The sequence below is a fragment of the Streptomyces sp. NPDC012794 genome (assembly GCF_042901085.1).
Taxonomy (GTDB): domain Bacteria; phylum Actinomycetota; class Actinomycetes; order Streptomycetales; family Streptomycetaceae; genus Streptomyces.
In genome coordinates, this window is the sequence record NZ_JBIBCI010000007.1 from 1 (window position 1) to 57,171 (window position 57,171).

A 57,171-nucleotide genomic window follows, 5' to 3' on the forward strand; every position below is an offset into this window, starting at 1 on the left:
CAGATGTGGAAGCCCGGTAACGGGTGGAGCTGACTGGTACTAATAGGCCGAGGGCTTGTCCTCAGTTGCTCGCGTCCACTGTGTTAGTTCTGAAGTAACGAACTCGCCTTGCCGGCTTGAGTTCCAACTTCATAGTGTTTCGGTGGTCATAGCGTTAGGGAAACGCCCGGTTACATTCCGAACCCGGAAGCTAAGCCTTTCAGCGCCGATGGTACTGCAGGGGGGACCCTGTGGGAGAGTAGGACGCCGCCGAACAACCCGCCCTTTTAGCTCAGTCGGTAGAGCGTCTCCATGGTAAGGAGAAGGTCAACGGTTCGATTCCGTTAAAGGGCTCTGACTTGACAAAAAGGCCCCCGCCTCATGGCGGGGGCCTTTTTTGCGTTCTAGTCTCGCCTGCGGCGCGACAGCCCATGAGCAGGGAGAGCGGTAATGCTGGACAACAAGGCGGCCCAGGCCGAATTCGAGCGCGCGTGGAACGACGCCCGGTACAGCCGGGCCGTGCTGCCGCCGGTCGACGTCAACGGCGTCCTGGCGCGGTGGTACGAGACGGACGGCGAGCCGCTCGTCTTCACGGCGGACATGCTCTGGGACATGGAGGTACGGAAGGCTGGCGATCCGGCCGCCTTCATCCCGTACGTCGTGCAGGAGGGCACGGCCACTGCCTGGGTGCCCGGGCGGGAGGACGGAGCCGTCGGGCTCGGCGACGCATTCGTACGGCGCTCGGCCCAGCGGCTGTGGCTGAGGCCCGACGAGTACGGGCTGGTGCTGGAGGAGGTGTACCTCGACCACGAGGAGAAGGTCGTGACCTTCCTCGGCAGGGCCGAGTTCCCCGAGGCGCCGGAAGGCCGGCTGTCCGCCGGGACGGGGCAGCCGCTCTTCCACGTTCAGCACGGAGTCGCCGGTACCGCGGCGCGGCCCACCAACACCTGGCGGATCGTCGTGCTCACGGACGAGCCGGACGAGCGCGTGGTGAAGGTCTTCGAGGAGATGGCGGCCGAGGTGTGGCTGCCGGGCTTCGTGGAGAACTACGCGCGTGACGTCCTCGGCGTCCCGCTCACCCGGAAGGGGTAGGGCTCAGGAACCCTCGCGCTGCTCGGGGACCCGGAAGGCCAGGATCGCCATGTCGTCCGAGGCCGGTTCGGCGGCGAAGCGCTCGACCGCGCGCAGGACCCGGGAGGCGACGGCGCCCGCCGTGAGGCCGGTGCAGGTGGTGAGGACCTCGGCGAGGCCGTCGTCACCGAGCATCCGGGTGCCCTCACGGCGTTCGGTGACGCCGTCCGTGACGCAGAGCAGGACGTCACCCGGTTCCAGGGTCAGGGTCTGCTCGTAGAGATCGAGGTCGTCGATCACGCCGAGCAGCGGCTGCGGTTCCGCCGCCGCGGTGACCTCGCCGTCCGGGCGCAGGCGCAGCGGCAGGGGGTGGCCCGCGCAGACGACCTTCATCAGGGCGCCGCCGTCGGGCTGGGGGTGGAGTTCCCCGTAGAGGAGGGTGAGGAAGCGGCTGCGGACGCCCTCGTCGAGAATGGCCGCGTTGAGCCGCTCCAGCACCGCGGGCCCGCCGAGGCCTTCGCGGGCCAGGAGGCGCAGGGCGTGGCGGGCGAGGCCGGTCACCGCCGCCGCCTCGGGACCCGTACCGCAGACGTCTCCGATGGCGAAGCCGTACGCGCCGTCGCGGATCGGGAAGACGTCGTAGAAGTCGCCGCCCACCTCGTTGCCCTCGCCGGCGGCACGGTAGATGACCTCGACCTCCATGCCGGGGATGGCGGGGGAGCCGGGCGGCAGCAGGCTGCGCTGGAGGGAACGGCTGATGGCGGTGCGCTCGGAGTAGAGGCGGGCGTTGTCGAGGGCGAGGGCGGCCCTGCGGGAGAGGTCGTCGGCGAGTTCGAGGATCTCCTGGCGGAAGTGCTCCCCGGTGGGCTTGCCGAGGGTCAGCATGCCGATCACCCGGTTGCGGGCGAGGAGCGGCAGGACGACGGTCTCCCCGCCGACGGCGGCGGTCGCCGCGGGCCAGGGGCGGGCACCGGCCTCACGGACCGGCTCGGGCGGGCTGACGCGGGAGAGCAGCGCCTTCAGGCCGTCGATGCGCTCCTCGTCCTCGTGCAGGACGTAGGCGAGGTACGGGTCCGAGGCCGGATCGGCGATGGTGTAGACGGCGCACCAGGTGGCGAGCGTCGGGACGGTCATCTGGGCCATGAGGGCCAGGGTCTGGTCCCGGTCGAGGGTGCCGGCGAGCAGGTCGGAGGCCTCGACGAGGAAGGAGAGCGAGCCGCGGCGCAGCCGTTCCAGCTCGCCGAGGCGGGCGGACTCGACGGCGAGGGCGATGCGGTCGGCGGCGAACTGGAGGCGCAGGGCCTCTTCGTTGGTGTACCGGCCGGGGCCCTCCGCCGCGACGCCGAGGGAGCCGGTGAGGCGGCCCTCGACCTTGAGGGGGACGGTGACGACGGAGCGCATGCCGGTGGACTCCAGCAGCGGTACGGCTCCGGGCACGACGGCGAGGTCGTCGTGGACGGCGGGCAGGCGGGCCGAGCCGTAGCGGCTGGTGCCGGCCTCGACGGGTACGCGGGCGAAGCGCTGGCGGGTGGAGGGCAGGCCGGTGGTGGCGCGCACCTCGAGCTCGGTCTCGTCGTCCGTGGCCAGCAGCAGGAAGGCGGCGTCGGCGTCGAGCATGTCACGGGCCCGCTCGACGGTGCGCTGGAGCAGCCCGTCGAGGTCGTCGGGGGCCGGGGAGCCGATGAAGACCTCGAAGGGGTCGGCGGGGCGGGGGTCGCCGTGCTGGCCGTCGGAGGAGGGGACGCGTACGGGGGTCTGGAGCAGGGCGCGCTCGTCGTCGTGCACGAGGAGGCAGACGATGGAGGGCTCGCCGTGGGCGTCGCGGACCCGCAGGTGGGAGGCGTAGACGGGGATGACGCGGCCGTCGGCGCCGCGGATGCCGTAGCTGCCCTCCCAGCGGGACAGGCGCAGGGCCTCGGCGACGCCGGTGGCGGTGCCGGGGGTCTGGGGCCAGGCGGCGATCTCGGCGAGGGGACGGCCGACGGCCTTCTCGGCGGGGTAGCCGAAGATGTGCTCGGCGTCCTCGTTCCAGGCGGAGATGGCGTCGGTGGCGTCGATCTGGAGCACGGCCACGCGGACCCGGCTGTCGGTCAGGGGCAGGAACTGGTCCGGTACGACGGGGCCCGCGGAGCGGGTACCGACCGGCCGGTCCGGGAGGTCGAGGCGGAACCACACGTGTTTGTGGGTGGCGGTGTACTCGACGCCCCAGCGGGTGGCCAGGGCGGCGCACAGCATCAGCCCGCGGCCGCTCTCGCGGTCGGGATCGGCGTACGGGCGCTCGCCGGGGTGCCGCAGCGGCAGCTCGCGCTCGGGGTAGCGGTCGCCGACCTCGACGCGTACGCCGCCCTCGGCACGCAGGCACAGGACCTCGGCCCTGGTTCCGGCGTGGACCACGGCGTTGGTGACGAGCTCGCTGGTCAGTACGACCGCGTCGTCGACGATGTCCGCGAAGCCCCAGCCCTGCAGGGTGTCGCGCACGAACGCGCGGGCGGCGGCGACCGACCGCCCTTGAGGGTCGAAACTGGCAGCCGCCCGTGCCGTGATCACAAGTCTCCTTCGACGCGGTGGGACATCGGATGCCAGGTTACTTACCTTCGCGGGCGCCAGGAGCCGTCGTACGGGATTCCACCCGGAGAGTGCGGAGGGTGTGCGATGGTGCCGAAGTGTTATCGCCGGGTTCGGCCAGGGTGAAACACTGGGCAGGCTTGGAGAGCCGGCTCTTGGACGGTCGGCGTCCGGTGGAACAGCGGTCGACCCTTTCGGGAGGGACACGGTGGAGTCTGGCGCAGCGGTGCGGCGTACGGGAACGCGCCCCAAGGGGGGACGGGCCCGGCGGAACGGGACGACGGAAGTCGATACCGCCGCTCTGAACCGCCTGCTCACGGCCCTGGTGTCGATGCGGGACGGGAATTTCCGCAAGCGGCTGACGGTGTCCGGCGAGGGCGTGATGGCGGAGATCGCCGCCGTCTACAACGAGGTCGCCGACCGCAATCTGCACTTGACCGGGGAGCTGTCCCGGGTCCGGCGGACGGTGGGCCGCGAGGGCAAGCTGAGCGAGCGGCTGGAGACGGGGGCCTGCGAGGGCTCCTGGGCGGCCGCGATCGACGCGGCGAACCAGCTGGTGGACGATCTGGCCCGGCCGGTGTCCGAAGTGGGCCGGGTGCTGTCGGCGGTGGCCGAGGGCGACCTGGACCAGCGGATGGACCTGCGGACGCAGACGTCGGACGGGGTGGGGCATCCGCTGCGCGGAGAGTTCCTGAAGGTCGGGCGTACGGTCAACAACCTGGTCGACCAGCTGTCGGCGTTCACCGACGAGGTGACTCGGGTGGCGCTGGAGGTCGGTACGGAGGGCAAGCTGGGCGGTCAGGCCCAGGTGCGGGGGATGTCCGGTTCGTGGAAGGACCTGACCGACTCCGTCAACACGATGGCGTACCGGCTCACCGCGCAGGTGCGTGACATCGCCCTCGTGACGACGGCGGTCGCCAAGGGTGATTTGTCGCGCAAGGTCACGGTGCACGTGGCCGGCGAGATGCTCCAGCTGAAGAACACCGTGAACACCATGGTGGACCAGCTGTCCTCGTTCTCCTCCGAGGTGACGCGGGTCGCCCGGGAGGTGGGTACGGAGGGCGAGCTGGGCGGCCAGGCGAAGGTGCCCGGGGTCGCGGGCGTGTGGAAGGACCTGACGGACTCCGTCAACACGATGGCGGGGAACCTGACCGCGCAGGTGCGGGGGATCGCGCAGGTGACGACCGCCGTCGCGAACGGCGACCTGTCGCAGAAGGTGCGGGTCAGCGCGCGCGGGGAGGTCGCGCAGCTGGCCGAAACGATCAATCAGATGACGGAGACCCTGCGGACCTTCGCGGACGAGGTCACGCGCGTGGCCAGTGAGGTCGGCGCGAAGGGCCTCCTCGGCGGGCAGGCGCAGGTGCCGGGGGCGGCCGGCACGTGGAAGGACCTCACCGACTCGGTGAACACGGTCTTCCGCAACCTCACCACGCAGGTGCGGGACATCGCCCAGGTGACGACCGCCGTGGCCAACGGCGACCTGTCGCAGAAGGTCACGGTCAACGTGGCCGGGGAGATGCTGGAGTTGAAGAACACCGTCAACACGATGGTGGACCAGCTCCAGTCGTTCGGTGCCGAAGTGACGCGTGTGGCCCGTGAGGTCGGCGTCGAGGGTGAGCTGGGCGGGCAGGCGCAGGTGCCGGGGGCGGCCGGGACCTGGAAGGACCTCACCGACTCGGTGAACACCGCCTTCCGGAATCTCACCGGGCAGGTGCGCAACATCGCCCAGGTGACCACGGCGGTCGCCAACGGCGACCTGTCCCAGAAGGTCACGGTGGACGTCTCGGGCGAGATGCTCCAGCTGAAGAACACCGTGAACACGATGGTGGACCAGCTGTCCTCCTTCGCCGACCAGGTCACGCGGATGGCGCGGGACGTGGGCACGGAGGGCAGGCTCGGCGGCCAGGCCCGGGTCGAGGGGGTCTCCGGCACCTGGAAGGAGCTGACCGACTCGGTCAACTTCATGGCCGGGAACCTGACCTCGCAGGTGCGTCAGATCGCCCAGGTGACGACGGCGGTGGCGCGCGGCGACCTGTCGCAGAAGATCGACGTGGACGCCCGGGGCGAGATCCTGGAGCTGAAGAACACCATCAACACGATGGTCGACCAGCTCTCCGCCTTCGCGGAGCAGGTGACCCGGGTGGCCCGGGACGTGGGTACGGAGGGGCGCCTGGGCGGCCAGGCGCAGGTGCCCGGTGTGGCCGGGGTGTGGCGTGACCTGACGGACTCCGTCAACGGCATGGCCGGGAACCTGACCTCGCAGGTCCGCAACATCGCGCAGGTCGCGACGGCGGTGGCGCGCGGCGACCTGTCGCAGAAGATCGACGTGGACGCCCGGGGCGAGATCCTGGAGCTGAAGAACACCCTGAACACGATGGTCGACCAGCTGTCGAACTTCGCCGAGCAGGTGACGCGGGTGGCCCGCGAGGTGGGCACCGAGGGCATCCTGGGCGGTCAGGCCGAGGTCAAGGGCGTCTCGGGCACCTGGAAGGACCTCACCCAGTCCGTCAACTTCATGGCGAACAACCTGACCTCGCAGGTGCGCAACATCGCCGAGGTGACCACCGCCGTCGCCATGGGCGACCTGTCCAAGAAGATCACGGTCGACGCCAAGGGCGAGATCCTGGAACTGGTCACCACGGTCAACACGATGGTGGACCAGCTGTCGTCGTTCGCGGAGCAGGTGACGCGGGTGGCGCGCGAGGTGGGCACCGAGGGCATCCTCGGCGGCCAGGCGCGGGTGCGCGGGGTCACCGGCATCTGGAAGGACCTCAGCGACAACGTCAACACCATGGCCGGGAACCTGACGGCGCAGGTGCGCGGGATCGCGCAGGTGTCGGCGGCCGTCGCCAACGGCGATCTGACGAAGAAGGTCACCGTCGAGGCGCGCGGCGAGGTCGCGCAGCTCGCGGACACCGTCAACACGATGGTGAAGACCCTGTCCTCCTTCGCGGACGAGGTCACGCGGGTGGCGCGCGAGGTGGGTACGGAGGGGCGCCTGGGCGGCCAGGCGCACGTCCCCGGGGTCTCCGGGACGTGGAAGGACCTCACCGACTCGGTGAACTTCATGGCGTCCAACCTCACCGGGCAGGTGCGGCAGATCGCCATGGTCACGACCGCCATCGCCAAGGGCGACATGACCAAGAAGATCGACATCGACGCCCGGGGGGAGATCCTGGAGCTGAAGACGACCATCAACACGATGGTCGACCAGCTGTCCTCCTTCGCCGACCAGGTGACGCGGGTGGCGCGCGAGGTGGGTACCGAGGGCATCCTCGGCGGCCAGGCGCGGGTGCGGGACGTGGACGGCACCTGGCGGGACCTCACCGAGTCCGTGAACGAGATGGCCGGCAACCTCACCCGGCAGGTGCGCGCGATCGCGGCCGTGGCCACCGCGGTCACCCGGGGCGACCTGAGCCTGAAGGTCGACGTGGACGCGGCGGGCGAGATCCAGGTGCTCCAGGACAACATCAACACGATGATCGTGAACCTTCGCGACACCACCCTGGCCAACAAGGAGCAGGACTGGCTCAAGGGCAACCTCGCCCGCATCTCGGCCCTGATGCAGGGCCGCCGGGACCTGGACGACGTGGCCTCGCTGATCATGAGCGAGCTGACCCCGGTGGTCTCCGCGCAGCACGGGGCGTTCTTCCTCGCCGTACCGGCGGGCGGGACGAGCGAGATCGGGACGGACGGCACCGCGGAGGGCTCGTACGAGCTGCGGATGCGCGGGAGTTACGCGTACGCGGGCGCCCAGATGCCCATCTCCTTCCGGCCGGGCGAGGGACTGATCGGCACGGTCGCCGAGGAGAAGCGGACGATCCTCGTCGAGAACACCCCGCCCGGCTACCTGAAGATCTCCTCGGGGCTGGGCGAGGCGCCGCCGGCGCACGTGATCGTGCTGCCGGTGCTGTTCGAGGGGAAGGTGCTCGGCGTCATCGAGCTGGCGTCGTTCACGGGGTTCACGCAGATTCAGAAGGACTTCCTGAGCCAGATCGCCGAGATGATCGGTACGAGCGTCAACACCATCTCCGTGAACTCCAAGACGGAGATGCTGCTCAAGCAGTCGCAGGAGATGACCGAGCAGCTGCGCGAGCGCTCCGACGAACTGGAGAACCGGCAGAAGGCCCTCCAGGCCGCCAACGCGGAACTGGAGGAGAAGGCCGAGCTGCTGGCCCAGCAGAACCGGGACATCGAGGTGAAGAACACCGAGATCGAGGAGGCCCGGCAGGTGCTGGAGGAGCGGGCCGAGCAGCTGGCGGTCTCGATGCGGTACAAGAGCGAGTTCCTCGCGAACATGTCGCACGAGCTGCGCACCCCGCTGAACTCGCTGCTGATCCTGGCGAAGCTGCTCGCCGACAACGCGGACGAGAACCTCTCGCCGAAGCAGGTGGAGTTCGCGGAGACCATCCACGGCGCGGGCTCGGACCTGCTCCAGCTGATCAACGACATCCTCGATCTGTCGAAGGTCGAGGCGGGGAAGATGGACGTCTCGCCGACGCGGATCGCGCTGGTCCAGCTCGTGGACTACGTGGAGGCCACGTTCCGGCCGCTGACCGCGGAGAAGGGACTGGACTTCTCGGTACGGGTCTCCCCGGAGCTGCCCGCGACGCTGCACACCGACGAGCAGCGGCTGCTCCAGGTGTTGCGCAACCTGCTGTCGAACGCGGTGAAGTTCACCGACAACGGGGCGGTGGAGCTGGTGATCCGGCCCGCCGGGTCGGACGTGCCGACGGCCATCCGGGAGCAGCTGCTGGAGGCGGGGTCGCTGCGGGACGCGGACGCCGACCTGATCGCCTTCTCCGTGACCGACACGGGGATCGGCATCGCGGCGAGCAAGATGCTGGTGATCTTCGAGGCGTTCAAGCAGGCCGACGGCACCACCAGCCGCAAGTACGGCGGTACGGGCCTGGGGCTGTCGATCAGCCGGGAGATCGCCCGGCTGCTGGGCGGGGAGATCCACGCGGCCAGCGAGCCCGGGCGGGGGTCGACCTTCACGCTGTACCTGCCGCTGCACCCGAGCGAGCTGCCGCCGCAGGGTTACGCCCCGCCGACGCCCGGCGGGGCGCGCGGGGAGTACCGCAGGGCGGCGGAGGAGGAGCCGTTCGCCGCGCAGCCGCTGCCGGCGGCTCCGCCGGCGCCGCTGGGCGCGGCTCAGCCGCAGCAGGCGCTGCCGGTGGCGGAGGCGGCCGCTCCGGGCTCGCCGGCGCTGTTCCGGCGCCGGCGCAGGCCGCTGACGGGCCCGGCGCCGCGCACCGAGGTGCCGGGGCAGCCCGGGGGTGACGCCTGGGACGTGGAGGAGCCGCTGCCGGTGGCGCCCCGTACGTACGACTTCCACGGTGAGCGGGTGCTGATCGTGGACGACGACGTGCGGAACGTCTTCGCGCTGACGAGCGTGCTGGAGCAGCACGGGCTGGCGGTGCTGTACGCGGAGAACGGCCGGGAGGGCATCGAGGTTCTGGAGCAGCACGACGACGTGGCGGTGGTGCTGATGGACATCATGATGCCGGAGATGGACGGGTACGCGACGACCTCGGCGATCCGGCGGATGCCGCAGTTCGCGGGGCTGCCGATCATCGCGCTGACGGCCAAGGCGATGAAGGGGGACCGGGAGAAGGCCATCGACTCCGGGGCTTCCGACTACGTCACGAAGCCGGTCGAGCCCGACTACCTGCTGACGGTCATGGAACAGCACATGCGCGGAGACTGATCGGAGTGCCGGGCGCGGGGGGAGGCCGGGAGGGGAACCTTTGGGCCTCCCCTCACGTTTCCGCTACGTGCACAGTGACATCTTGGTGACAGGGTGTGGCGATCTCGGGACTGGGGCTACGATGACCGGCACAAGGACGGACGGCGCAAGGATGCCGTCCTCTGGGGCGGGGCCCGGCGCGCACGCCGGCGCCAGGAGCCGGGGAGGCCCCATGCCGGGGCGAGGAGGACAGGGCATGGTGCAGAAGGCCAAGATCCTCCTGGTCGACGACCGGCCGGAGAATCTGCTGGCGCTGGAGGCCATCCTCTCCGCGCTCGATCAGACACTGGTCCGGGCGTCGTCGGGGGAGGAAGCGCTCAAAGCGCTGCTGACGGACGATTTCGCGGTCATCCTGCTGGATGTCCAGATGCCGGGCATGGACGGGTTCGAAACGGCCGCGCACATCAAGCGGCGCGAACGGACCCGGGACATCCCGATCATCTTCCTCACCGCGATCAACCACGGTCCGCACCACACCTTCCGCGGTTACGCGGCGGGTGCGGTGGACTACATCTCCAAGCCGTTCGACCCGTGGGTGCTGCGCGCCAAGGTGTCCGTGTTCGTGGAGCTCTACACCAAGAACTGCCAGCTGCGGGAGCAGGCGGCCCTGCTCCGTCTCCAGCTGGAGGGCGGCGGTACGAACGGCGACGGCGGCAGGGAGACGGCCGGGCTGCTGGCCGAGCTCTCCGCGCGGCTGGCGGCGGTCGAGGAACAGGCCGAGGCGCTGACCAAGCAGCTCGGCGAGGATTCGGCGGACGCCGGGGTGGTGGCGACGGCCGCCCACCTGGAGCGGAAGCTGACCGGGCTGCGGCGGGCGCTGGACGCGCTGGAGCCCGGAGCCAGTGGCGGAGCGGCGGTCCTGCCCGCGCAGGGCTGAGGCGCCGGGCCGCCCGCCGCCCCGCCGCCCCCGGTGGTGAAACGGCCCGCCGGGGAGCCCCGCTGGGTGTCCGTCAGTTCTGTCGCGGAGTCAGAGCGCCCGCGGGCGGGGCGACACGAACGGGTGAAGGGGTGGGCACGCGTGTCCACCGGGGTGCGCCCGGGTAACCTCGGGCCCATGGCCTCACGTACGTCCGGCAAGGGTTCCCAGAGCACGGCGGGCACCGCGAAGGGCCGCACCGGCCGTACGACGGAGCCGGCCAAGAAGGCGGCCCCGCGTAAGCCCCCCGCGAAGAAGGCCGCCGCGGCCAGGCGTCCCCCGGCGAAGAAGGCCGCCGCCAAGCCGGCGCCGACGCCGACCGGGGGAGTGGTGCGGCTGGTCCGCTGGTGCTGGCTCGCGGTCGCGCACGCGGTCGGCGGGCTCTTCCGCGGGCTCGGCCGGGGGGCCAGGAACCTGGATCCGGCCCACCGCAAGGACGGGGTGGCGCTGCTGCTGCTCGCCCTCGCGCTGATCGTCGCCGCCGGAACCTGGTCGAGTCCGAGCGGGCCCGTCGGTGACCTGGTCACGATGCTGGTCACCGGGGCCTTCGGGCGGCTGGACCTGCTGGTGCCGATCCTGCTGGGGGTCATGGCGGTACGACTCATCCGCCACCCCGAGCAGACCGACGCCAACGGGCGCATCGGGATCGGCCTGTCCGCCCTCGCCATCGGCGTCCTCGGGCTGGTGCACATCGCCTGCGGGGCGCCCGGCCGGGACGAGGGCACCACCGCCATGCAGAACGCGGGCGGGCTGATCGGCTGGGGTGCCTCCAAGCCGCTGATCTTCACCATGGGGGCGCCGCTGGCCGTGCCCATGCTGGTGCTGCTGACGGTCTTCGGGCTGCTGGTGGTCACCGCCACCCCCGTCGCCGCGATCCCGCAGCGGCTGCGCCGCCTGGGGATCCGGCTGGGGGTCATCCAGCCCAACGAGTACGACGAGGGGTACGGGGAGCACGAGGCCGCCGGGCGGTCCGACCGGCAGGACCGCCATGACCCGGGACAGTGGCAGGCCCGCGCCGGCGGCACCGGTGGCGGGGTGGACGAGGCCGAGGAAGCGGCCCTGGCGCGGCGGCGCCGGCCCCGGCGGAGCGCCGAGCGGCCGGGCGAGCGGGAGCCGGACGCCGTCGACGTGGCCGCGGCGGCCGCGGCCGCGCTCGACGGGGTGGTCTACGGAGGGCTGCCGCCGAACCCGCTGGTCGCCGATCTCACCCAGGGCATCGCCGCCCGGGGGGAGGGGGCGGAGGTCACCGCTCCGGTGCCGCCCGCCCGGGAGGAGCGGCCCGTCCCCGCTTCCGCTTCCGCCCCCGCCGCGGCTGCGGCTCCGGCGGACGACTCCGACTCGCCGCACGAGCGCACCGCGGCGGCGTCCGGGACGCTGGCGGTGCCGGACCTGACGAAGACGCCGCCGGCGGCCCAGCCGCTGCCGCCGCGCGCCGAACAGCTCCAGCTGCGCGGGGACATCACGTACGCGCTGCCCTCGCTGGACCTGCTGGAGAAGGGCGGGCCCGGCAAGACCCGCAGCGCCGCCAACGACACGGTGGTGGCCGCGCTGACGAACGTGTTCACCGAGTTCAAGGTGGACGCGCAGGTCACCGGCTTCACCCGGGGCCCGACGGTCACGCGCTACGAGGTGACGCTCGGCGCCGCGGTGAAGGTCGAGCGGATCACGGCGCTGGCGAAGAACATCGCCTACGCCGTGGCCTCCCCGGACGTACGGATCATCAGCCCCATCCCGGGCAAGTCGGCCGTGGGCATCGAGATCCCGAACACCGACCGCGAGATGGTCAACCTGGGCGACGTCCTGCGGCTCGCGGACGCCGCCGAGGACGACCACCCCATGCTGGTCGCGCTCGGCAAGGACGTCGAGGGCGGCTACGTGATGGCCAACCTCGCGAAGATGCCGCACGTGCTGGTCGCGGGCGCCACCGGCTCCGGCAAGTCCTCCTGCATCAACTGCCTGATCACCTCGATCATGGTGCGGGCCACCCCGGAGGACGTCCGGATGGTCCTGGTCGACCCGAAGCGGGTGGAGCTGACGGCGTACGAGGGCATCCCGCACCTGATCACGCCGATCATCACCAACCCCAAGCGGGCCGCGGAGGCCCTCCAGTGGGTCGTGCGCGAGATGGACCTGCGGTACGACGACCTGGCCGCCTTCGGCTACCGGCACATCGACGACTTCAACCAGGCCATCCGGGACGGCAAGATCAAGCTGCCGCCGGGCAGCGAGCGGGAGCTCAGCCCCTACCCGTACCTGCTGGTGATCGTCGACGAGCTCGCGGACCTGATGATGGTGGCCCCGCGCGACGTAGAGGACTCGATCGTCCGCATCACCCAGCTGGCCCGTGCGGCCGGCATCCACCTGGTGCTCGCCACCCAGCGGCCCTCGGTGGACGTGGTGACCGGTCTGATCAAGGCGAACGTGCCCTCGCGGCTGGCCTTCGCGACCTCCTCCCTCGCGGACAGCCGGGTCATCCTGGACCAGCCCGGCGCGGAGAAGCTGATCGGCAAGGGTGACGGCCTGTTCCTGCCGATGGGCGCGAACAAGCCGGTCCGCCTCCAGGGCGCCTTCGTCACCGAGGACGAGATCGCCGGGATCGTCCAGCACTGCAAGGACCAGATGGCGCCCGTCTTCCGGGACGACGTCACGGTGGGGCAGAAGCAGAAGAAGGAGATCGACGAGGAGATCGGCGACGACCTGGACCTGCTGTGCCAGGCGGCGGAGCTGGTGGTCTCCACCCAGTTCGGCTCCACCTCGATGCTCCAGCGCAAGCTGCGGGTGGGCTTCGCCAAGGCGGGGCGGCTCATGGACCTGATGGAGTCCCGGGGGGTCGTCGGGCCGAGCGAGGGTTCCAAGGCGCGCGACGTGCTGGTCAAGCCCGACGAGCTCGACGGGGTGCTCGCCGTCATCCGCGGCGAGGAGGCCCCGTAGGACACCGGGAGTCGCCGGGGGCTTCCCGAGCCCCCGGGGGCCCCGCCGTCGGGGGGCTCGTGGGCGGTCCGGTAGAACGGGGGTCCGGCCGTCTCACCCGACCGAATGGGATCGTGGCCGTATCGTCACCGGATCCGACGGCAACCGTTTCCCCAGGGCGTGCGTCAAGTTGAGGGAGGCACAGGCGGCCGGTTTCCCTCGCCATTCGGATGGCGTAGGAAGGGGCCCCTCCGGTTGCCCCACCCTTTCGTCACCCCCCTAGACTGGACATCCAGCAGGTGGCTACACGCTCGAAAGGCGCCCTTGTGTCCATCGGCAAATCCAACTCCCCCGAAGAAGAGCGGACTTCGGCCGACGTCCGGTCCGAGGACCGGTCCGAGGACCGCATCGTCGAGCGCTCCGTCGAAGAGCCGTCCATCGGGACGGCCCTGAAGAAGGCCCGGATCGCCGCCGGGCTCACCGTCGACGAGGTCAGTTCCACCACCCGCGTGCGCATCCCGATCGTGCACGCGATCGAGGAGGACGACTTCACGCGGTGCGGCGGCGACGTGTACGCCCGCGGCCACATCCGTACGCTCGCCCGCGCCGTCCACCTCGATCCGGTACCCCTGGTCGACAGGTACGACGCGGCCCACGGCGGCCGGCCGGCACCCACCCCCGCCGCGCCCATGTTCGAAGCCGAGCGCATCCGCCCCGAGCGGCAGCGGCCCAACTGGACCGCCGCCATGGTCGCCGCCATCGTCGCGGTCATCGGCTTCGTGGGCTTCACCGCCTTCGGCGGCGGCGACGAGTCGGCCAAGCGACCGCTGGCGGAAGGTTCCGCCTCCCCGAAGCCCGCGCCCAAGCAGTCCGCGGGCAAGCAGCCGGCCGCCCCGACCCCCCAGGCCACCACGCCCAAGCCGGAGGACAGCGCCATCGCCGTCGCTCCGAAGGGCGTCGTCACCGTCGTCCTGACGGCCGATGTCGGCGAGAGCTGGATCTCCGCGAAGGACAGCACCGGCCGGCTCCTCTTCGACGGCACCCTCACGCAGGGCGAGTCGAAGACCTTCACGGACAAGGAGTCCGTCGACCTCGTCCTCGGTGACGCCGGAGCCGTCAAGCTGTTCGTGAACGGCAAGGAGATCAAGGAGAGGTTCGAGTCGGGTCAGGTCGAACGTCTCACCTACACCAAGGACGATCCGCGCCAGGGGCAGGCCCAGGCGGGCTGACCAGCACGGAAGGTAAAATTCCAGATCCCCGGGATCCCGCGCGGCGGCCGCCGCCGGCCCCGGGGATCTTGTCGTGGGGGGGACGCGGGCGGGGGCCGGCGCCGGGACGAAGTAGTCTTGAGTCCATGCCCGAACGCCGTACCGTCGCCCTTGTCACTCTTGGCTGCGCCCGTAACGAGGTGGACTCGGAGGAGCTCGCAGGCCGCCTGGCGGCGGATGGCTGGGAGCTCGTCGAGGACGCCGCCGACGCGGACGTAGCCGTCGTCAACACCTGCGGCTTCGTCGAAGCCGCCAAGAAGGACTCCGTAGACGCCCTGCTGGAAGCCAACGATCTCAAGGATCACGGCAAGACCCAGGCCGTCGTCGCCGTCGGCTGCATGGCCGAGCGCTACGGCAAGGAACTCGCCGAAGCGCTCCCCGAGGCCGACGGAGTCCTCGGCTTCGACGACTACGCCGACATCTCCAACCGCCTCCAGACCATCCTCAGCGGTGGCAGCGTCGAGGCGCACACCCCGCGCGACCGGCGCCAGCTGCTGCCGATCAGCCCGGCCGAGCGCCAGAGCGCCGACGTGGCGCTGCCCGGCCACGCGCAGGCGGCCCCCGAGGAGCCCGCGTCGGCCCCCGCCGACCTGCCGGACGGGCTCGCGCCCGCCTCCGGGCCGCGCGCGCCGCTGCGCCGCCGCCTGGACAAGAGCCCGGTCGCCTCCGTGAAGCTCGCCTCCGGCTGTGACCGCCGCTGTTCCTTCTGCGCCATCCCGTCCTTCCGCGGCTCCTTCATCTCGCGCCGCCCCAGCGACGTGCTGGGCGAGACGCGCTGGCTCGCGGAGCAGGGCGTCAAGGAGATCATGCTGGTCTCCGAGAACAACACCTCGTACGGCAAGGACCTGGGCGACATCCGCCTGCTGGAGACCCTGCTGCCCGAGCTGGCCGCCGTCGACGGCATCGAGCGCGTCCGCGTCAGCTACCTCCAGCCCGCCGAGATGCGGCCCGGGCTGATCGACGTCCTCACCTCGACCCCCAAGGTCGTGCCGTACTTCGACCTGTCCTTCCAGCACTCGGCCCCCGACGTGCTGCGCGCCATGCGCCGCTTCGGCGACACCGACCGCTTCCTGGAGCTGCTGGACACCATCCGCTCCAAGGCCCCGCAGGCCGGTGTGCGGTCCAACTTCATCGTCGGCTTCCCCGGTGAGAAGGAGTCGGACTTCGCCGAGCTGGAGCGTTTCCTCACGCACGCGCGGCTCGACGCCATCGGCGTCTTCGGCTACTCCGACGAGGACGGCACCGAGGCCGCCGGCTACGACGGCAAGCTGGACGAGGACACCATCGCCGAGCGGCTCGCGCACATGCAGCGGCTCGCCGAGGAGCTGACCTCGCAGCGCGCGGAGGAGCGGATCGGCGAGACCCTCGAGGTGCTCGTGGAGACGGTCGTCCCGCTCGACGAGGCGGAGGACGGCGAGGGCGCCTACGGGCGTGCCGCGCACCAGGCCCCCGAGACCGACGGGCAGGTCGTCTTCACCGACGGCGCGGGCCTGGTCCCCGGGCGCATCGTCACCGCCAAGGTGGTCGGGACCCTGGGCGTCGACCTCGTCGCCGAGCCCCTGGGCGTGGAACTCGAGGAGGCGGCCGGATGACCGGAGTCCCGGCATCGGCGGCGGGCGGGACCGGCCGTCGGCCCACGCCCGGCACGAAGCTCGGGACTGCGGCCGTCAACCAGGCCAGCCTGTGGAACATCGCCAACATCCTGACGATGATCCGGCTCGTCCTCGTGCCGGGATTCGTCCTGCTGCTGCTCGCCGACGGGGGCTACGACCCCGTCTGGCGGGTGCTGGCCTGGGCGGCCTTTGCCGTCGCCATGATCACGGACATCTTCGACGGGCACCTGGCGAGGACGTACAACCTGGTCACGGACTTCGGGAAGATCGCCGACCCCATCGCCGACAAGGCGATCATGGGGTCGGCGCTCGTGTGTCTCTCGTGGCTGGGTGAGCTGCCCTGGTGGGTGACCGGGGTGATCCTCGGGCGCGAGCTCGGCATCACGCTCATGCGGTTCTGGGTGATCCGGTACGGGGTGATCCCGGCGAGCCGGGGCGGCAAGCTGAAGACCCTGGCCCAGGGCACGGCGGTGGGCATGTACGTCCTCGCGCTGACCGGGCCGCTCGCGACCCTGCGGTTCTGGGTGATGGCCGTCGCCGTGGTGCTGACCGTCGTCACCGGTTTGGATTACATCCGGCAGGCCGTGGTGCTGCGCCGGGCGGGTCTGGCGGCGGAGCGGACCGCGAAGTGACACACGGGGCGGGGGAGGCGCCGGAGGCCGCGGAACCGGCGGAAGGCGCCGGGGGAGCGGCGGCGGTGGCCGAAGACGTGCTGCGGCTGCTTGCGGAGAGTGACCAGACCCTGGCGGTCGCGGAGTCGCTGACCGGCGGAATGGTGGCTGCGGAGCTGACGGCGGTGCCGGGGGCCTCGCGCGCCTTCCGCGGCTCGGTGACGGCGTACGCCACGGAACTGAAGCACCGCGTCCTCGGGGTGGACGCGGAGCTGCTCGCGGCCGAAGGCGCGGTGAACGCGCAGGTCGCGGAGGAGATGGCCGCCGGAGTGCGGCGGGTGCTGGGTGCCTCGTGGGGGATCGCGACGACCGGAGTGGCCGGACCCGACCCCCAGGACGGGCAGCCGGTGGGCACCGTCTTCATCGCCGTGGCGGGCCCGGCGGGCAGGAAAACGGCTCGGCTGCGGTTGAACGGCTCCCGTGCGGAAATCCGTAGGGAGAGCGCACGGACAGTGCTCGAACTCCTCTCGAGCGAACTCCGCGAGAATCCGCGGGGGCAGGATACGGAACAGAACGGGGGGATTTGATGTTTGCAGCCCTGAGTGAACACGACATCGCTCCCCGCACGGCCGCGGCGCGAGGCGGTACGGTGGGGCGTGAAGGTTACGGCTACACGGTCAGAGGAGGGAGCCACCGATGATTCTGCTCCGTCGCCTGCTGGGTGACGTGCTGCGTCGGCAGCGCCAGCGCCAGGGCCGTACTCTGCGCGAAGTCTCCTCGTCCGCCCGAGTTTCGCTCGGCTATCTCTCCGAGGTGGAGCGGGGGCAGAAGGAGGCATCCTCCGAGCTGCTCTCCGCGATCTGCGACGCGCTGGACGTACGGATGTCCGAGCTGATGCGCGAAGTCAGTGACGAGCTGTCGCTGGCGGAGCTTGCGCAGTCGGCCGCCGCAAGCGAACCGGTGTCGGCACCGGTGCGCCCGATGCTCAATTCGGTCTCCGTGGCCTCGGTCACGGGCGGGCCGGAGCGGGTGACCATCAAGGCACCCGTGGAAGCGGTGAACGTCGTAGCCGCTTGAGCGTGCCGTTGGTACGTGTGCGTGGCGGGAGCCCCGGATGGTGCGTCGAGCACCGGCCGGGGCTCTTTGCCGTTCCGGGGGTGCGCGGTGTCCCCGGAGCCCCTGGGAGCCCTTGCGGGGCTGCGGGCGGGCGTTCTGGGTGCGGGCGGGGGGAGGGTGCGGGAGGATGGGCCCGTCGGGGAACTGCCCCCTGGGAGGTGGCCGTGCGGCGGTTGCTGCGCATACCTGTCCCGGTGCTCCTCGCCCTGGTGGTGGCGGCGCTGTGGTGGTGGGCCGTACTGAGGCTCGCGCTGGCGCCGGCCGAGGCGGGCCCGGTGGAGGGCGCGATGGCGGTCGGCGGCTGGGGCCTGGGGCTGCTGCCGGTGCACTGCGTGCCCGCACCCGTGCGCGGGGCCGGCCGGGCGCGGTCCGGAGCGGGCGCTACCAGGGCATCGACACCCCGCCGTTCGGGCGCAGGATCTGGCCCGTCATGAAGGACGAGGCGTCGCAGGCGAGGTAGAGCACGGCCTGGGCGACGTCCTCCGCTTCCCCGACCCGGCGCAGCGGCGACATGCGGGCCATGGCGGCCTCGGTCCGCCGCTGCACCTCGGGGCCGTGGCGGCCGGTCATGGGGGTGCGGATCCAGCCCGGTGCGACGGCGTTCACGCGGATCCCGTGCGGGCCGCATTCGGTGGCCAGGGTCCGGGTCAGCTGCACCACGGCGGCCTTGGCGGCGCTGTAGCAGAGCAGGCCCGGCTGGGCGGCGTCCACGGCGCCGGAGGCCATGGTCACGACCGACCCGGGGCGGCCGGCGGAGATCATGGCGCGGACGGCCTCCTGGCAGGTGCGCAGCACTCCCTTGAAGTTGACGTCCAGGATCCGGTCGAGGTCCTCATCGGTGGTCTCCAGGACGCTGCTGGTGTGCATGACCCCGGCGATGGCGGCGACGACGTCGAGCGGCCCGGCGGCGGCGACGGCGGTGCGCAGGGCGGCCCGGTCGGTCACGTCGAGGGGGTGGACGGTGGCGGCACCCCCGTCCTCGGCGATCAGGGAGGCGGTCCCGGCGAGACCCCGCTCGTCGCGGTCGGCGCAGTGGACGGCGGCTCCGGCCCTGGCGAGGAGGAGGGCGGTGGCGCGGCCTATGCCGCTGGCGGCTCCCGTGACGAGCGCGGTGCGGCCGGTGAGGTCGTACGGGGCGATCGGTGTGGGCATGCCAGGACGGTACGAGTGTATCTGACGGACCGTCAACGGCCGGGGTGATCCGGAACCGGTCCGCTCTGACAGCCCGGGCACCAGTACGTGGGCCGGCCGTCCTGCGGGGCCTCGCGTACCGGGGTGCCGCAGCGCAGGCAGGGGCGGCGGGCGCGTCCGTAGACGAAGAGCTCCCGGCCGGGGCGGCGGATGCCGGTGGTGTTGCGGGAGCCTCCGTGGCCGGCGTTGGCCGCCAGGAGGCGCTGGGCGGCGGCCGCGACGCGGGGGAGGGTGGTTTCGGGGTCGGGGAGCGCGCCGACCGGGGTCCAGGGCGTGACCTGGGCCAGGAAGCAGAGCTCGCACTTGTAGATGTTGCCGATGCCCGCCAGGTTGCGCTGGTCGAGCAGGGCCTCGCCGAGGGGGCGGCCGGGGTCCGCGAGGAGGTTGGCGGCGGCCCGGGTCTGGTCCCAGTCGGGGCCGAGCAGGTCGGGGCCCAGGTGGCCCACGGCCCGCGCCTCGTCGGCGGTGCGCAGCAGTTCCAGTACGGGGAGCCGGTAGCCGACCGCGGTGGCGTCGGCGGTGGCCAGTACGGCCCGGATCTCGAAGGCGGGTCCGCCGCGCCACTTCTCGCCGGGGCCGAAGAGGTTCCAGGTGCCGTCCATCCCGAGGTGGCTGTGGAGGGTGAGGCCGCCTTCGAGGCGGGCGAGGAGGTGCTTGCCCCGCGGGGTGACGCCGAGGGTGGTGCGCCCGGTGAGGTCGGCGGTGGCGAAGCGGGGCACGCGCAGGTCGGCGTGGGTGAGGGGTTTGCCCGCGAGGGCGGCGTGCAGACGGGCCGCCGCGCGGTGGACGCTGTCTCCTTCGGGCATGGGGCCATTGTCGGCCCTGGGAACGCGCGGAACCCCCCGGGCGGGGTCGCCGCGCGGGGGGTCCGGGCATCAGGAGGCGGGAGGGCCCGGTGGGCCGCCCGTCACTTCCAGGTGAGGCTCTTCTGCGGCGGGCTGCTCAGGTTGTTGTACGGGTTGCCCCAGTACTCGGCGCCTGAGACCTTGGCCGCGGCCGGCGCCAGGGCGATCACGCAGTTGGTCTGCGACTGGCCGTTGGTGAAGCCCTTCGGCAGCGAGTTGTCCTTGCACTTGTCGAACTTGCCGATGACCGAGACGCCCTGCGCCTCGCTGCCGTCGCCGAGCAGGCCCTTGATGTGGCCGACCGAGGAGTAGGAGAGGTCCGTCGTGCCGGTGTTCTTGACCGTGTAGCGGATGTAGTAGGGCACCAGTCCCTTGGCCTTGTCGCCGAGCTTGAGCGGCTCCAGGTCGGCCGGGTCGCCCTGCTCGATCGAGGCGACGGTGAGGGCGAGCTGGCCGCCCTTGTTGCTGCCGTAGCTGAACGGCACGGTGGCCGTCTCACCGATCTTGAAGGCCTGGCCGGACTTCGCCACGGCGCCGCCGCCGGAACCGCCCGGGGCCGGTGAAGCGCTCGCCGAGCCGTCGTAACCGGCCGCCGGGGAGCTGGGCGCCGCCGGGGCGCTCGGCTGGGCCGACGAGCCGGCGGACGCGGCGGCGGACGGTGCGGCCGGAGCCGCCGGGATCTCCTCGTCGCCGTCCTGGCAGCCGGTCAGGACGAGGGCTCCGGCCACGGCGAGGCCGGCCGCGGCGAGGGTGCTTCTGCGCATGGTGTTGGTGCTCACTGTCTGGTCCCCCATGGATGCGCACCGCCGAGCGCGGTGCCTGTGAGCACCTTTGATAAGCCACGGATAAGCGGCTGGGCCAGCTCAGAGGCCCTTGCGGAGCGGCTGGCAGCCGTTTCGTGACATGCCCAAGACATACGTGTCCGGGCCGAGACCGGACCGCCGCCTCAGCTGCGCAGCCGCAGCCCCCTCGGGGTGGCGTGGAAACCGGCCGCCTCCAGGGCCGGGCCCAGCGAGGAGGTCAGCGCCGCCGCCGCGTTGATCCGCTCCACCGTCAGCGCCGGCAGGGTGCCCGCGCGCGAGCCCGCGACCAGCGCCTGCGTGGCCGCCGCCAACCGCGGATCCCCGGGATCCGGCCACGCCAGCAGGGTCTTGCCGCCGCGCTCCAGGTACAGGGTCAGCTCGCCGTCGACCAGGACCACCAGGGACCCCGCCTTGCGGCCCGGCTTGTGCGTGGCGCCCGCCGGAGGCTCGGGCCACGGCAGGGCCGCCCCGTACGCGTTCGCCGGATCGGCGGCGGCCAGCACCACCGCCGCCAGCGGGGGAGGGTTCTTCTCGGCCGCGCGGAGCCGGTCCACCGCGCCGTCCATCGCGAACTGGGCCGCGCCCAGCCCCTCCACCACGTACCCCCGGCGGGCCTGGCCGCTGTCCTCGAACGCCGACAGCACCCGGTAGACCGCGCTGAAGCCGCCCTCGACGCCCTCCGCCGCCACGGCCCCCCGGGTCACCACCCCGTGCCGGTCCAGCAGCGTGCGCGCCAGGGCGTGGGCACGGTGGGTCGGATCCGGGGCCGGCGCGGGCAGCAGGGACCAGCGGCCCGAGACCGTGGGCGGGCCCGTACGGGACACCGTGGCGCCCAGGCTGCCGTACCGGCCGCGCGGCACCGTACGCCGCGCCCGGTGCGCGGTCGCCCCCGCCGTGCGGCCCGAGCCCAGCAGGGAGCGCAGGGGGGCCAGGGTGTCGTTCGTCAGCCGGCCCGACCAGGCCAGGTCCCAGAGCACCTCGGACAGCTCCAGGTCGGAGGCCTCCGGGTGGCGGGCGCGGACCGACTGGGTGATCTGCCGGAAGAACAGGCCGTACCCGCCCGAGAGGCTCTCCAGCACCGCCTGGTGCAGCGGCCCCAGCTCCAGCGGATGCGGCTCGGGGAGCAGCAGCGGAGCGGACTCCGCCAGGTACAGGGAGACCCAGCCGTCCTTGCCCGGCAGGGCCCCCGCGCCCGCCCACACCACCTCCCCGGTGGTGGTCAGCTCGTCCAGCAGTGTCGGCGAATACCCCGCCACCCGCGAGGGCAGGACCAGCCGCTCCAGCGCCGAGGCCGGCACCGGTGCCCCCTGGAGCTGCTCCACGGCCCGGGCCAGACCGTCGATCCCGCGCAGGGCCCCGCCCAGATGCTGCCACTGGGGCAGGAACGTGGCCAGGGAGGACGGCGGGACCGGCTCCAGCTCCTGGCGCAGCGCGGCCAGCGAACGCCGCCGCAGCCTGCGCAGCACCGTCGCGTCGCACCACTCCTGGCCGATGCCCGCCGGATGGAACTCGCCCTGAACCACCCGGCCCGCCGCGGCGAGCCGGTGCAGGGCGCCCTCGGTCACCGCCGCGCCCAGGCCCAGCCGGGCGGCCACCGCGGCCGTGGTGAAGGGCCCGTGGGTGCGCGCGTACCGGGCCAGGAGATCGCCCAGCGGATCCTTGACGGGCTCGGTGAAGGCCTCCGGCACCCCGACCGGCAGGGCCGTGCCCAGCGCGTCCCGCAGCCGGCCCGCGTCCTCGATCGCCGCCCAGTGTTCCGCGCCGCCGATCCGCACCCGGATGGCCCGCCGGGCCGCCTCCAGCGCCCGCGGCCAGGCGGGCTCCGCCCCGCGCTCGGCCAGCTCGGCATCCGTCAGCGGGCCCAGCAGGCGCAGCAGGTCCGCCACCGACTCGGCGTCCTTGGCGCGCCGGTCCTCCGTCAGCCACTGGAGCTCCCGCTCCAGCTCCTCCAGGACCTCCGCGTCGAGCAGCTCCCGCAGCTCCGCCTGGCCCAGCAGCTCCGCCAGCAGCCGCGAGTCCAGCGAGAGCGCCGCCGCCCGCCGCTCGGCCAGCGGCGAGTCGCCCTCGTACAGGAACTGGGCGACGTAACCGAACAGGAGCGAGCGGGCGAACGGCGAGGGCTCGGGAGTGGTGACCTCGACCAGGCGGACCCGGCGCGCCTCGATGTCCCCCATCAGCTCGGCCAGGCCCGGTACGTCGAACACGTCCTGGAGGCATTCGCGTACAGCTTCCAGCACGATCGGGAAGGAGCCGAACTCCGAGGCCACCTGAAGCAGTTGGGAGGCGCGCTGGCGCTGCTGCCACAGCGGGGTGCGCTTGCCGGGACTGCGGCGGGGCAGCAGCAGGGCACGCGCCGCGCACTCGCGGAACCGGGAGGCGAACAGGGCCGAGCCGCCCACCTGTTCGGTGACGATCCCGGAGACCTCGCCCCGGTCGAAGGTGACGTCGGCCGCGCCCAGCGGGGCCTGTTCGTCATCGAACTCGAAGGGCGCCGGCCGGGCCGGGTCGTGGTCCAGCAGATCCATGGAGAGCAGGTCGGCATCGGGCAGGCGCAGCACGATCCCGTCGTCGGCGTGCATCACCTGGGCGTCCATGCCGTACTTCTCCGCGAGACGGGCACCCAGCGCCAGCGCCCACGGGGCGTGCACCTGGGCGCCGAAGGGGGAGTGGACGACGACCCGCCAGTCGCCGAGCTCGTCCCGGAACCGCTCCACCAGGATGGTCCGGTCGTCCGGCACGTGCCCGCAGGCCGCCCGCTGCTCCGCCAGGTACGCCAGCACATTGCCCGCGGCCCAGCCGTCCAGGCCGGCCGCCAGCAGCCGCAGCCGGGCGTCCTCGTCGGAGAGCGCGCCGAGCTCCCGCAGGAACGCGCCCACCGCACGCCCCAGTTCGAGGGGCCGGCCCAGCTGGTCGCCCTTCCAGAACGGCAGCCGGCCCGGCACCCCGGGGGCGGGCGTGACCAGGACCCGGTCGCGGGTGATGTCCTCGATCCGCCAGGAGGTGGTGCCCAAGGTGAACACGTCGCCCACGCGGGACTCGTAGACCATCTCCTCGTCCAGCTCGCCGACCCGGCCCCCGCCCTTCTTCGGGTCGGCGCCCGCGAGGAACACCCCGAACAGGCCCCGGTCCGGGATCGTGCCGCCGGAGGTCACCGCGAGGCGCTGCGCGCCGGGCCGGCCGGTGATCGTCCCCGCCACCCGGTCCCACACCACCCGGGGCCTCAGCTCCGCGAAAGCGTCCGAGGGATAACGGCCCGCCAGCATGTCCAGCACCGAGGTGAACGCCGACTCGGGCAGCGCCGCGAAGGGCGCCGCCCGCCGCACCAGCGCGAGCAGCTCGTCCAGCTGCCAGGTGTCCATCGCGGTCATCGCCACCAGCTGCTGGGCGAGCACGTCCAGCGGGTTGGAGGGGATCCGCAGCGACTCGATCGCCCCGGTCCGCATCCGCTCGGTCACCACGGCGGCCTGGACCAGGTCGCCCCGGTACTTCGGGAAGACCACACCGGTGGAGACCGCGCCCACCTGATGCCCGGCGCGGCCCACGCGCTGGAGCCCCGACGCCACCGACGGCGGCGACTCCACCTGCACCACCAGGTCCACGGCGCCCATGTCGATGCCCAGCTCCAGGCTGGAGGTGGCCACCACGGCGGGCAGCCGCCCCGCCTTCAGGTCCTCCTCGACCAGCGCCCGCTGCTCCTTGGACACCGAACCGTGGTGGGCGCGGGCCAGCAGCGGCGGGGCACCCAGGGCCGCACCCGACTGGGCCATGACCTCGGCCGGGGGCGGCGCGCCCTCGGCGAGCGGCGTGCCCGTCGCGCGCTCGTGGGCGATCTCGTTGAGCCGGTTGCACAGGCGCTCCGCGAGACGGCGCGAGTTGGCGAACACGATCGTCGAGCGGTGGGCCTGCACCAGGTCCGCGATCCGCTCCTCCACATGGGGCCAGATCGACGGCTTGTCGCCGCCCTCCCGGCCCTCGGTCGCCGGGGAGCCCCCCAGCTCCCCCATGTCCTCGACCGGGACGACCACCGACAGGTCGAACTCCTTCGTGGACGGCGGCTGCACGATCTCCACCCTGCCGCGCGGCGCGAGGTAACGGGCCACCTCCTCCACCGGTCGGACCGTCGCCGACAGGCCGATCCGGCGGGCCGGACGGGGCAGCAGCTCGTCCAGCCGCTCCAGGGACAGCGCCAGGTGGGCGCCGCGCTTGGTCCCGGCGACCGCGTGCACCTCGTCCAGGATCACCGTCTCCACCCCCGCCAGCGCCTCCCGCGCCGCCGAGGTCAGCATCAGGAACAGGGACTCCGGAGTGGTGATCAGGATGTCCGGCGGCCGGGTCGCCAGCGCCCGTCGCTCGGCGGCCGGGCTGTCCCCCGAGCGGATCCCCACCCGGATATCCGGCTCCGGCAGGCCGAGGCGGGCCGACTCCTGCCGGATCCCCGTCAGCGGGCTGCGCAGATTGCGCTCCACGTCGACCGCCAGGGCCTTCAGCGGGGACACGTACAGCACCCGGCAGCGCTTGCGCGCCTCGGCGGGAGGCGGCTGCGAGGCGAGCCGGTCCAGGGCGGCGAGGAAGGCGGCCAGGGTCTTGCCGGAACCGGTCGGCGCCACGACCAGGACGTCCGAACCCTCCCCGATGGCCCGCCACGCGCCCTCCTGGGCGGCCGTGGGCGTACGGAAGGCCCCCGTGAACCACGAGCGGGTCGCGGGGGAGAACGAGTCGAGCGCAGCGCCTGCCATGCCCCCATCGTGCACCCCGCCACTGACAGGGCGGCCGACCTGGGCAAACGCGCCGCCGGAGCGGCGCGCAGAATGAGGGCATGGGGACGGACGGCGGACGCGGGGAATGGGCACGGCACTGGCGGTACGAGGAACTGCCCGGGCTGGACCTGCTGCGCGCCCACTACGTACGCCACACCTTCCCGCGCCACGCCCACGAGGGCTACGTCATCGCCGCCGTCACCGGCGGCGTCGAGGAGATCGGCCTGCCCGGCGGCACCGTACGGGCCGGGCCGGGCAGCGTCGTGCTGATCAACCCGGAAGTCGCGCACACCGCCCGCGCCGGAGCCCCCGAGGGCTGGGCGTACGCCACCCTCTACGCCCCCCGGGACCTGATCGCCGAGGTCGCCGCCGAGATCGCCACCCCGCGCGGCACCCCCGGCTTCACCGCCGACACGGTCGCCGACGCGCAGGGCGCGCGGGCCGTCAGCGAGGTGCACCGGGCCGCCGAGGCGGGGAACGCGCTGGCCGCCGACACCCTGCTGCGGGGCGTGGTGGCCAGGATGCTCAGCCGGTACGCCGGCCCGCTGCCCGCCCGCACGGTCCGCGGCGCGGGCGCCGCCGACGCCGAACGGGCCCGGGCCGTGCTGGAGGAGCGGATGGCGCGGCCGCCCTCGCTGGAGCAGCTCGCGGCCGGGCTCGGGACCAGCCCCTTCGCCCTGCTGCGCGCCTTCCGGGAGCGGTACGGGATGCCCCCGCACACCTGGCTGACCGACGCCCGGGTCCGCAGGGCGCGCCGGCTGCTCGACGCGGGGGTCCCGCCCGCCGAGGCGGCCGTCACCGTCGGCTTCACCGACCAGCCGCACCTGAACCGGCACTTCACCCGGATCGTCGGCGTCCCGCCGGGCGCCTACCGGCGTGAGCGGGCCGGTTAGGCCCCCGCCCCACGGCAACGGCAACGGCAGCGGGGGCACCGCGCCGCCGGCGCCGGGCCGGCGCGCGCAAGAACGTACAAGACCCGCCCGCACCGCCCCGCGTACGTTCGCGGCGTGGGAGAACAACGAATGGTGATGCGGGAGGCCCCCCGGGGGGCCGTCGACGGCAGGCCGCGCGCCGCCGTCGTGCGGGATTCGCTCGGGGTCGGCGTGGCCGTCGGGCTGTCGGGGTTCGCGTTCGGGGTGACGGCGGCCGGGGCCGGGATCAGCGTGCTCCAGGCCTGTGTGCTGAGCTTGCTCGTCTTCACCGGCGCCTCGCAGTTCGCGCTGGTCGGAGCCCTCGCGGCGGGCGGGAACCCGTTCACCGCCGCCGCCGGGGCCTTCTTCCTCGGCACCCGCAACGCCTTCTACGGGCTGCGGCTGTCCCAGCTGCTCGCGCTGCCGAGGGCCGTACGGCCCCTCGCCGCGCACTGGGTGATCGACGAGACCACCGCCGTGGCCCTGGCACAGCCCGACCGCCGGTCGGCCCGGATCGGCTTCACCGTGACCGGGCTCGCCCTGTACGTGCTGTGGAACCTCACCACCCTGCTGGGCGCGCTCGGCGCCGAGGCCATCGGGGACACCGCCGCGTGGGGGCTGGACGCCGCCGGACCCGCCGTGTTCCTCGCCCTGCTCGCGCCGATGCTGAAGAGCGCCACCGAGCGTGCCGTCGCCGCCCTCGCCCTGGTGCTGGGGCTGGGCTTCCTGCCGGTGCTGCCCGCCGGGGTGCCCGTGCTGATCGCCGCGCTGGCCGCGCCCGCGGTGCTGTGGCTGAAGGGCTGCCGATCGCCGAAGGGAGGGCACTCGTGAACGTCTGGATCGCCATCGGGCTCACCGTCGCCGGATGCTACGCCGTCAAGCTCGCCGGACTGCTCGTGCCGGCGGGGGCTTTGGAGCGGCCCGTCGTACGGAGGCTCTCCGCCCTGCTGCCCGTCGCGCTGCTCGCCGCGCTCACCGCCCAGCAGACCTTCAGCACCGGCCACGCGCTGGTCCTCGACGCCCGGGCAGCCGGCCTCGCCGCCGCCGGGGCCGCGCTGCTGCTGCGGGCCCCGTTCCTGGTGGTCGTCGGCGCGGCGGTCGTGGTCACCGCGGGCGTCCGGGCCCTGGGAGGCTGACCCCGCCGGCCTCGTCGGGCGCCTCCGGCGGCCGCCCGTACGCCCGCAGCGTCAGCAGGGCCTCCAGGGTCGCGATCGGCCGCCGCTCCAGCGAGCTGCCCGGCGCCCAGGCCCGGCGGCGGACCGGCCAGCCTCCGTCGGGCTGCTGCTCCGCCGCGAGGAAGTCCAGCGAGCGCCGCATCTCCTCGTCGGTGAACCAGCCCCGGGCCAGCGACTCCGGCCGCCGCGCGTAGTCGTACGGGAACAGCTGCTCGCCCGGTGCGCCGCCGGGCACGGCCGGGTACTCCGCGCGCCGGTCCGGTTCGAGCACCGCCAGCCGCCGCTCGCGCACCAGCCGGCCCAGCCGGTCGGCGGCCGCCGCGGCGCGGGCCCGGTCGGGGGCGCCGTCGAGGAAGGCCACCGCGCCGCGGACCTCGTACGGGTGAGGGCGGCGCAGCGTCTCGACCCGCTCCCAGCAGAAGTCCGTGGCCCGGAAGAGCCAGGCGTGCCAGATCCGGTTGCGGTGCAGCACCCCGACGACGGGGCCGGTGGTCAGCAGCGACCCCGGCGGGTCGTCGCACACCGGGTGGTAGGGGGCGGCCGGATAGTCGCGCGGGCCCGGGACGACCAGCGGGAGCGCGCCCTCCGGGGTCGATACCCGGGTCAGGTGGCGGCAGAGCCGCTCGACGCGCTGCCCGGCGCACCGGCCGAGGGCGTCGAGGATCCGCAGGGCGTACGCGGTGTGCAGGGGCTGGCTCAGCGGGCCGCGCAGGTCGGGGTCGAGCGCGTGCCCGTAGCCCCCGTCCTCGCCGAGGTAGGAGCCGAGCGCGGCGTCCACCGCGTCGGGAGCCCCGCCGAGGAAGTGGAACGCGAACCGCCGCTGCTCCAGCACCCGGGCCGTCAGCCAGACGAACCGCTCGGCGCGGGCCAGCGGGGTGGACGCGGCAGGAGGGGTGGAGGGGGCCGAGGGGGCGGCCGGGCCCGGGGGGGCCGGCGCGGAAGCTTCGTCTCCAGGCATGCGTGACACCGTAGGGCGCGCGCACCGGGGCGCAGGGGGCAACGGGGCCGGTGCACTCTCCGGGGCGGGATACTGGAGGCATGCGGTTGACGATTTTCTGGGAGCGGATGGCCGAGCACTTCGGCGCGGCCTACGCGGACTCCTTCGCCCGGGACCACGTGATGGCCGAACTGGGCGGACGCACCGTCCACCAGGCGCTGGACGCCGGCTGGGAGGCCAAGGACGTGTGGCGCGCGGTGTGTTCCGCGATGGACGTGCCGGCCTCGCTGCGCTGACGCGCCGCCCGGTCCGCCCCCGCGCGGGCGAGCCGGGCCCGCGCGGGACCGACGGGCGCGCACGGCGGGCCGGATGGCTTCGTGGTCAGGGCCGACGGTGGGACAGACTGGACGCGTGGCAGCGAAAGACGAGACGACCGGCCGGCCCGAAGCCCCGCAGGACGCGGGGCTTCGGGCCGGCCCCGTGGCCCCGGCGGGGCCGCTCCTCCCGGGGCGCGGCGACGCGGACGGCGGCCCCGGGAACCCTTCGCCCGGTACCGCCCCGGCGGCCGGCGCGGGCGACGGGGCCGATGACCCACCCGGCACCGCCGTGGCGGGCGCGGACGCGGACGCGCGGATGCCGCGCTGGCTGCCCCGCGCCGTGGTCCTCGTACTGGCCCTCGTCGCCTGCTTCCAGCTCGGCAGCTGGGCCTTCCACCAGCTGACCGGGCTGCTCGTCAACATCCTGATCGCGTTCTTCCTCGCGCTCGCGATCGAACCGGCCGTGGCCAGGATGGCGGCCCGCGGCATGCGCCGCGGGCTCGCCACCTTCCTGGTGTTCCTGGCCGTCTTCGCCTTCGCCGCCGGATTCCTCGCGCTGCTCGGCTCCATGCTCGCCGGGCAGATCATCGAGATGGTCGAGGGCTTCCCGCGCTACCTCGACTCGGTGATCGACTCGATCAACCGGACCTTCCGCACCGAACTGTCCCGGCTGGAGATCCAGGACAGCCTGCTGCGTTCCGAATGGCTCCGGAAGTACGTGCAGAACAGCGCCAGCGGGGTGCTCGACGTGTCCGCCACCGTGCTGGGCGGGCTCTTCAGGCTGCTGACGGTCTTCCTGTTCTCCTTCTACTTCGCCGCCGACGGGCCCAGGCTGCGGCGCGCGCTGTGCTCCGTACTGCCGCCCGCCAAGCAGCGCGAGGTGCTGCGCGCCTGGGAGATCGCGGTGGTGAAGACGGGCGGCTACCTGTACTCGCGCGGACTGATGGCGCTGGTCTCCGGCATCGCGCACTACGTGCTCTTCGCGGTGCTCGACGTGCCGTACGCGCCCGCGCTCGCCGTGTGGGTGGGGCTGGTCTCCCAGTTCATCCCCACCATCGGCACCTATCTGGCGGGCGCGCTGCCGATGCTGATCGCCTTCGCCGTCAATCCGTGGTTCGCCCTGTACGTCCTCGGGTTCGTGGTGGTCTACCAGCAGTTCGAGAACTACGTGCTCCAGCCGAAGCTGACCTCCAAGACGGTGGACATCCACCCCGCCGTGGCCTTCGGGTCGGTCATCGCGGGCACCGCCCTCCTGGGCGCGGTCGGGGCGCTCGTCGCGATCCCGGCCGTCGCCACCCTGCAGGCCTTCCTCGGCGCTTACGTGAAGCGGTACGAGCTGACGGGCGCGGCGTCCGGCGGGGCTACTTCTCTCCGTCGCCGCCGAGTACGGCTGCGAGGACTTCGGTGACGGTCGCCTCGGCGGCGGCCTTGTCCAGGCCGGCGCCGCTGAGCGGGCCTTCGCCGTTCTCCAGCTCCAGGAGCGCGAGCAGGATGTGCTCGGTGCCGACGTAGCCGTGGCCCAGGCGCAGGGCCTCGCGGAAGGTGAGCTCCAGGGCCTTCTTGGCGTTCGCGTCGAAGGGGACGAGCTCGGGGACGTCCTGCTCCGCCGGGGGGAGCGAGGCGGTCGCGGCGGCGCGCAGGGCTTCCGGGGTGACGCCGCGGGAGGTGAGGACGTGGCCGGCCAGGCCTTCGGGTTCGGCGAGCAGCCCGAGCAGCAGGTGCTCGGTGCGGATCTCGGTGTTGCCGGCGGCGCGGGCCTCGTTCTGTGCGGCCATGACGACGTTGCGGGCGCGGGGGGTGAAGCGGCCGAAGCCCGCGTTCGGGTCGAGGCCCGGGTCGCCGTCCTTGTCCGCCTTGGGGACGAAGCGCTTCTGCGCGGCCTGGCGGGTGACGCCCATGCTGCGGCCGATGTCGGTCCAGGAGGCGCCGGAGCGGCGGGCCTGGTCGACGAAGTGGCCGATGAGGTGGTCGGCCACGTCGCCGAGGTGTTCGGCGGCGACGACGGCGTCGCTGAGCTGGTCGAGGGTGTCGGAGTGGACCTTCTTGATGGCCTCGATCAGGTCGTCGAGGCGTACCGGGTTGGTCATGCGAACGGGTTCCACCGAAGGGTTCGTCATGGATGCAACCCTAGGTTGACAGTGGGGGAGTGTCAACCAAGGGTTGTCACCCTGGCGCGCGCGAAGGTGTGGCCGGAGGGAGTGGGGCGCCTTATAGGGCTGGGATGTGAGGGGTGTGTAGATCTGGCCCCCATGAGCGTGGACACGAGTGACACCCGTAGGGGCCGGGCCGCGAAGGCGCCCGGTCGCGCCCGCCCGGCCCTCCCGGGCTCGCTGGCGGGACGGGCCCCCGCGCCCGCGGCGCCCGCCCGGGTCACCGCCCTGCACAGCGGCGGGGTCGCGGCGGCCGCACTGCTGGCGCTCGTCGGCATCGGGGCGGTGTTGCGCGAGCCGGTGCTGATCCCGCCGATCGCGGCGAGCGCGGCGATCGTCTACGGGGTACCCGCGCTGCCGCTGGCGCAGCCGCGCAGTGTCGTCGCCGGGCACCTGCTGTGCGCGGCGGTGGGCTACCTGGGGCTGGCCTTGCTGGGGGACGCGCCGTGGGTGGCGGCGCTGGCGGCCGGGCTGGCGGTGGGGGTCATGACCCTGGCCCGGACCCCGCATTCGCCGACGGCGGCGACCACCGTGGTGGTGGTGCTCCAGGCGCCGGATCCGGTGGTGTTCGTACCGCTGCTCGCGGGGGCGGCGATGCTGCTGGTGCTGGCCGGGATGGCGGCCTCGCGCGCGCGGCGGGGGGCGGTGCGGTACCCCGTGTACTGGTGGTGAGCGGGGCGGGGGCGCAGGGGGCTGGGGGCGGGTTCCCTCCGCGGTGCCGGACCGTCAGGCGTCAGGCGGCGGGCCGGCCCTGACCTGTGAGCAGGCCGGTCCGTCGGGGGCACCGCAGAGTGCCGGCCGTTCCGGACGCCCTCCGTCCAGATCCGGACGGCCGGTCCATGCGCCCCGGTGTCGACGTTCCCGCTCGCCTCGCGGGATGTCGGAATGATTGCTTCCGGATGGCTTTCCGGGTGGGCTTCCGGCCGTTCCGGTGGATCCGGACCTCAACGGGGGAGGCCCTCTTGTGAGTTGTGGTCCTCGGGTTTGAGAATGCGCATGACAACCGAAGGATCTTCGGTCGCATCCGTCACCTGAGGGGACCCCCCACATGAACAAGCCTCTCGCCGCCGTCGCGCTCTCCTTACTCCTGACCGGAGTGGCAGCGGCCCCGGCCATGGCCTCGGCCACCGACGCCGCGCCCGCCGCCGCGGTCACCTACGCGGGCACGGTCGCGCTCAGCAACTGCTCCGGCTCCGTCGTCCGCGCCCCCGGTTCCCGGCCCGACGATCCCGCGCTCGTCCTGTCCAACGGCCACTGCCTGGAAACCGGCTTCCCGGCGCCCGGCGAGGTCCTCGTGAACCGTGCGTCCAGCCGTACGTTCTCCCTGCTCAACGCCGCCGGCTCGAAGGTCGCGACACTGCGGGCCAGCAAGATCGCGTACGGGACGATGACGGACTCGGACGTCTCGCTCTACCAGCTGACCAAGACGTACGCGCAGATCCAGAGCCAGTACGGGATCGGCGCGCTCACCCTCAACGACGCCCGCCCGGTGCAGGGTTCGTCCATCAAGGTCGTCTCCGGCTACTGGAAGCGCACCTACAGCTGCGACGTCGACGGGTTCGCGTACCGCCTCAAGGAGGGCGCCTGGACCTGGAAGGACTCGGTCCGCTACACCTCGTCCTGCAACACCATCGGCGGCACCTCGGGCTCCCCGGTCATCGACACGGCCACCGGCAAGGTCGTCGCCGTCAACAACACGGGCAACGAGGACGGCCAGCGCTGCACGGACAACAACCCGTGCGAGGTGGACGAGAGCGGCAACGTCACGGTCCGCCAGGGCATCAACTACGCCCAGCAGACCTACACCCTCGTCCCCTGCATCGGCCCCGGCAACCAGATCGACCTGAACCGCCCCGGCTGCGCCGTCCCGAAGCCGTAACCCCATCCGGCGCCCGTCCCCCGAGCCCCGGCCGCCACCCCACGGCGCCGGGGCTCGGTCCGTGCCGGGGCGCGCCCGATCCGCGGCGCGACGCGGTACACACGGCCGGGGCGGCCGACCGGAGCGCTAGGGTGACGCGCGGTGGCCGGTCTGAACGCTCAGTCACCCCGCACCGGCCGCCGGGGTGGGGCGTGGCCGGCTTGACAGGGAAATCGAACATCCATTCTGATGGGTTATCCACAGCCCGGACGGGCGTGGGAGCGCATTGTCAGTGGCAGGCGTTAGCGTCAATGGCGTGAAGCGATCGACTCAAGCAAACCGGGTGGAACCCATGGCAGGCACCGACCGCGAGAAGGCTCTCGACGCCGCGCTCGCACAGATTGAACGGCAATTCGGCAAGGGTGCGGTCATGCGCCTCGGCGACAAGCCGAACGACCCCATCGAGGTCATCCCCACCGGGTCGACCGCGCTGGACATCGCCCTCGGCGTCGGCGGTCTGCCGCGCGGCCGTGTGGTCGAGATCTACGGCCCGGAGTCCTCCGGTAAGACGACCCTGACCCTGCACGCCGTGGCCAACGCGCAGAAGGCCGGCGGCACCGTGGCCTTCGTGGACGCCGAGCACGCGCTCGACCCCGAGTACGCCCGGGCCCTGGGTGTGGACACCGACAACCTCATCCTGTCCCAGCCGGACACCGGTGAGCAGGCGCTCGAGATCGTCGACATGCTGGTCCGCTCCGGCGCGCTCGACCTGATCGTCATCGACTCCGTCGCGGCGCTCGTACCGCGCGCGGAGATCGAGGGCGAGATGGGCGACTCCCACGTGGGTCTCCAGGCCCGCCTGATGAGCCAGGCGCTCCGCAAGATCACCGGTGCCCTGAACCAGTCCAAGACCACCGCGATCTTCATCAACCAGCTCCGCGAGAAGATCGGCGTGATGTTCGGCTCGCCGGAGACCACGACCGGTGGCCGCGCGCTGAAGTTCTACGCCTCCGTGCGCATCGACATCCGCCGCATCGAGACCCTGAAGGACGGCACGGAGGCGGTCGGCAACCGCACCCGCTGCAAGGTCGTCAAGAACAAGGTCGCGCCCCCCTTCAAGCAGGCCGAGTTCGACATCCTCTACGGCCAGGGCATCAGCCGCGAGGGCGGCCTGATCGACATGGGCGTGGAGCACGGCTTCATCCGCAAGGCCGGCGCCTGGTACACGTACGAGGGTGACCAGCTGGGCCAGGGCAAGGAGAACGCCCGCAACTTCCTGAAGGACAACCCCGACCTCGCCAACGAGATCGAGCGGAAGATCAAGGAGAAGCTCGGCGTGGGCGTCCGCAAGGACAGCGAGGCCGTCGAGCCCGCCGCCGCGCCGGCGGCCGACGCCGCCGTGCCCGCCCCGGCGTCGAAGGCCAAGCCGGCGGCCAAGGCCGCCGTGGCCAAGAGCTGACCGTGCGGGAAGAGCAGGAGAGGGGCGGCAGGGCGAGGGGTGGCCGTGAGGGCCGCCAGGAACTGCCGCCCCAGAGTCCCGAGGAGCAGGCGCGGGCGATCTGCCTGCGCCTGCTCACCGGGATGCCGCGCACCCGGCGGCAGCTCGAGGAGGCCCTGGCGAAACGGGGCATCCCCGAGGAGGTGTCGCAGGAGGTCCTCTCCCGGTACGAGGAGGTGGGCCTGATCGACGACGCCGCCTTCGCCGGGGCCTGGGTGGAGTCCCGGCACCGCGGCCGGGGCCTGGCCCGCCGGGCGCTCGCGCAGGAGCTGCGGACCAAGGGGGTGCACACCACCCTCGTCCAGGAAGCGCTGGAGCAGCTCGACTCCGAGCAGGAGGAGCAGACCGCCCGGGAACTCGTCGAGCGCAAGCTCCGCGGCACCAGGGGGCTGGAGCGGGACAAGCGGCTCCGGCGCCTCGCCGGGATGCTCGCCCGCAAGGGGTACCCGGAGGGCATGGCCCTGCGGGTGGTCCGGCGCGCGCTGGAGGCCGAGGCCGAGCGCGGGGACGCCGACGAACCGGAGTACCCCGGGCGCTGAGCCTGGTCCGGCGGCCGGCGGCCGGCGGCCGGCGCCGTGGCGGCGGACCGGGGGTGGGGGTAGCCCCCCGGCGAGGACGCCGGGGCGCTCCAGTGCCGGGAAACCGGCGCGCGGCCAGAGTTGACCGCATGATGCTGCGTTACGCCCTTCAGACCCTCCGGGACCGCAAGGCCGGCTTCCTCGGAGCCTTCGTCGCGCTCCTGTGCGCGGCGGCCCTGATCACCGCCTGCGGCACCCTCCTGGAGACCGGACTCCGCGGCCGGATCGCCCCCGAGCGCTACGCGGGCACCCCGGTGGTCGTCTCCGCCGACCAGAACGTCCACCAGACGACGGTCAAGGAGAAGAAGGGCAAGACCAAGACGAAGCACAAGGCCAAGCCCGTCGCCGAGCGGGCCTGGCTCCCGGCCTCCACCGTGGAGACCGTACGTTCCGTCCCGGGCGTCGAGCAGGCCGTGCCCGAGCTGACCTTCCAGGCCGTCCCGATCGTCGACGCGCCCGGCGGCACGGCGAAGCCCTCGTACGGACACGCCTGGACCTCCGCCGTCCTCACCCCCTTCACCCTCGCCGAAGGCCACGCCCCCCGCGGCGGTGACGAGGTCGTCGTCGACCGCGCACTGGCCGCCCGGGCGGGACTCGGCCCCGGAGCCCGGCTGACCGTACAGGCCACCGGCGAGCCCAAGACGTACACCGTCAGCGGCATCGCCCGGACCGCCCACGGCGGCCCCGGACGGCAGACCTCGCTGTTCTTCGGCGACGCCGAGGCCGAGCGGCTCGCCGCCCGCGCCGGACAGGTCAGCGCCATCGGCGTGCTGCCCCGGCCCGGAGTGGACGCCGCAGCGCTCGCCGGCCGCGTCGCGAAGGCCCTGACCGGCACCTCCCAGGGCGCCACCGCACAGGTGGCCGCCGGTGACGACCGCGGTCCGGTCGAGTTCCTCGACGCCGCCGGAGCACGGATCAAGCTGGTCTCCATGGGCGGGGCCATGGGCGGCACCTCGCTGCTCGTCGCGATCCTCGTGGTCGTCGGCACCTTCGCGCTCTCCGTGCAGCAGCGCTACCGCGAACTGGCCCTGCTGCGCGCCATCGCCGCCGGCCCCAAGCAGCTGCGCCGCATGATCGGCCGCGAAGCGCTGCTCGTCGGCCTGGCCGCCGGAATCACCGGCTCCGTCGCCGGACTGCCCCTGGCGGCCTGGCTGCACGGCCGCTTCGTCGCCACCGGGGTGGTCCCGGCCACCCTGGAGCGCACCGCCGGGATCTTCCCGATGTTCGCCGCCGTCGGAGCGAGCCTGCTCGGAGCCTGGGCCGCCGCGCGCGTCACCGGGCGGCGGATCGCCCGGATCCGCCCCGCCGAGGCGCTGGCCGAAGCCGCCGTCGAGCGCGGACGCCCCGCCTGGATCCGGATCACGGCCGGACTGCTCCTGCTGGCCGGCGGGGCGGTGCTGGTCGTCGTCCTCGGCTCGCTGCGCACCGAGCCGGCCTCCACCCCGGTGACCTTCCTCGCCGTGGTCGTGCTGGCCGGCGCGGTGTCGCTGCTCGGCCCGCTGCTGCTCCGGCTCGCGACCGCGCTGCTCGCCGGACCGCTGCGGCTGGCCGGCCCCGGCGGCCGCCTGGCCGCCGCGAACCTGCGCGGCAACGCCACCCGCATGGCCTCCGCCGTCACCCCGCTCGCCCTTCTGATCGGCATGACCTGCACCGTGCTCTTCGTCACCCCGACCCTCGGCGACGCGGCCCGCGCCCAGGCCCGCGACGGGATCCGGGCCCAGTGGGTCCTCACCCCGCAGGGCCCCGGAGTGAGCGCCGGCGCCGCCGAGCGGATCCGCCGTACGCCGGGCGTCACGGCGGCCACCGAGATCGTGCACACCTCGGTACGGGTCGGCCTGACCAAGTACGCGGCCCAGGGCGTCACCGCGGCCGGCCTCACCCGTACCTGGGACCCGCAGGTCACCCGGGGCAGCCTGGACGGCTTCGGCCCGGGCGGCGTCGCCGTCAGCGAACTCGCCGCCGACCAGCTGGGGCTGAAGCCCGGCAGCCCGCTGAAGCTGACCCTGGGCGACGGGACCCCGGTGACGCTGACGGTGGCCGCCGTGTACGCGCGGGGGCTGGGCTTCGGAGACCTGACGCTGCCGCACGGCCTGCTCGCCGCGCACGTCGACAACCCCCTCGCCACCGCCGTGCTCGTCGCGGCCGAACCGGCCGTCGGACGGGAGCAGCTGGCCGCGCCGGGCGTGTCCGTGCTGTCCGCGTCCGAGGCCGACGCGGCGAGGGCGCAGCGGCAGGCGGCCGGAGCCGAGATCAACCTGCTGGCCATGGGCCTGGTGCTGGCCTTCACCGCCATCGCGGTGGTCAACACCCTGGCGATGTCCACCGCCGAGCGGTTCCGGGAGTTCGCGATGCTGCGCCTGGCCGGGGCGAAGCGGCGGCAGGTACTGCGGATGCTCCGTACGGAGACCCTGGCCGTCCTGCTGATCGGAGCGGTGCTGGGATCGGGGATCTCCCTGGCCGTACTGACCGCCTTCAGCGTGGGCATGACGGGGTCCGCGGCGCCGGCGGTGCTGCCGCTGGTGTACGCGGTGGTGGTCGGCGCGGCCGCGCTGCTGGCGCTGACCGCCACCGCCCTCCCGGGCCGCGCCGCGCTCCGGCGCCGCCCGGTGGAGGTGGCCACCTCCAAGGCGTAGCCGGGGCCCGGTCGCGGCCTGCCCCTCCCTCGCCGGACGGAACCCGGCGCAGGAGGGGCAGGGGCACGTCAGGAAGGGGCGGTGGTGGGCAGGCCGGCGGCGCGCCACGCCTGGAAGCCGCCCGTGAGGTCCGTCGCGCGGCGCAGGCCCAGCCCGTGCAGGGAAGCGGCGGCCAGCGAGGACGCGTAGCCCTCGTTGCAGACCACCACCACCCGCAGGTCGTGGGAGTCGGCCTGCGGCAGGCGGTGGGAGCCCTGGGGGTCGAGGCGCCACTCCAGCTCGTTGCGCTCCACGACCACCGCGCCCGGGATCAGCCCGTCCCGCTCGCGCAGCGCCTGGTAGCGGATGTCCACCAGCAGGGCGTCACCGGCCCGCCAGGCCTCGTAGGCCTCCCGCGGGCCGAGGCGGGTGTACGTCGCGCGGACCCGCTCCAGCAGCTCGTCAACGCCGGGCGGCGGCACGGCGGCGCTCACTGCCAGTCCGCCGGGCGCTCGACGTGCTCCAGGCGCAGCACCGGACCGCTGCGGCCGTACCGGCGGATCAGCGGCAGCGGCGGATAGTAGGCGTGGACGGAGACCGCGTGCTCCGAGGGCGACTCGTTGAGCACCTCGTGGACGTGGTGCTCTCCGAAGGCCCGCCCGCTGACCGCGCCGAGGCTGCGGCTGCGGTCCACACCGGGGGACAGCTCCAGGCTCCGCCAGCCCTCCGAGGGCAGACGCACCGCCAGGGAGCGCTCGGTGAGCCGCCCCCGCGCGGTGGCGAACGCGCCCCGGGACTCGGCGTGGTCGTGCCAGCCGGTGCCGGTGCCCGGCGGCCAGCCGATCAGCCAGGCCTCACTGCCGCCCGGCCCGTCGAGCCGGATCCAGGTCCGGCCCTCCGGGTCGAGGGGGAGCGAGCCGACGAGTCCGGGGTCGGCGGCGGTGCGCAGGGCGAAGTCGAGCAGTTCCGCCGCCGTCGGGGCCGCGGAGCGGGCGGGGGCGTGCGTGGGCAGGGGCGAAGGCATGGGTGGTGACCGTCCTGGGGTTCGCGAAGGTGCGCGCGCCGGCCGGCAGGGCACGGGGGCGCGCGGAGGGAAGGCGAATCAGCAGGAGGGGCGACACACGCAGCCCGCGTAGCGGAGCAGGTCCATATGGACCCTCCGCCACAGGCGTACGTCGTTGCCGGTCATGGCGGCGAGTGAACCACGCGCCCCCGCGACCGGTCAATCGATCACAGGGGCGGGTGTGGCGGGAGCGCCCGCAGGGGCTCCCGCCCGGACGGCGTCGGCCGCCTCGTACAGCTCGGCCGGCCGGACCCCCGCGAAGGTGGCCGCCAGGTGCCCGTCGGGCCGTACCAGCAGCACGGTGTGGGCCGGAGCCCCCGGGTAGCCGTCGGCGACCAGCAGGTCGGCCGGGACCGGCAGGGCGCTCACCGCCGCCGCGAGACGGGGCATCACCCCGGCGCCCAGCCAGTGCCGCCGGTCCCACACCCCGGTGCCCGGCGCGACCAGCAGCACCAGCAGCCGGCCCCGCCCCAGCAGGTCGCGCAGCGGGACGGTGGCTCCGTCGGGCGCGGTCACCGGTACGTTCGCCACCGGTCCGCCCGGCTCCGTCGCCGTCGGAACCTCGCGGACGGCCACGGGCGGGGCGTACACGGGCTGCGCGCCCAGCGGCCCCCGCCCCAGGTGCCCGTCCGTCAGCAGGGCCTCGGCGGACCGCCCGGTCCCCGGCAGCAGGGTGCGCAGCCCGCCACCGCCGCGCAGTACGGGCACGGCCTGGTCGGCGGCGCGCAGCCGGGCGGCCACCGCGGTGCGCCGTTCGCCCTCGTAGCTGTCGAGCAGGGCCTCGGAGGCCCCCTGGTGCCAGGCCAGGGCCAGCTTCCAGGCGAGGTTCTCCGCGTCGCGCAGCCCCTCCTCGACGCCCTGGGTGCCGACCGCGCCCAGCAGGTGCGCGGCGTCCCCGACGAGGAAGGCCCGGCCGTCGCGCCAGCGCAGGGCGAGGCGGTGGTGGAGCGTGTGCACCCCGGTGTCGATGAGGTCGTACGGAGGAGTCGTGCCGCCGCACCACAGGGCCAGCGTGTCCCGGATGAGGGTGACGAGGGCGTCCGGGGTGACGAGCTCCCCGCGCGCGGGCAGCAGCCAGTCGAGCCGCCACACCCCGTCGGGCAGCGGCCGGGCGGTGATCTCCTCCGGCCCGGACGGCGGGCTGCGGTGCAGCAACGCTTCGCCCGGCCAGGGCAGTTCGGCGCGCAGGGCGGCCACGGCGTGCCGCTCGACGGCGGTCCGGCCCGGGAAGCGGATGCCGAGCAGCTTGCGCACCGTGGAGCGGGCCCCGTCGCAGCCGACGAGGTGGCTGCCGCGCCACCAGGTGGTCTCGGCGCCCCGGGTGCGCGCGGTGACCCCGTGGCCGTCCTGCTCGACGGAGTCCAGCTTGGCGCCGGTGACCAGCTGGACCAGGGGGTGCGCCGTGGCGGCGTCGCGCAGGCCGCGCACGAGGGCGTGCTGCGGCAGGTGCAGGGGGGCGCCCGGGCCCTGGAAGGTGATCCGGCGGGACTCCTGACGCCGCCTGATGGTGCGCCAGCCCGCGTACGGCGCGCCCTCGTCGCGCAGGGTCGTACAGCCCAGCCGGTGGGCCATGGCCGCGGTGTCGGCGTGCAGGACGACGCTGCGGGCGGGCCGGGGCTCCTCCTTGCCGGGCCCCTCGTCGAGCAGGACGCTGGGCACGCCGTGGCCGGCGAGGGCGAGGGACAGGGACAGCCCGACGGGCCCCGCGCCGACGACGATCACCGGGTCCATGATGCGGCTCCCGATGTCCGGTATGTGATCACAGAACGTATGCAACCCACTGGAAGTTCCGGCGTCAAGTGACACCGGGGGGCTGGAGTCGGTGAGGGGCCCGGCCGTCCTGAGGAATGCGGGAGCGAGGTGTCGGGTCCGAGTGGCCGTCGGTACCGAACAGGCGTGTGGTGTGGCGGATGTCATCCGCCACACCACACGCCTCAAATCTCCCGACGGTTGCCGCTCCGCTCCCGAGGAGCGGCAGCTCAACGCCCCGTGAGGGCAGCTCTTGTCAGGGCGCCTTGCCCACGCCGGGCGCGCCGCCCGCGTCGACCTCGGCCACGTCGGCCTCGACCACGGCTCCGGTGCCCTTCTTCGACTGCCGCAGTCGCCTCTCCATCTGGGAGGCCAGGGTGGTCAGGGCGAAGTTCACCGCGATGTAGATCACCGCGATGACGATCATGGTCGCGATGGTGTTGCTGTAGTTGGCGGAGATCTGACGGTTCATCGACATCAGGTCGGCGAAGCCGAGGACCGCGCCGCCGAGCGCCGTGTCCTTGAGGATCACCACGAGCTGGCTGACCAGGGCCGGCAGCATCGCCGTGACGGCCTGCGGGATCAGCACGTGGACCATGGTCTGGCCCTTGCGCATGCCGATGGCCTTGGCCGCGTCCGTCTGACCGCGCGGGAGGGACAGGATTCCGGCCCGGACGATCTCGGCGATGACCGAGGCGTTGTACAGGACGAGACCGGTGACCACCGCGTACAGCGGGCGCAGGTCCGAGCTGACGGTGCCGAGCAGCACGTACAGGGCGGAACTGAAGATCATCAGCATCAGTACCGGGATGGCGCGGAAGAACTCCACGACCGTGCCCACCGGGATGCGCACCCACGCGTGGTCCGAGAGCCTGGCGATGCCGAAGAGCGCGCCGAGCGGCAGCGCGATCACCATGGCGATCAGGCCGGCCTTGAGGGTCTCACCGAGGCCCGGCAGCAGGAACGTCGTCCAGATCTGGCTGTCGTTGACGAACGGAGTCCACTTGTCGGCCTCGAGCTGGTTCTTCTCGGCCATGCGGTCGAGGATCCACCACAGGGCCAGCCCGACGAGCACCGCGAAGACGCCGGTGTAGATCCAGTTGCGGACCTTGGCCTTGGGGCCGGGGGTGTCGTACAGAACGGAGCTCATCGCTTGACCGCCACTCGCTTGGCCACCCAGCCCAGCAGCAGGCCGGTGGGCAGGGTCAGCAGGACGAAGCCGAGAGCGAAGACCGCGAAGACCGCGAAGAGCGCCTGCGCCTCGTTCTCCAGCATTTCCTTCATCAGCAGGGCCGCCTCGGCCACGCCGATGGTCGCCGCCACCGTGGTGTTCTTGGTGAGGGCGATCAGTACGTTCGTGAGCGGTGCGACGACCGCCCGGAAGGCCTGGGGGAGCACGATCAGGGTGAGCACCTGGAAGAAGCTCAGCCCCAGCGCGCGGGCCGCCTCGGCCTGGCCGACCGGCACGGTGTTGATGCCCGAGCGCAGCGCCTCGCAGACGAAGGTGCCGGTGTAGGCGATGAGGCCCAGGACCGCCAGACGGAAGCCGACCTCCTTGGAGGTCCCGCCGGCGAGGGTGATGCCCAAGGTCTGGTCCAGGCCCAGCGAACAGCCGAGGATCAGCAAGGTCAGCGGCGTGTTGCGGACGGTGTTGACGTACGCCGTCCCGAAGCTCCGCATCAGCGGGACGGGACTGACCCGCATCCCGGCCAGCATCAGGCCCCAGATCAGGGAACCTATAGCCGAGTAGAGGGTGAGCTGTACCGTCACCCAGAAGGCTCCGAGCACGTCGTACTGCCCGGAATTAAGAAAGTCGAACACGTTGCCCTGCGCTCTCCCCAGGATGGTCGGTGAGGCGAGCCGCCGCCCGCGGCGGGCGGGCGGCGGCTCCCCTCACCGATGGATCAGCTGCCTTCGGTGATCTGCGGGGCCGGATCGGCCTTGTAGCCGGCGGGGCCGAGGTTCGCGTCCACCGCCTTCTGCCAGGAGCCGTCCTCGACCATCTTCCGGAGTGCGGCGTTCACCTTGGACTGGAGGTCCTTGTCGCCCTTCTTCAGGCCGATGCCGTACGGCTCGTCGCTGAGCTTCAGGCCGGCCAGCTTGAACTTGCCCTTGTTCTTCTCCTGCGCGGCGTAGCCGGCCAGGATCGAGCCGTCCGTGGTGAGGGCGTCCACGGCCTTGTTCTCCAGGCCGGTCAGGCACTCGGAGTAGCCCGGGTATTCCTTCAGGTCGGCCTCGGGGGCCAGCTTGGTCTTGACGTTCTGCGCGGAAGTGGAGCCGGCGACCGAGCACAGCTTCTTGCTGTTCAGGTCCTCGGCCTTGGTGATCGAGGTCTCGTCGGCGCGGACCAGCAGGTCCTGGTGGGCGAGGAAGTACGGGCCCGCGAAGTCGACCTTCGCCTTGCGCTTCTCGTTGATCGTGTAGGTGGCGACCACGAGCTTGACGTCACCGTTCGAGATCAGGTTCTCGCGCTCGGCGCTGACGGCCTGCTTGAACTGGATCTGGTCGGGCTGGTAGCCGAGCTCCTTGGCCACGTACGTGGCGACGTCGACGTCGAAGCCCTCGAACTTGCCGTCCGGGGTCTTCAGGCCGAGGCCCGGCTGGTCGAACTTGATGCCGATGACGATCTTGTTCGACTTGGTGCCGCCGGAGGCGCCCGCGTCGCTCGCGGTGTCCGTGCTTCCGCCGCCACAGGCGGTCGCCGTCAGGGCGAGTACGGCGGCCGTGGCCACGGCCGCGCCGGCCTTCAGAACCTTCATGGTGAACTTCCCTCGGGTGAGACGTTGTTGAACGACGAGCTGACACGTCGTGGGCGACGGCGACTGCCGTCGGTCGGATCACTACCAGACGCGGGCGTCAGTGGTGCAGGATCTTCGACAGGAAGTCCTTGGCGCGGTCGCTCCGCGGGTTGCTGAAGAACTGCTCCGGAGTGGCCTCTTCGACGATCTTCCCGTCCGCCATGAAGACGACCCGGTCGGCCGCCGAACGGGCGAAGCCCATCTCGTGCGTGACGACCACCATCGTCATGCCCTCGCGGGCGAGCTGCTGCATGACCTCCAGCACCTCGTTGATCATCTCCGGGTCCAGCGCCGAGGTGGGCTCGTCGAAGAGCATCACCTTCGGGTCCATCGCCAGCGCCCGGGCGATCGCCACGCGCTGCTGCTGACCACCGGACAGCTGTGCCGGGTACTTGTCGGCCTGTGCGCCGACACCCACCCGGTCCAGCAGCGCCTTCGCCTTCTCCAGGGCCGTCGCCTGGTCCGCCTTGCGCACCTTGAGCTGACCCAGCATCACGTTCTGCAGCACCGTCTTGTGCGCGAACAGGTTGAAGGACTGGAAGACCATGCCCACGTCGGCGCGCAGCCGGGCCAGTTCCCTGCCCTCCGCCGGAAGCGGCTTCCCGTCCAGCGTGATGCTGCCCGAGTCGATCGTCTCCAGCCGGTTGATGGTCCGGCACAGCGTCGACTTGCCCGAGCCCGACGGCCCGATCACCACGACGACCTCACCGCGGGCAATGCTCAGATCGATGTCCTGAAGCACGTGCAGCGCGCCGAAGTGCTTGTTGACGTTGCTCAGTACGACCAGGCCGTCCGCGGCACCGGCCGCATCCTGCACGTCCTTGGTCACTGATACTCCGCTCATCGGCTTCTTGCTCCGTCCTCCGTCGGTTGGGAGGACAGTAGTGACGAGGCGTGCACACCGTCACCACATCTGAGGGAGAATTGAGCATAACGAAACGGACTCGCATCGATACGCTCCGTACGCTGTACCCACGAAGGACGCGATGTACTCGTACCGGGTGCATAACGGAAGACTCGCCGGACCGGAACCCCCTTGACGTGGGACTCTTCCATGGGCGTGGATGCATGGTGACCATGTGTACGGAAGCTGAAGCGGAAGAAGCGGGAAGGGGGACTCCATGAGGCTGCTGCTCGTCGAGGACGACGACCACGTCGCCGCCGCCCTGTCCGCGATCCTCGCCCGGCACGGCTTCCAGGTGACTCACGCCCGCAACGGTGAGGAGGCCCTCCAGGCGCTCCTGCCGGCCGGGGCCAAGCCCTTCGGCGTGGTCCTCCTCGACCTGGGTCTGCCCGACCAGGACGGCTACGAGGTCTGCGGCAAGATCCGCAAGCGCACCTCCATCCCGGTCATCATGGTGACCGCCCGCGGTGACGTGCGCTCGCGCATCCACGGCCTGAACATGGGCGCCGACGACTACGTGGTCAAGCCGTACGACACCGGGGAGCTCCTCGCCCGCATCCACGCCGTCGCCCGGCGCACCGGCGGCCCCGAGGAGGCCGCCGCCACCCCTGAGAGCGCCCCCGGCACGGTCCGTCTCGGCCCGGTCGCCGTCGAGCTGCCCACCCGCCGCGTCACCGTGAATGGGGCCGACGTACCGCTGACCCGCAAGGAGTTCGACCTGCTGGCCCTGCTCGCGCAACGGCCCGGCGTGGTCTTCCGCCGCGAGCAGATCATCAGCGAGGTGTGGCGCACCAGCTGGGAGGGCACCGGCCGCACCCTCGAGGTGCACGTCGCCTCGCTGCGCTCCAAGCTGGGCATGCCCGCGCTCATCGAGACCGTCCGCGGGGTGGGCTACCGGCTCGTCACCCCGGCCGCGCCCTAGCGGTCCGCCGTGCGCACCCGGCTCCTCCCGCTCCTGGTCGTCCTGATGGCGGGCGTGCTGATCGCGCTCGGCCTGCCGCTCGCCGTCAGCCTGGCCGCCGCCCAGCAGCAGCGGGTGGTCGTCGACCGGATCGACGACAGCGCCCGCTTCGCCGCCCTCGCCCAGTTCGTCATCGACGCCGAGGGGTCCGGGGCCACCGGCGCCCAGGAGCGCCGCGAGACGCTCCAGCTCGAACTCGCCCGCTACCAGGAGCTGTACCGCATCCGCGTCGGCATCTTCTACCGCGACGACAACGCCATGGCCCGCGCCCCCGGCTGGTGGCAGCTGCCCGAGTCCGGCGAGGGCCGGCTGGCCTTCAAGGAGGCCCTCGCCGGGCGGCGCAGCCACGACCCCGGCCAGGTCTGGCCCTGGCAGACCAGCGGCAAACTCCTCGTCGTCTCCCCGGTCGTCCTCGACGGTGACGTGGTCGCCGTGGTCGCCACCGAGTCCCCCACCGACCAGATGCGCGCCCGGATCCTGCGCGGCTGGCTGATCATCGCCGCCGGGCTGGCCGCCGCCATGCTCGTCGCCTTCGGCGCCGCCCTCCGCCTGACCAGCTGGGTGCTCAAGCCCGTACGGATCCTGGACGCGGCCGCCCACGGCATCGCCACCGGACGGATGAACTCCCGCGTCGCCGCCGCGAGCGGCCCGCCGGAACTCAGACGCCTGGCGCGTTCGTTCAACGAGATGGCGGACAACGTCGAAGAGGTACTGGAGCAGCAGCGGGCGTTCGTCGCGGACGCCTCCCACCAGCTGCGCAATCCGCTCGCCGCACTGCTCCTGCGCATCGAACTCCTCGCCCTCGAACTCCCCGAGGGCAACGAGGAGATCGCCTCCGTGCGCACCGAGGGCAAACGCCTCGCCCAGGTCCTCGACGACCTGCTGGACCTGGCCCTTGCCGAGCACGCCTCCGCCGAGATCAGCCTCACCGACATCGGCGGGCTCGCCGCCGAGCGGGTCGCGGCCTGGCGGCCCTACGCCGAGGAGAAGGGCGTACGGCTCACCGAGACGGGACGCTCCGCCGTCACCGGCTGGGCCGACCCCATCGCCCTGTCCAGCGCGCTCGACGCCGTCATCGACAACGCCCTGAAGTTCACCCCCGCCGGGGAGGAGGTCGAGGTGTCCGTCTCCGCCGAGGGGCGCAGCGCGCTCGTCGTCGTCGCCGACCGGGGGCCCGGCCTGACCGAGGAGGAACTGCAGCGCGTCGGCGACCGCTTCTGGCGCAGCGGCCGCCACCAGAACGTGAAGGGCTCCGGTCTGGGCCTGTCCATCTCCCGCGCCCTGCTCGCCTCGGGCGGCGGATCCCTCTCCTACGAGACGAACCCGCCGCACGGGCTGCGCGTGACGGTCGCCGTCCCGCGTACCGACCCCCACGGCGCCTAGGCCGTCTCTTCCGGATCTCGCTCCCCCAGTTACCGCTGGGAGGTGCCCCCAGACCCGCGGCGTCTGGCACGGCACCTCGCCGCGTTGTCGGCACAGCCGAGTACGTCCGGTACGCGCGCTGTGCCTCCGCCTTGCGAGGCACCGCACCAGACGCCGCGGGCTTGACCGGCAAGATCCGAAAGAGACGACCTAGAGGCCCCGGGCCCTACCGCCAGGGCAGCACGGTGCGGGCCGGTGCGGAGACGGCGTACGTCTCGTCCACCGCCCGCAGCTCGAAGACGGCCGCCGGCTCGCCGCCCGCCCGGCCGACGGAGGGCAGGTGGAGGGCGGCCGCGCAGGTGCCGGCCAGGAAGCGGCGGGTGCCGTCGGGGAGGAGGCGGTGGAGCTCGTACTGCCGGACCGGCCCGGCCGCCCGGTCCCAGCGCAGGCGGAGCTCAGCACGCCCGTCGCCCTGCCGGGCCACGGCTTCCACCCTCAGGTGGGCGGGCGGGGCCGGCCGCCGCCGCGCGGTGGTGTCGCGTACCGTCAGGGCCCCGAGCCGCCAGGACACCGGGGCCTTCCCGGGCGCGGTGATCCGTACGGCAAGGGCGTACGCGGTCCTCCCGGCCAGGCGCGCGAGGGGCACGCGGGAGGTCCGCCAGCCCTGGCCGGCCCCCGCCGTCCCGGCCGCCAGCCAGGTGTACGGCACGGGCGCCCCCGGCCCGGACGGCTCTCGGACGGCGACCCCGAGCTCGACCGCCACCGGCCCCGCACCGCTCGCGTGGACCAGCTCCGCGACGGCCGGGCCGGTCAGCGGCAGCCGCGTCGCGTGCAGGCCGACGGCGGCCGGCGCGGTCAGCGGGCCCGCCACCAGCAGGCTGGAACCCCCGCGCCAGGCGTCCGCGAAGTCCAGGGTCACCGAGGGCCGCTCCCCGGCGGTGTCCACCACCCAGCGCCGTCCCGGAAGCCGGTCCTGGAGCACGAGGTGGTTCCAGGGCTCCTCGGAGGTGACCGCGCCCTCCTCGTACCAGCGCAGCCCGTGGCCGGTGTTGAAGGAGCAGCCGAAGGGGAGCCCGGCGACGGTGGAGCGGTCCGCGACGAAGGTGGCCGGGGCCCGCCAGCCGGACTCCGGCGCGGGCCGGGCCGGGTCCAGGGACTCGCCCGTCCAGAACCGGTCGTCGGCGCGGTGGAAGGCGCCCGGGGAGCGGTCCGTGAGGTGGTTGCGGGTCCACTCCGGCCGGTACAGGCTGAGGCTGACCACATGGCCCCGGTCGCGGGGGACGATCGCGTCCCAACGGACTTCGGAGTCCCAGCCGTTGGACTCCACGTCGACCGCCGCCCACAGCTCGTACCGGCTGCGGCCGAGCCGGCCGGCGCGGACGCCGGACTCGGCGAGCGCGCGCGGCGTCCAGCGGAAGTCCACGAACATCGTGTCCGCGACCCGGCCCGACCGGTCCTCGAAGAACTCCTCGTTCAGGGCGTTGAGCGCGCCCTGCCAGCCGACCCTGCCGGTGCTGTTCATGGCGTCGTACCAGGTGATGCGCAGCCCGTGCGGCGCGCCCGCCGCCCGCAGCGCCCGCAGGAACTCCCGCATCCGGGTGGCGAGGGCGCTGTCTCCGCCGTCCGTCTCGGCGTTGACGAACCAGCCGTCGAAGCCGTACGCCCGCGCCACGCGCACCAGCTGCTCCGCCATCGGGAACCGGCCGTCCGCCTCCCGCCGCACCAGGTCCCGCGTCCACTGGAGGTCGCCGCCGTAGGGGACGGGCGGCAGGAAGACGTTGCCCAGCACCGGGACGCCGTTGCGGTGGGCGGCGTCGACGACGGGCGCGTTCGGGGCCAGCACGATGCCCTCGCCGGCGGAGCCGCCCCAGAACACCAGCTCGTCGAGGTAGGCCCAGTGCGTCAGCGCGTAGGAGTCGGCGGTCGCCGAACCCTGGGAGGGGTTGCGGGACGTCGGCCCGAACGAGACCAGTGCCGAGATCCGCGCCTGGCCGGACCGGGCGCCGCGGTGCGCCGGCACCGGGGTGAAGCGCGGGGCGAGCGGCACGGTCGCGGTGTTGTGGGCCAGGTCCGGGTCCGACTCCGGGGTCCAGCCGCTGAGCGAGCGCCACACGACGCCCGGCTCGGGGGTGCCGGGGGGCAGGGAGTCCGGGAACCAGTAGGAGGCGTACGGGGCCAGGCCCGGTGCGGCGCTGCCCGAGGCGGCGTTCTCCCGTACGGCCGGGGCTGCCGACGCCGGGGCGGGCGCTCCGAGGAGCACCGCTCCGGCGCCGGTGGCGCTCACGGCCAGGACGGCGCGTCTGGTCGGCGGTAAGGGGGCGGTGGCACCGGACTCGGGCATGGGAGCTCCTCACGGGACGGCTCGGGCGGGGGCGGGGAGGGGAACTGGTGACGGGGCCGGGGCGGAGACCGGGGTGGGGGGGCCGGGACTGGGGCTGGGGTCCGGGCCGGGTGTCCTCAGGCGTCCGCGACGCGCACGGTTTCGGTGATGCCCCGGGCCTCGAGGTGGGCCGGGTCCGCCGCGCGGTCCGCGAGGACCACCGCCGGGCGCAGGCCCCGGGCCGTCAGCGCCGCCCAGGCCTCGAAGAACGTGCCGCCCGGCGCGCAGGCCGACCGGCCCGGTACCTCGTCCAGGACGAGCGCGGTGGAGCGTACCGCCGGCCGGTGCCCGCGGCCCCGCCACGCTCCGGCGATCTCGGCCACGGCGGCCCCGGCCGGCTTGGTACGGCGGTCGTTGGTGAGCAGGCCGAGGCCGTACTCGAGCTCCGGGAAGTCCGCGAGCTCCCGGGACACGTCGTGCGAGCACCACCACGTCACCCCCCACAGCCCGGGGCAGTCCAGGGCCGCCGCCAGCGTGGCCCGGGTGAACCGCGCGGCGTGCTCCGGCGGGACCAGCGGCGCGGGCGCCCCGACCTCCTGCAGCCACACCGGGCGCAGCGGGTCCGCGGCCCAGGCCTTCGACAGCTCGATCAGGTACGCGGCATGGTGCTCGGTCGCCGTCCCGGAGTGGCCGTGCAGCTGCGCGGTGCCGTTGAACACCCACGAGTGCACGACGGTCGCCGCGCCGAGCCGGGCCGCCTGGGCCGGGGTGAAGGGGTGCCCGTCCTGGTACCAGGCCGCGTCGTACGCGGCGTGCACGTGCGGCCGCCCCGGCGCTCCCCGCTCGCAGGCGGCGAGCATCCGTTCCAGCCAGCGGCCGGCCTGCTCGGGGGTGATGAGGTCGGGGTCGGGGTGCGGGGGGCCGGAGAACTGGTTGACCTCGTTGCCCACCGTCATGCCGAGGAAGTTCGGCCGGTCCGCGAGGGCGGCGGCCAGCGTGCGCAGGTACTCCTCCTGAGCCGCGACCACCTCCGGATCGGTGAAGATGTTCCGCCGGTGCCAGGTCCGGGTCCACGCGGGCAGGAAGTCGAAGCTCGAAAGGTGCCCCTGCAAGCCGTCCACGGCGACGTCGAGCCCGTGGGCGGCGGCCGCGTCGGCGAGGGCGACGAGCTGCTCGACGGCGCGCGGCCGGATCAGCGTGCGGTTGGGCTGGAAGATCGGCCACAGCGGGAACACGCGTACGTGGTCCAGGCCGAGGGCGGCGATCGAGTCGAGGTCGGCCCCGGTCTCGCCGGGGTCGAAGTCCAGCCAGTGATGGAACCAGCCGCGTGCCGGGGTGTAGTTGGCGCCGAAGCGCAGGGTGCGGGGGGAGGCGCGGTGCATGGAGGGTCCCGGAGTTTTGGGGAATGCGCCGGACGCTCCCAACCTGCCGGGGCGCGCGGGACGGAGTCAACAGCGCCTTCGCGGCCGGGCGGCCTGATTTCGACGGGGCGCCGCTAAGGCGCTTAAGGCGGGTCGCCGCTTATGCGCTTGAGGCGGGGCGGCGGAAGGGGTGTGGTCGGGCCGTGGAAGCCCCGGGCTCTTGCGGTCATGCGGTTCCGGGGATTCCCTTCCGCGCCTCGCCGGTAAGACCTGCGGGAATGCCGGCCGTGGACCCGACCCGCGAGCAGGCGGTGATTCAGCATCAAAATGCCTCCTCCGTGCGGCAGTTGCCGCGAGGCGGCCGCGCCCCGGCAAGGGGCGGACCTTCCGGGGCGGGATCGCGTACGGTCCGCCCATCGAAGTCCACGTCACCGAGGGATGAGGCAGGCATGGCCCGCAGACCCACCATCAAGGACATCGCCCACCGGGCCGGAGTGTCCGAGACCGCCGTGTCCTTCGCCCTCAACGGCAGGCCGGGCGTCTCCGAGGACACCCGCTCCCGGGTCCGCCGGGTCGCCGAGGAACTGGGCTGGCAGCCCCACCACGCCGCCCGCGCCCTGTCCGGCGAGCGCTGCGGCGCCATCGGGCTGGTCCTGGCCCGGCCCGCGCACACCCTCGGCGTCGAGTCGTTCTTCCTCCAGCTCGTCTCCGGCATACAGGAGGTGCTCTCGGCCGGCCGGACGGCCCTGCTCTTCCAGGTGGTGGAGGACATCGACGCCGAATGCGCGGTCCACCGCCGCTGGTGGGCCGAACGGCGCGTGGACGGCGTCCTCGTCGTCGATCCCCGTACGCGGGACCCGCGCCCGGAACTCCTGGCCGGGCTGGGGCTGCCGGCCGTGTTCGTCGGCGGAACGGGCGAACCGGTGCCGGCCCGGCCGGCGCGGGCCGGGTCCGCGGAGTCGCCGGAGCCGTCGCCGTCGCCGGAGCCGTCCCTGGAGCCGCCGCCGCTGTCGTCCGTATGGGCCGACGACACCCGCGCCATGGCCGCGGTACTCGAGCACCTCCACGGCCTCGGGCACCGCCGGATCGCGCACATCGCCGGCCTGCCCGGCCTCGCCCACACGGCCCGCCGCATCGCCTCGCTGCGCGACGGGGCCCGCCGGCTCGGGCTGCCCGGCGGCCAGGTGCGTTCGGTGACCACCGACTACTCCGACTCCGAGGGTGCCGCCGCCACCCGCCGGGTCCTCGCCGAGCCGGAGCCGCCCACGGCGCTGGTCTACGACAACGACGTGATGGCGGTGGCCGGCAGGGCGGTCGCCGCCGAGCTGGGCATCCCCGTACCGGACCGCCTCTCCATCGTCGCCTGGGACGACTCGGCGCTGTGCCGGGTGACCCACCCCCGGCTGACCGCGCTGGTCCGCGACACCGCCGGATTCGGCCGGCTCGCGGCCGAGGAGCTCCTCGCCCTCCTCGCCGGAGGCCCGCCCCGGGCCCGGGAGAGCGAGCTGCCCCGGCTGGAGCCCCGGGAGAGTACGGCTCCGCCGCCGGCCGCATACTGAAATCCGACCCCTTCGCAGGAGCGCCCCGTGACCACCCCCACCTCAGCCCTCCCCATGCCGCGCGCGGTCGCGGCGGCCGCCGTCGCCGGCCCGACCGTCGCGATCGACATCGGCGGTACGAAGATCGCCGGGGCGCTGGTCCACCCCGACGGCGCGATGACCGCGGTCACCCGGCGGCCGACCCCGCGCGGGACGGACGCCGAGGGGGTGATGGCGGCGGTCACGGACGTCGTCGCCGAACTGGCGCGGGCCCCCCTGTGGGCGCGGGCCGTCCGCTGCGGCATCGGGAGCGCGGGCCCGGTGGACACCTCGCGGGGCACCGTGAGCCCGGTCAACATCGGGGCCTGGCGCGATTTCCCCGTCCAGGAGCGGGTCGCCGCCGAGCTGAGCGCGCGGGGGGCCCGGATCCCGGCCGTCCTGGCCGGCGACGGCGTGGCCATGACGGCCGCCGAGCACTGGCTGGGCGCCGCCCGGGGACACGCCAACGCCCTGTGCATGGTGGTCTCCACCGGGGTCGGGGGCGGCCTGATCCTGAACAACCAGCTCCACCCCGGACCCACGGGCAACGCCGGTCACATCGGCCACATCAGCGTCGCGTTCGACGGCGAGCGGTGCGCCTGCGGAGGCCACGGCTGCGTGGAATCCCTCGCCTCCGGGACCGCCATCGCCCGCTGGGCCCTCGCCCAGGGCTGGACCGGCCCCGACCCCACGGCGGCGGGCGTCGCCGCCTCGGCGGCGGCCGGCGATCCGGTGGCGCTGGCCGCCTTCGACCGGGCCGGGCGTGCCCTGGCCGCGGCCATCGCGGCCACCGCCACCCTCGTCGAGACCGACATCGCGGTCATCGGCGGCGGGGTCGCCGCCAGCGGGGACACCCTCTTCGCGCCGATCCGGCGGCACCTGGCCTCGTACGCGGCCCTGTCCTTCGTCCGGGACCTCCAGGTCGTCCCCGCCGCCCTCGGCACCCACGCCGGACTGATCGGCGCGGCCGCCGCCGCGATGATGCTGCTGCCTACGGCTTGACCGAGCGGTAGTACCGCCCGGCGCCCTCGTGCAGGTCGAGCGGGTCCGTGTAGATCGCCGTACGCAGGTCCACCAGCTGCGCGGCGTGCACCTGGTGCCCGATCCGGTCGCGGCTCAGGATCACCGTCCGGGTGAACCGCTCCGTCAGCTCCGCACCGGTGTCCTCCCGGGTGATCAGCAGGTTCGGCACGGCCAGCGTGGCCACCGCCGAGGTGTTGCGGGCCCGGGCGTACGCGTCCTGCGGCATCACCGCCGCGCGGTAGTACCGGGCCGGACTGCCGGTGTCCTGGAGCTGCTCGACCAGGTCGCCCAGCTGCACGAGCCGGATGTCGAAGCGCTCCGACAGCTCGCGCACGGCGTTCGTCGGGAGTCCGCCCGACCAGAAGAAGGCGTCGATCCGCCCCGCCTCGAGCTCGGCGGGCATGGTGTCGATGCCGATCCCGACGGCGGTGACGTCCTTCTTCGGGTTGAGCTTGGCCGCCGTCAGCAGCCGTTCCGACACCAGCCGGACCCCGGAGCCGTCCTGGCCGACCGCGACCCGCTTGCCCCGCAGGTCACGGGCCGACTGCACCGGCGAACCCGCCGGCACCACCAGCTGGACGTAGTCGTCGTAGAGCCGCGCGCAGCCGCGCAGCCGGTCGGCGCCCGGCTTCCCGTCCGCCCGGTACTTGGCGACCGCGTCCGCCGTGGCCACCGTGAAGTCCGCCTGCCCGGCGGCCACCCGCTGGAGGTTCTGCTGCGACCCCTCGCTGGTCTGCAGCCGGACCTTCACCTCGGGCATGTCCTGCGCGAGGGCCTCCTCCAGCAGCTGCCCGTAAAGGTGGTAGACACCGTTGCTCACCCCCGTGCTGAAGGTCAGCTCGCCCTTGAGCTCCGGTTCCCAGAAGGGCCTGGGCCACCACAGCAGCCCGCCGAGCACGACCAGCAAGGCGACGAGGCCCAGCAGGAGGCGGCGCCGGCTGATGCGGGGAGGTACGAGGGGCATGCCGGGATCCTCGCACCCCCTCCGCCGTCCTGTCACGGCCGACCGGGGGCGTCGGCCGGGTCGGCGCCGCGGGCCCGGGTCCGCCCCGGCGGCGTCGCCGCCGGCGTGACCGACGCGGCGGCCCCGGCCGGCCCGCACCGGTGTGAGTGCCCGCTACCGGGGCGTCGCCCCGGGCCCGGGCCGGCCAAGCCGTACCCCGGCGGCTCCGGTCGGCCCGCACCGCCGCCGATGCCGGCTCCCGGGGCGGCTCCCGTCCCTACCCCCGGCCGGCCCGCCCCGCCGCGAGTGCCGGCTCGGAGGTCAGCCCCCGGCCCGCGGCGGCCGGCAGGGCGGTGCGCAGGCGGGCCAGGAGGCGGCGGGCCGCCGGGCCGGACGGGCCGTCCGTGCGCCAGGCCAGCGCGACCCTGCCGCTCAGTTCCGGGTCGCTGAGCCGCAGCGCCCGCACCCCGGGCCCGGCCGCCGATTCCGCTCCGCGGGGAACCACCGCCACCCCCAGCCCCCGCGCCGCCAGCCGGGCCAGCACCGCCGGCGCGGCCGCCTCGAAGTCCACCCGGGCGATGAAACCGGCCTCCGCGCAGGCCCGCTCCAGCACCCCGCGCAGCCCCGTCCCGGGCGGCAGGGCGATCAGTGCCCGCCCCCGCAGCTCCGCCAGGGCGACGCGGCCGTCGACGGCGGACCGTACGAGGGGGTCGCCGGCCCGGACCACCGCGACCAGGGGCTCGTCCAGCACCACCCGCGCCGTGATCCCCGGCGGCGGCTCCCCGGCCAGCCCGACCACCGCCAGGTCCAGTTCCCCGCGCCGCAGCGCCCCCAGCATCCGCTCCGAGGTGTCCTCGGTGAGCGAGATCTCCACCTGGGGGTGCGCTTCGTGGAAGTCGCCCAGCAGTCCCACCACGTCGAAGGCGTCCACCGCCGCCGAGGCCGCCCCCGGGATGAGGCCCAGCGCCACGCGCCCCCGCAGGAGCCCCGAGAACTCGTCGGCCGTCCGCCGGATCCCCTCCACCGCCGCCAGCGCGGCCCGCGCGTACGCCAGTACCGCAACGCCCGCCTCCGTCGGAGCGACCCGCCTCCCCGAGCGGTCCAGCAGCCGCTGCCCCAGCTCCCGCTCCAGCTGCTTGACCTGCGCGCTCACTCCGGGCTGGGACACGTGCAGCCGCTCCGCGGCGCGGGTGAAGCCGCCCTCGTCCGCCACCGCCACGAAGTACCGCAACTGAGCTAATTCCATAACCGCGCATTCTAGAGCGGGCAGAAACCAAGCCCGTGACTTATGGGCTGCATGCCCGGCGGAGCCGGATCGGCCGACCGCCGGCACAGCGCCGCCGGAGGGCATCGCCCGCGGGGGCCGGAGGGCTCTCCGGTACCGCCTACCCTTGTTGCATGACCAGCAGCAGCGACCGGAGCACGGCAGTGGTGGACCCCAAGGGAACTTACGAGGTGCGCACCTACGGGTGCCAGATGAACGTGCACGACTCCGAGCGGCTCTCCGGTCTGCTGGAGGACGCGGGCTACGTCCGCGCGCCTGAGGGTTCCGACGGTGACGCCGACGTCGTCGTCTTCAACACCTGCGCCGTCCGCGAGAACGCCGACAACAAGCTCTACGGCAACCTCGGCCGGCTCGCCCCGATGAAGACGAAGCGCCCCGGCATGCAGATCGCCGTCGGCGGCTGCCTCGCCCAGAAGGACCGCGACACCATCGTCAAGAAGGCCCCCTGGGTCGACGTCGTCTTCGGTACGCACAACATCGGCAAGCTGCCCGTCCTCCTGGAGCGCGCCCGCGTCCAGGAGGAGGCCCAGATCGAGATCGCCGAGTCGCTGGAGGCCTTCCCCTCCACGCTACCGACCCGCCGCGAGTCCGCGTACGCCGCCTGGGTCTCGATCTCCGTCGGCTGCAACAACACCTGCACCTTCTGCATCGTTCCGGCGCTGCGCGGCAAGGAGGAGGACCGCCGTCCCGGCGACATCCTCGCCGAGGTGGAGGCCCTGGTCGCCGAGGGCGTCTCCGAGATCACCCTGCTCGGCCAGAACGTCAACGCCTACGGCTCCGACCTGGGCGACCGCGAGGCCTTCTCCAAGCTGCTGCGCGCCTGCGGCCGCATCGAGGGGCTGGAGCGGGTCCGCTTCACCTCCCCGCACCCGCGCGACTTCACCGACGACGTGATCGCCGCCATGGCGGAGACCCCGAACGTGATGCCGCAGCTCCACATGCCGCTGCAGTCCGGTTCGGACCCGATCCTCAAGGCGATGCGCCGGTCGTACCGGCAGGAGCGGTTCCTCGGCATCATCGAGAAGGTCCGCGCCGCGATCCCGCACGCCGCGATCTCCACCGACATCATCGTGGGCTTCCCCGGCGAGACGGAGGAGGACTTCCAGCAGACGATGCACGTCGTGCGCGAGGCCCGCTTCGCCAACGCCTTCACCTTCCAGTACTCCAAGCGTCCCGGGACCCCCGCCGCCGACATGGAGGGGCAGATCCCCAAGGAGGTCGTCCAGGACCGCTACATGCGCCTGGTCGCCCTCCAGGAGGAGATCTCCTGGGAGGAGAACAAGAAGCAGGTCGGCCGCACGCTGGAGGTGATGGTCGCCGAGGGCGAGGGCCGCAAGGACGGCGCCACCGCCCGCCTGTCCGGCCGCGCCCCCGACAACCGCCTGGTGCACTTCACCAAGCCCGACGAGGACGTCCGCCCCGGCGACGTGGTGACCGTGGAGATCACCTACGCCGCCCCGCACCACCTGCTGGCCGAGGGCCCGACGCGGGCGGTGCGCCGCACCCGCGCCGGCGACGCCTGGGAGAAGCGCAACGCGGCCCCGGCCCAGCCGGCGGGCGTCATGCTGGGCATCCCGGCCATCGGCGTCCCGGCCCCGCTGCCGGTGGCCACCTCGGGCTGCGCGATCGACTGACCACGTGCCACCGGGGGCGGCTAGGCTGCGGATCATGCTCGTAGCCGCCGCCGTCTGCCCCGCCCCGCCGCTCCTCGTGCCGGAGGTCGCCGCGGGCGCCGCCGCCGAACTCGACGGCGCCCGCACCGCCTGCTCCGACGCGCTGGCCGTGCTCGCCGCCGCGCGGCCCGACCTGCTCGTCGTGGTCGGAGCCGCCGAGGCCGACTCCGAGGGGGCCTACCCCCCGGGATCCCGGGGCGGCTTCCGCGGCTTCGGCGTCGACACGGAGGTCCGGCTCGGGGACCGTCCCGAGGGCCCTCCCGGTGACGACGGGGCCGGACGCCCGCTTCCCGCCCCACTGTCCGTCGGCGCCTGGCTGCTGGGCCGCGCCCGCTGGGGAGCCGCCCCCGTCGAGGGGCTCGCGGTGGACGGGACGCTGGCCACCGGGGACTGCCTGCGGGCCGGCCGGGAGACCGCCGCGCGGGCCGGACGCGTCGCGCTGCTCGTCATGGGCGACGGCAGCGCCTGCCGGACCCTGAAGGCGCCCGGCTACCTGGACGAGCGGGCCGCCGCCTTCGACGCCGCCGCCGGGCGCGCCCTGGGCGCCGCCGACACCGCCGCGCTCGCCGCGCTGGACCGCGCGCTCGCCGCCGAGCTGCTGGCGGCCGGCCGCGCGCCCTGGCAGGTGCTCGCGGGGGCCGCGGAGGGCGCGGGCCTGGACGGCCGGCTGCTGTACGAGGACGCCCCCTACGGGGTCGGCTACTTCGTGGCCGCCTGGTCCT

43 protein-coding genes, 1 tRNA gene, 1 rRNA gene and 1 pseudogene (1 of these 46 only partly in view) are annotated in these 57,171 nt (G+C 73.4%); 27 read left to right on the plus strand and 19 right to left on the minus strand.

Going from position 1 to position 57,171, the window contains the following annotated elements:
* Positions 1–138 precede the first annotated feature (138 nt).
* From rrf to ACFY7H_RS15250, 3 genes are all read left to right on the plus strand, one after another.
* Positions 139–255 (plus strand): 5S ribosomal RNA (gene rrf / locus ACFY7H_RS15240).
* 5 nt (positions 256–260) lie between these two features.
* Positions 261–333 (plus strand) — tRNA-Thr (locus ACFY7H_RS15245).
* Between the two features lie 96 nt (positions 334–429).
* Positions 430–1,071, plus strand: a complete 642-nt coding sequence (locus tag ACFY7H_RS15250) for a hypothetical protein (protein WP_388938143.1) — start codon at positions 430–432, stop codon at positions 1,069–1,071.
* A 3-nt stretch (positions 1,072–1,074) separates the two neighbouring features.
* Here the strand turns inward: ACFY7H_RS15250 and ACFY7H_RS15255 are convergent, their stop codons facing one another.
* The gene (locus ACFY7H_RS15255) at positions 1,075–3,597 is read right to left on the minus strand and encodes a SpoIIE family protein phosphatase (RefSeq protein WP_388938145.1); all 2,523 of its coding nucleotides are present in this window, start codon (positions 3,595–3,597) and stop codon (positions 1,075–1,077) included.
* Between the two features lie 226 nt (positions 3,598–3,823).
* Between ACFY7H_RS15255 and ACFY7H_RS15260 the strand changes: the two genes are divergently transcribed.
* The 8 genes from ACFY7H_RS15260 (at position 3,824) to ACFY7H_RS15295 (ending at position 17,759) form a co-directional block, all read left to right on the plus strand.
* The gene (locus tag ACFY7H_RS15260; protein WP_388938146.1) at positions 3,824–9,325 is read left to right on the plus strand and encodes a HAMP domain-containing protein; all 5,502 of its coding nucleotides are present in this window, start codon (positions 3,824–3,826) and stop codon (positions 9,323–9,325) included.
* Between the two features lie 235 nt (positions 9,326–9,560).
* Positions 9,561–10,241 carry a two-component system response regulator gene (locus tag ACFY7H_RS15265; RefSeq protein WP_125818620.1) on the plus strand — a complete coding sequence of 227 codons (681 nt, stop codon included), beginning with the start codon at positions 9,561–9,563 and terminating at the stop codon, positions 10,239–10,241.
* 177 nt (positions 10,242–10,418) lie between these two features.
* A complete protein-coding gene (locus ACFY7H_RS15270) occupies positions 10,419–13,211 on the plus strand; it encodes a DNA translocase FtsK (RefSeq protein ID WP_388938148.1) in 2,793 nt (930 codons plus the stop codon).
* Between the two features lie 305 nt (positions 13,212–13,516).
* On the plus strand, positions 13,517–14,419 hold the full coding sequence (locus ACFY7H_RS15275; protein WP_388938150.1) for a helix-turn-helix domain-containing protein: 903 nt from the start codon (positions 13,517–13,519) through the stop codon (positions 14,417–14,419).
* Between the two features lie 125 nt (positions 14,420–14,544).
* Entirely contained in the window at positions 14,545–16,050 is a 1,506-nt protein-coding gene (gene rimO / locus ACFY7H_RS15280) for a 30S ribosomal protein S12 methylthiotransferase RimO (RefSeq protein ID WP_388938151.1), read from the plus strand.
* On the plus strand, positions 16,047–16,703 hold the full coding sequence (gene pgsA, locus ACFY7H_RS15285; RefSeq protein WP_388938153.1) for a CDP-diacylglycerol--glycerol-3-phosphate 3-phosphatidyltransferase: 657 nt from the start codon (positions 16,047–16,049) through the stop codon (positions 16,701–16,703). Before rimO ends, pgsA begins: the two co-directional genes overlap by 4 nt.
* A 65-nt stretch (positions 16,704–16,768) precedes the next feature.
* A complete protein-coding gene (locus ACFY7H_RS15290; protein ID WP_388938154.1) occupies positions 16,769–17,269 on the plus strand; it encodes a CinA family protein in 501 nt (166 codons plus the stop codon).
* Between the two features lie 109 nt (positions 17,270–17,378).
* The gene (locus ACFY7H_RS15295; RefSeq protein ID WP_112451800.1) at positions 17,379–17,759 is read left to right on the plus strand and encodes a helix-turn-helix domain-containing protein; all 381 of its coding nucleotides are present in this window, start codon (positions 17,379–17,381) and stop codon (positions 17,757–17,759) included.
* Between the two features lie 420 nt (positions 17,760–18,179).
* Here the strand turns inward: ACFY7H_RS15295 and ACFY7H_RS15300 are convergent, their stop codons facing one another.
* The 4 genes from ACFY7H_RS15300 to ACFY7H_RS15315 form a co-directional block, all read right to left on the minus strand.
* A complete protein-coding gene (locus tag ACFY7H_RS15300; protein ID WP_388938156.1) occupies positions 18,180–18,950 on the minus strand; it encodes an SDR family NAD(P)-dependent oxidoreductase in 771 nt (256 codons plus the stop codon).
* A gap of 32 nt (positions 18,951–18,982) precedes the next feature.
* Positions 18,983–19,795, minus strand: a complete 813-nt coding sequence (locus ACFY7H_RS15305) for an Fpg/Nei family DNA glycosylase (protein ID WP_388938159.1) — start codon at positions 19,793–19,795, stop codon at positions 18,983–18,985.
* A gap of 101 nt (positions 19,796–19,896) precedes the next feature.
* A complete protein-coding gene (locus tag ACFY7H_RS15310) occupies positions 19,897–20,613 on the minus strand; it encodes a hypothetical protein (RefSeq protein ID WP_388938161.1) in 717 nt (238 codons plus the stop codon).
* A 167-nt stretch (positions 20,614–20,780) separates the two neighbouring features.
* Positions 20,781–25,373, minus strand: a complete 4,593-nt coding sequence (locus ACFY7H_RS15315; protein ID WP_388938163.1) for an ATP-dependent helicase — start codon at positions 25,371–25,373, stop codon at positions 20,781–20,783.
* A gap of 80 nt (positions 25,374–25,453) precedes the next feature.
* Between ACFY7H_RS15315 and ACFY7H_RS15320 the strand changes: the two genes are divergently transcribed.
* The 3 genes from ACFY7H_RS15320 to ACFY7H_RS15330 all read left to right on the plus strand — a co-directional run bounded on the left by ACFY7H_RS15320 (position 25,454) and on the right by ACFY7H_RS15330 (position 27,441).
* A complete protein-coding gene (locus ACFY7H_RS15320; protein ID WP_388938165.1) occupies positions 25,454–26,287 on the plus strand; it encodes an AraC family transcriptional regulator in 834 nt (277 codons plus the stop codon).
* 129 nt (positions 26,288–26,416) lie between these two features.
* Positions 26,417–27,136 (plus strand): AzlC family ABC transporter permease, encoded by a 720-nt coding sequence (locus tag ACFY7H_RS15325; RefSeq protein WP_388938646.1) that lies wholly within the window; start codon positions 26,417–26,419, stop codon positions 27,134–27,136.
* Entirely contained in the window at positions 27,133–27,441 is a 309-nt protein-coding gene (locus ACFY7H_RS15330) for an AzlD domain-containing protein (protein WP_388938167.1), read from the plus strand. Before ACFY7H_RS15325 ends, ACFY7H_RS15330 begins: the two co-directional genes overlap by 4 nt.
* On the opposite strand, the gene ACFY7H_RS15335 is transcribed toward ACFY7H_RS15330, so the two are convergent.
* On the minus strand, positions 27,410–28,438 hold the full coding sequence (locus tag ACFY7H_RS15335; RefSeq protein ID WP_388938169.1) for a hypothetical protein: 1,029 nt from the start codon (positions 28,436–28,438) through the stop codon (positions 27,410–27,412). The genes ACFY7H_RS15330 and ACFY7H_RS15335 overlap by 32 nt on opposite strands.
* Before the next feature lie 80 nt (positions 28,439–28,518).
* Here ACFY7H_RS15335 and ACFY7H_RS15340 point away from each other — a divergent pair, with 80 nt between their 5' ends.
* Together ACFY7H_RS15340 and ACFY7H_RS15345 are read left to right on the plus strand one after the other, a co-directional pair.
* Entirely contained in the window at positions 28,519–28,713 is a 195-nt protein-coding gene (locus ACFY7H_RS15340; RefSeq protein WP_388938171.1) for a DUF3046 domain-containing protein, read from the plus strand.
* Between the two features lie 337 nt (positions 28,714–29,050).
* Positions 29,051–30,142 carry an AI-2E family transporter gene (locus tag ACFY7H_RS15345; RefSeq protein WP_388938648.1) on the plus strand — a complete coding sequence of 364 codons (1,092 nt, stop codon included), beginning with the start codon at positions 29,051–29,053 and terminating at the stop codon, positions 30,140–30,142.
* Here the strand turns inward: ACFY7H_RS15345 and ACFY7H_RS15350 are convergent.
* Complete coding sequence (locus ACFY7H_RS15350; protein ID WP_388938173.1) at positions 30,096–30,851, minus strand: Clp protease N-terminal domain-containing protein; 756 nt, start codon at positions 30,849–30,851, stop codon at positions 30,096–30,098. The two genes, ACFY7H_RS15345 and ACFY7H_RS15350, sit on opposite strands and share 47 nt — an antisense overlap.
* A 132-nt stretch (positions 30,852–30,983) precedes the next feature.
* Here ACFY7H_RS15350 and ACFY7H_RS15355 point away from each other — a divergent pair, with 132 nt between their 5' ends.
* From ACFY7H_RS15355 to ACFY7H_RS15375, 5 genes and pseudogenes are all read left to right on the plus strand, one after another.
* Positions 30,984–31,556, plus strand: a complete 573-nt coding sequence (locus ACFY7H_RS15355; protein WP_388938175.1) for an HPP family protein — start codon at positions 30,984–30,986, stop codon at positions 31,554–31,556.
* 376 nt (positions 31,557–31,932) lie between these two features.
* Positions 31,933–32,763: a serine protease gene (locus tag ACFY7H_RS15360; RefSeq protein WP_388938177.1), complete on the plus strand. Its 831-nt coding sequence runs from the start codon at positions 31,933–31,935 to the stop codon at positions 32,761–32,763.
* A 331-nt stretch (positions 32,764–33,094) separates the two neighbouring features.
* A complete protein-coding gene (gene recA / locus ACFY7H_RS15365) occupies positions 33,095–34,201 on the plus strand; it encodes a recombinase RecA (protein ID WP_388938180.1) in 1,107 nt (368 codons plus the stop codon).
* Positions 34,123–34,779, plus strand: a pseudogene (gene recX, locus ACFY7H_RS15370) (recombination regulator RecX); the annotation flags it as partial. The gene recA and the pseudogene recX, both read left to right, overlap by 79 nt.
* A gap of 128 nt (positions 34,780–34,907) precedes the next feature.
* The gene (locus ACFY7H_RS15375; protein WP_388938182.1) at positions 34,908–37,451 is read left to right on the plus strand and encodes an FtsX-like permease family protein; all 2,544 of its coding nucleotides are present in this window, start codon (positions 34,908–34,910) and stop codon (positions 37,449–37,451) included.
* Between the two features lie 68 nt (positions 37,452–37,519).
* On the opposite strand, the gene ACFY7H_RS15380 is transcribed toward ACFY7H_RS15375, so the two are convergent.
* From ACFY7H_RS15380 to ACFY7H_RS15415, 8 genes are all read right to left on the minus strand, one after another.
* Entirely contained in the window at positions 37,520–37,924 is a 405-nt protein-coding gene (locus ACFY7H_RS15380) for a rhodanese-like domain-containing protein (protein ID WP_388938184.1), read from the minus strand.
* The gene (locus ACFY7H_RS15385; RefSeq protein WP_388938186.1) at positions 37,921–38,454 is read right to left on the minus strand and encodes a cysteine dioxygenase; all 534 of its coding nucleotides are present in this window, start codon (positions 38,452–38,454) and stop codon (positions 37,921–37,923) included. Before ACFY7H_RS15385 ends, ACFY7H_RS15380 begins: the two co-directional genes overlap by 4 nt.
* Positions 38,455–38,532: 78 nt before the next feature.
* Positions 38,533–38,619, minus strand: coding sequence for a putative leader peptide (locus tag ACFY7H_RS15390; protein WP_311318651.1), 87 nt, complete (start codon positions 38,617–38,619; stop codon positions 38,533–38,535).
* 33 nt (positions 38,620–38,652) lie between these two features.
* Entirely contained in the window at positions 38,653–40,224 is a 1,572-nt protein-coding gene (locus ACFY7H_RS15395; RefSeq protein WP_388938188.1) for an FAD-dependent monooxygenase, read from the minus strand.
* A gap of 274 nt (positions 40,225–40,498) precedes the next feature.
* Positions 40,499–41,392, minus strand: a complete 894-nt coding sequence (locus tag ACFY7H_RS15400; RefSeq protein WP_388938190.1) for an amino acid ABC transporter permease — start codon at positions 41,390–41,392, stop codon at positions 40,499–40,501.
* Positions 41,389–42,063, minus strand: a complete 675-nt coding sequence (locus tag ACFY7H_RS15405; RefSeq protein ID WP_388938193.1) for an amino acid ABC transporter permease — start codon at positions 42,061–42,063, stop codon at positions 41,389–41,391. Before ACFY7H_RS15405 ends, ACFY7H_RS15400 begins: the two co-directional genes overlap by 4 nt.
* An 83-nt stretch (positions 42,064–42,146) precedes the next feature.
* Positions 42,147–43,001, minus strand: coding sequence for a glutamate ABC transporter substrate-binding protein (locus tag ACFY7H_RS15410; RefSeq protein WP_388938195.1), 855 nt, complete (start codon positions 42,999–43,001; stop codon positions 42,147–42,149).
* Positions 43,002–43,098: 97 nt separating this feature from the next.
* A complete protein-coding gene (locus ACFY7H_RS15415; protein ID WP_388938198.1) occupies positions 43,099–43,884 on the minus strand; it encodes an amino acid ABC transporter ATP-binding protein in 786 nt (261 codons plus the stop codon).
* A 277-nt stretch (positions 43,885–44,161) separates the two neighbouring features.
* Between ACFY7H_RS15415 and ACFY7H_RS15420 the strand changes: the two genes are divergently transcribed.
* Together ACFY7H_RS15420 and ACFY7H_RS15425 are read left to right on the plus strand one after the other, a co-directional pair.
* Positions 44,162–44,866, plus strand: a complete 705-nt coding sequence (locus ACFY7H_RS15420) for a response regulator transcription factor (RefSeq protein ID WP_388938201.1) — start codon at positions 44,162–44,164, stop codon at positions 44,864–44,866.
* 9 nt (positions 44,867–44,875) lie between these two features.
* The gene (locus tag ACFY7H_RS15425; protein WP_388938203.1) at positions 44,876–46,288 is read left to right on the plus strand and encodes an ATP-binding protein; all 1,413 of its coding nucleotides are present in this window, start codon (positions 44,876–44,878) and stop codon (positions 46,286–46,288) included.
* A 205-nt stretch (positions 46,289–46,493) separates the two neighbouring features.
* Here ACFY7H_RS15425 and ACFY7H_RS15430 read toward each other — a convergent pair whose 3' ends face one another.
* Both ACFY7H_RS15430 and ACFY7H_RS15435 read right to left on the minus strand, forming a co-directional pair.
* The gene (locus tag ACFY7H_RS15430) at positions 46,494–48,608 is read right to left on the minus strand and encodes an endo-beta-N-acetylglucosaminidase (protein WP_388938205.1); all 2,115 of its coding nucleotides are present in this window, start codon (positions 48,606–48,608) and stop codon (positions 46,494–46,496) included.
* 116 nt (positions 48,609–48,724) lie between these two features.
* Positions 48,725–49,969 (minus strand): glycosyl hydrolase, encoded by a 1,245-nt coding sequence (locus tag ACFY7H_RS15435; RefSeq protein ID WP_388938207.1) that lies wholly within the window; start codon positions 49,967–49,969, stop codon positions 48,725–48,727.
* A gap of 428 nt (positions 49,970–50,397) precedes the next feature.
* On the opposite strand from ACFY7H_RS15435, the gene ACFY7H_RS15440 reads away from it, so the two are divergent.
* Both ACFY7H_RS15440 and ACFY7H_RS15445 read left to right on the plus strand, forming a co-directional pair.
* Positions 50,398–51,507: a LacI family DNA-binding transcriptional regulator gene (locus ACFY7H_RS15440; protein ID WP_388938209.1), complete on the plus strand. Its 1,110-nt coding sequence runs from the start codon at positions 50,398–50,400 to the stop codon at positions 51,505–51,507.
* A gap of 54 nt (positions 51,508–51,561) precedes the next feature.
* Positions 51,562–52,527: an ROK family protein gene (locus ACFY7H_RS15445; RefSeq protein WP_388938650.1), complete on the plus strand. Its 966-nt coding sequence runs from the start codon at positions 51,562–51,564 to the stop codon at positions 52,525–52,527.
* Here ACFY7H_RS15445 and ACFY7H_RS15450 read toward each other — a convergent pair.
* Positions 52,517–53,512, minus strand: a complete 996-nt coding sequence (locus ACFY7H_RS15450) for a TAXI family TRAP transporter solute-binding subunit (protein WP_388938211.1) — start codon at positions 53,510–53,512, stop codon at positions 52,517–52,519. The two genes, ACFY7H_RS15445 and ACFY7H_RS15450, sit on opposite strands and share 11 nt — an antisense overlap.
* Before the next feature lie 256 nt (positions 53,513–53,768).
* A complete protein-coding gene (locus ACFY7H_RS15455) occupies positions 53,769–54,737 on the minus strand; it encodes a LysR family transcriptional regulator (RefSeq protein ID WP_388938213.1) in 969 nt (322 codons plus the stop codon).
* Between the two features lie 152 nt (positions 54,738–54,889).
* On the opposite strand from ACFY7H_RS15455, the gene miaB reads away from it, so the two are divergent.
* Positions 54,890–56,410: a tRNA (N6-isopentenyl adenosine(37)-C2)-methylthiotransferase MiaB gene (gene miaB, locus ACFY7H_RS15460; protein ID WP_388938215.1), complete on the plus strand. Its 1,521-nt coding sequence runs from the start codon at positions 54,890–54,892 to the stop codon at positions 56,408–56,410.
* Positions 56,411–56,444: 34 nt separating this feature from the next.
* Positions 56,445–57,171, plus strand: partial view of a hypothetical protein gene (locus ACFY7H_RS15465; protein ID WP_388938217.1) — the 5' portion only. Its footprint extends 2 nt past the window's final position; only the first 727 of its 729 coding nucleotides appear in the window; it begins with the start codon at positions 56,445–56,447; its stop codon straddles the right edge of the window (only 1 of its three bases is visible, at position 57,171).

Coding starts and splice junctions, on each gene's coding strand:
- ACFY7H_RS15250 (WP_388938143.1), top strand. CDS start 430: ATGCTGGACAACAAGGCGGCCCAGGCCGAATTCGAGCGCGCGTGGAAC.
- ACFY7H_RS15265 (WP_125818620.1), top strand. CDS start 9,561: ATGGTGCAGAAGGCCAAGATCCTCCTGGTCGACGACCGGCCGGAGAAT.
- ACFY7H_RS15270 (WP_388938148.1), top strand. CDS start 10,419: ATGGCCTCACGTACGTCCGGCAAGGGTTCCCAGAGCACGGCGGGCACC.
- rimO (WP_388938151.1), top strand. CDS start 14,545: ATGCCCGAACGCCGTACCGTCGCCCTTGTCACTCTTGGCTGCGCCCGT.
- pgsA (WP_388938153.1), top strand. CDS start 16,047: ATGACCGGAGTCCCGGCATCGGCGGCGGGCGGGACCGGCCGTCGGCCC.
- ACFY7H_RS15295 (WP_112451800.1), top strand. CDS start 17,379: ATGATTCTGCTCCGTCGCCTGCTGGGTGACGTGCTGCGTCGGCAGCGC.
- ACFY7H_RS15300 (WP_388938156.1), bottom strand. CDS start 18,950: ATGCCCACACCGATCGCCCCGTACGACCTCACCGGCCGCACCGCGCTC.
- ACFY7H_RS15305 (WP_388938159.1), bottom strand. CDS start 19,795: ATGCCCGAAGGAGACAGCGTCCACCGCGCGGCGGCCCGTCTGCACGCC.
- ACFY7H_RS15315 (WP_388938163.1), bottom strand. CDS start 25,373: ATGGCAGGCGCTGCGCTCGACTCGTTCTCCCCCGCGACCCGCTCGTGG.
- ACFY7H_RS15320 (WP_388938165.1), top strand. CDS start 25,454: ATGGGGACGGACGGCGGACGCGGGGAATGGGCACGGCACTGGCGGTAC.
- ACFY7H_RS15325 (WP_388938646.1), top strand. CDS start 26,417: ATGGTGATGCGGGAGGCCCCCCGGGGGGCCGTCGACGGCAGGCCGCGC.
- ACFY7H_RS15335 (WP_388938169.1), bottom strand. CDS start 28,438: ATGCCTGGAGACGAAGCTTCCGCGCCGGCCCCCCCGGGCCCGGCCGCC.
- ACFY7H_RS15340 (WP_388938171.1), top strand. CDS start 28,519: ATGCGGTTGACGATTTTCTGGGAGCGGATGGCCGAGCACTTCGGCGCG.
- ACFY7H_RS15345 (WP_388938648.1), top strand. CDS start 29,051: ATGCCGCGCTGGCTGCCCCGCGCCGTGGTCCTCGTACTGGCCCTCGTC.
- ACFY7H_RS15350 (WP_388938173.1), bottom strand. CDS start 30,851: ATGACGAACCCTTCGGTGGAACCCGTTCGCATGACCAACCCGGTACGC.
- ACFY7H_RS15355 (WP_388938175.1), top strand. CDS start 30,984: ATGAGCGTGGACACGAGTGACACCCGTAGGGGCCGGGCCGCGAAGGCG.
- ACFY7H_RS15360 (WP_388938177.1), top strand. CDS start 31,933: ATGAACAAGCCTCTCGCCGCCGTCGCGCTCTCCTTACTCCTGACCGGA.
- recA (WP_388938180.1), top strand. CDS start 33,095: ATGGCAGGCACCGACCGCGAGAAGGCTCTCGACGCCGCGCTCGCACAG.
- ACFY7H_RS15375 (WP_388938182.1), top strand. CDS start 34,908: ATGATGCTGCGTTACGCCCTTCAGACCCTCCGGGACCGCAAGGCCGGC.
- ACFY7H_RS15385 (WP_388938186.1), bottom strand. CDS start 38,454: ATGCCTTCGCCCCTGCCCACGCACGCCCCCGCCCGCTCCGCGGCCCCG.
- ACFY7H_RS15390 (WP_311318651.1), bottom strand. CDS start 38,619: ATGACCGGCAACGACGTACGCCTGTGGCGGAGGGTCCATATGGACCTG.
- ACFY7H_RS15395 (WP_388938188.1), bottom strand. CDS start 40,224: ATGGACCCGGTGATCGTCGTCGGCGCGGGGCCCGTCGGGCTGTCCCTG.
- ACFY7H_RS15400 (WP_388938190.1), bottom strand. CDS start 41,392: ATGAGCTCCGTTCTGTACGACACCCCCGGCCCCAAGGCCAAGGTCCGC.
- ACFY7H_RS15410 (WP_388938195.1), bottom strand. CDS start 43,001: ATGAAGGTTCTGAAGGCCGGCGCGGCCGTGGCCACGGCCGCCGTACTC.
- ACFY7H_RS15415 (WP_388938198.1), bottom strand. CDS start 43,884: ATGAGCGGAGTATCAGTGACCAAGGACGTGCAGGATGCGGCCGGTGCC.
- ACFY7H_RS15420 (WP_388938201.1), top strand. CDS start 44,162: ATGAGGCTGCTGCTCGTCGAGGACGACGACCACGTCGCCGCCGCCCTG.
- ACFY7H_RS15430 (WP_388938205.1), bottom strand. CDS start 48,608: ATGCCCGAGTCCGGTGCCACCGCCCCCTTACCGCCGACCAGACGCGCC.
- ACFY7H_RS15435 (WP_388938207.1), bottom strand. CDS start 49,969: ATGCACCGCGCCTCCCCCCGCACCCTGCGCTTCGGCGCCAACTACACC.
- ACFY7H_RS15440 (WP_388938209.1), top strand. CDS start 50,398: ATGGCCCGCAGACCCACCATCAAGGACATCGCCCACCGGGCCGGAGTG.
- ACFY7H_RS15445 (WP_388938650.1), top strand. CDS start 51,562: ATGCCGCGCGCGGTCGCGGCGGCCGCCGTCGCCGGCCCGACCGTCGCG.
- ACFY7H_RS15450 (WP_388938211.1), bottom strand. CDS start 53,512: ATGCCCCTCGTACCTCCCCGCATCAGCCGGCGCCGCCTCCTGCTGGGC.
- ACFY7H_RS15455 (WP_388938213.1), bottom strand. CDS start 54,737: ATGGAATTAGCTCAGTTGCGGTACTTCGTGGCGGTGGCGGACGAGGGC.
- miaB (WP_388938215.1), top strand. CDS start 54,890: ATGACCAGCAGCAGCGACCGGAGCACGGCAGTGGTGGACCCCAAGGGA.